The sequence below is a fragment of the Gordonia sp. (in: high G+C Gram-positive bacteria) genome, from assembly GCF_012515855.1.
Lineage (GTDB): Bacteria > Actinomycetota > Actinomycetes > Mycobacteriales > Mycobacteriaceae > Gordonia.
The window spans coordinates 1-41,861 of sequence record NZ_JAAYXO010000126.1; the positions used below are offsets into that span (position 1 = coordinate 1).

At 68.0% G+C, this 41,861-nt stretch carries 41 protein-coding genes and 2 tRNA genes; 17 read left to right on the top strand and 26 right to left on the bottom strand.

What is annotated here, in order from left to right; translation table 11 throughout:
• Positions 1-43: 43 nt before the first annotated feature.
• Positions 44-580: a GNAT family N-acetyltransferase gene (locus GX543_RS09455; RefSeq protein ID WP_290851553.1), complete on the top strand. Its 537-nt coding sequence runs from the start codon at positions 44-46 to the stop codon at positions 578-580.
• 71 nt (positions 581-651) lie between these two features.
• Here the strand turns inward: GX543_RS09455 and GX543_RS09460 are convergent, their stop codons facing one another.
• From GX543_RS09460 to GX543_RS09480, 5 genes are all read right to left on the bottom strand, one after another.
• A complete protein-coding gene (locus GX543_RS09460; RefSeq protein ID WP_290851554.1) occupies positions 652-1,077 on the bottom strand; it encodes an NUDIX domain-containing protein in 426 nt (141 codons plus the stop codon).
• Positions 1,078-1,092: 15 nt separating this feature from the next.
• Positions 1,093-1,845, bottom strand: coding sequence for an HNH endonuclease family protein (locus GX543_RS09465; protein WP_290851555.1), 753 nt, complete (start codon positions 1,843-1,845; stop codon positions 1,093-1,095).
• A 90-nt stretch (positions 1,846-1,935) separates the two neighbouring features.
• Complete coding sequence (locus tag GX543_RS09470) at positions 1,936-2,364, bottom strand: CBS domain-containing protein (protein ID WP_290851556.1); 429 nt, start codon at positions 2,362-2,364, stop codon at positions 1,936-1,938.
• Between the two features lie 80 nt (positions 2,365-2,444).
• Positions 2,445-4,739, bottom strand: coding sequence for an ATP-dependent DNA helicase RecG (locus GX543_RS09475; RefSeq protein WP_290851613.1), 2,295 nt, complete (start codon positions 4,737-4,739; stop codon positions 2,445-2,447).
• Positions 4,739-6,409, bottom strand: a complete 1,671-nt coding sequence (locus GX543_RS09480; RefSeq protein WP_290851557.1) for a DAK2 domain-containing protein — start codon at positions 6,407-6,409, stop codon at positions 4,739-4,741. The genes GX543_RS09475 and GX543_RS09480 overlap by 1 nt, the downstream gene beginning before the upstream one ends.
• A 240-nt stretch (positions 6,410-6,649) precedes the next feature.
• Between GX543_RS09480 and rpmB the strand changes: the two genes are divergently transcribed.
• Together rpmB and GX543_RS09490 are read left to right on the top strand one after the other, a co-directional pair.
• Positions 6,650-6,841, top strand: coding sequence for a 50S ribosomal protein L28 (gene rpmB, locus GX543_RS09485; RefSeq protein WP_009677560.1), 192 nt, complete (start codon positions 6,650-6,652; stop codon positions 6,839-6,841).
• Between the two features lie 219 nt (positions 6,842-7,060).
• Positions 7,061-7,849, top strand: coding sequence for an enoyl-CoA hydratase-related protein (locus GX543_RS09490; protein ID WP_290851559.1), 789 nt, complete (start codon positions 7,061-7,063; stop codon positions 7,847-7,849).
• 13 nt (positions 7,850-7,862) lie between these two features.
• Here the strand turns inward: GX543_RS09490 and GX543_RS09495 are convergent, their stop codons facing one another.
• The 3 genes from GX543_RS09495 to thiL are packed head-to-tail and all read right to left on the bottom strand — an operon-like array spanning position 7,863 to position 10,054.
• On the bottom strand, positions 7,863-8,540 hold the full coding sequence (locus GX543_RS09495; RefSeq protein WP_290851561.1) for a uracil-DNA glycosylase: 678 nt from the start codon (positions 8,538-8,540) through the stop codon (positions 7,863-7,865).
• Between the two features lie 3 nt (positions 8,541-8,543).
• Entirely contained in the window at positions 8,544-9,065 is a 522-nt protein-coding gene (locus GX543_RS09500) for a gamma carbonic anhydrase family protein (RefSeq protein ID WP_290851563.1), read from the bottom strand.
• Between the two features lie 17 nt (positions 9,066-9,082).
• Positions 9,083-10,054 (bottom strand): thiamine-phosphate kinase, encoded by a 972-nt coding sequence (gene thiL / locus GX543_RS09505; RefSeq protein WP_290851565.1) that lies wholly within the window; start codon positions 10,052-10,054, stop codon positions 9,083-9,085.
• An 81-nt stretch (positions 10,055-10,135) separates the two neighbouring features.
• On the opposite strand from thiL, the gene GX543_RS09510 reads away from it, so the two are divergent.
• Complete coding sequence (locus GX543_RS09510) at positions 10,136-10,723, top strand: DUF3515 domain-containing protein (protein ID WP_290851567.1); 588 nt, start codon at positions 10,136-10,138, stop codon at positions 10,721-10,723.
• A 9-nt stretch (positions 10,724-10,732) separates the two neighbouring features.
• Here GX543_RS09510 and GX543_RS09515 read toward each other — a convergent pair whose 3' ends face one another.
• Positions 10,733-11,746: an NAD(P)H-dependent glycerol-3-phosphate dehydrogenase gene (locus tag GX543_RS09515; protein ID WP_290851568.1), complete on the bottom strand. Its 1,014-nt coding sequence runs from the start codon at positions 11,744-11,746 to the stop codon at positions 10,733-10,735.
• A 96-nt stretch (positions 11,747-11,842) separates the two neighbouring features.
• Here GX543_RS09515 and cofC point away from each other — a divergent pair, with 96 nt between their 5' ends.
• Genes cofC through GX543_RS09530 form a run of 3 tightly spaced genes read left to right on the top strand, consistent with a single transcriptional unit; the run spans position 11,843 to position 15,695 of the window.
• A complete protein-coding gene (gene cofC / locus GX543_RS09520; RefSeq protein ID WP_290851570.1) occupies positions 11,843-12,568 on the top strand; it encodes a 2-phospho-L-lactate guanylyltransferase in 726 nt (241 codons plus the stop codon).
• Positions 12,569-12,582: 14 nt separating this feature from the next.
• Entirely contained in the window at positions 12,583-14,790 is a 2,208-nt protein-coding gene (locus tag GX543_RS09525) for an RNA degradosome polyphosphate kinase (RefSeq protein WP_290851571.1), read from the top strand.
• Complete coding sequence (locus GX543_RS09530; protein ID WP_290851572.1) at positions 14,790-15,695, top strand: NUDIX hydrolase; 906 nt, start codon at positions 14,790-14,792, stop codon at positions 15,693-15,695. Before GX543_RS09525 ends, GX543_RS09530 begins: the two co-directional genes overlap by 1 nt.
• A gap of 87 nt (positions 15,696-15,782) precedes the next feature.
• On the opposite strand, the gene GX543_RS09535 is transcribed toward GX543_RS09530, so the two are convergent.
• The 3 genes from GX543_RS09535 to leuC form a co-directional block, all read right to left on the bottom strand.
• Entirely contained in the window at positions 15,783-16,484 is a 702-nt protein-coding gene (locus tag GX543_RS09535) for an HU family DNA-binding protein (protein WP_290851573.1), read from the bottom strand.
• Positions 16,485-16,669: 185 nt separating this feature from the next.
• Positions 16,670-17,260: a 3-isopropylmalate dehydratase small subunit gene (leuD, locus tag GX543_RS09540; protein ID WP_290851574.1), complete on the bottom strand. Its 591-nt coding sequence runs from the start codon at positions 17,258-17,260 to the stop codon at positions 16,670-16,672.
• A 27-nt stretch (positions 17,261-17,287) separates the two neighbouring features.
• Positions 17,288-18,724, bottom strand: a complete 1,437-nt coding sequence (leuC, locus tag GX543_RS09545; protein WP_290851576.1) for a 3-isopropylmalate dehydratase large subunit — start codon at positions 18,722-18,724, stop codon at positions 17,288-17,290.
• Between the two features lie 110 nt (positions 18,725-18,834).
• On the opposite strand from leuC, the gene GX543_RS09550 reads away from it, so the two are divergent.
• On the top strand, positions 18,835-19,554 hold the full coding sequence (locus GX543_RS09550) for an IclR family transcriptional regulator (RefSeq protein ID WP_290851578.1): 720 nt from the start codon (positions 18,835-18,837) through the stop codon (positions 19,552-19,554).
• Between the two features lie 42 nt (positions 19,555-19,596).
• Positions 19,597-20,097 (top strand): PPOX class F420-dependent oxidoreductase, encoded by a 501-nt coding sequence (locus tag GX543_RS09555; protein ID WP_290851580.1) that lies wholly within the window; start codon positions 19,597-19,599, stop codon positions 20,095-20,097.
• A gap of 255 nt (positions 20,098-20,352) precedes the next feature.
• On the opposite strand, the gene GX543_RS09560 is transcribed toward GX543_RS09555, so the two are convergent.
• The 3 genes from GX543_RS09560 to gltX form a co-directional block, all read right to left on the bottom strand.
• Positions 20,353-20,425: transfer RNA gene (locus GX543_RS09560), tRNA-Glu, on the bottom strand.
• A 55-nt stretch (positions 20,426-20,480) separates the two neighbouring features.
• Positions 20,481-20,552 (bottom strand) — tRNA-Gln (locus tag GX543_RS09565).
• A 470-nt stretch (positions 20,553-21,022) separates the two neighbouring features.
• Entirely contained in the window at positions 21,023-22,504 is a 1,482-nt protein-coding gene (gene gltX, locus GX543_RS09570) for a glutamate--tRNA ligase (protein ID WP_290851582.1), read from the bottom strand.
• 91 nt (positions 22,505-22,595) lie between these two features.
• Here gltX and GX543_RS09575 point away from each other — a divergent pair, with 91 nt between their 5' ends.
• Both GX543_RS09575 and GX543_RS09580 read left to right on the top strand, forming a co-directional pair.
• Positions 22,596-22,955: a GntR family transcriptional regulator gene (locus tag GX543_RS09575; protein ID WP_290851584.1), complete on the top strand. Its 360-nt coding sequence runs from the start codon at positions 22,596-22,598 to the stop codon at positions 22,953-22,955.
• Positions 22,942-23,949, top strand: coding sequence for a DUF1648 domain-containing protein (locus GX543_RS09580; RefSeq protein ID WP_290851586.1), 1,008 nt, complete (start codon positions 22,942-22,944; stop codon positions 23,947-23,949). The genes GX543_RS09575 and GX543_RS09580 overlap by 14 nt, the downstream gene beginning before the upstream one ends.
• On the opposite strand, the gene GX543_RS09585 is transcribed toward GX543_RS09580, so the two are convergent.
• Together GX543_RS09585 and GX543_RS09590 are read right to left on the bottom strand one after the other, a co-directional pair.
• Positions 23,950-24,783 carry an alpha/beta hydrolase gene (locus tag GX543_RS09585; RefSeq protein WP_290851588.1) on the bottom strand — a complete coding sequence of 278 codons (834 nt, stop codon included), beginning with the start codon at positions 24,781-24,783 and terminating at the stop codon, positions 23,950-23,952.
• Entirely contained in the window at positions 24,780-25,550 is a 771-nt protein-coding gene (locus tag GX543_RS09590) for a fumarylacetoacetate hydrolase family protein (RefSeq protein WP_290851590.1), read from the bottom strand. The genes GX543_RS09585 and GX543_RS09590 overlap by 4 nt, the downstream gene beginning before the upstream one ends.
• Positions 25,551-25,657: 107 nt before the next feature.
• Between GX543_RS09590 and GX543_RS09595 the strand changes: the two genes are divergently transcribed.
• Entirely contained in the window at positions 25,658-26,872 is a 1,215-nt protein-coding gene (locus GX543_RS09595) for an MFS transporter (protein WP_290851592.1), read from the top strand.
• Positions 26,873-26,893: 21 nt separating this feature from the next.
• Here the strand turns inward: GX543_RS09595 and GX543_RS09600 are convergent, their stop codons facing one another.
• The 3 genes from GX543_RS09600 to serA form a co-directional block, all read right to left on the bottom strand.
• Entirely contained in the window at positions 26,894-27,841 is a 948-nt protein-coding gene (locus GX543_RS09600; RefSeq protein WP_290851595.1) for a DUF1648 domain-containing protein, read from the bottom strand.
• 116 nt (positions 27,842-27,957) lie between these two features.
• Positions 27,958-28,968: a 3-isopropylmalate dehydrogenase gene (locus tag GX543_RS09605; protein WP_290851618.1), complete on the bottom strand. Its 1,011-nt coding sequence runs from the start codon at positions 28,966-28,968 to the stop codon at positions 27,958-27,960.
• Positions 28,969-28,979: 11 nt separating this feature from the next.
• A complete protein-coding gene (serA, locus tag GX543_RS09610; protein ID WP_290851597.1) occupies positions 28,980-30,575 on the bottom strand; it encodes a phosphoglycerate dehydrogenase in 1,596 nt (531 codons plus the stop codon).
• Positions 30,576-30,839: 264 nt separating this feature from the next.
• On the opposite strand from serA, the gene GX543_RS09615 reads away from it, so the two are divergent.
• A complete protein-coding gene (locus tag GX543_RS09615; protein ID WP_290851620.1) occupies positions 30,840-31,511 on the top strand; it encodes a trypsin-like serine protease in 672 nt (223 codons plus the stop codon).
• Positions 31,512-31,611: 100 nt separating this feature from the next.
• On the opposite strand, the gene GX543_RS09620 is transcribed toward GX543_RS09615, so the two are convergent.
• Positions 31,612-32,061, bottom strand: a complete 450-nt coding sequence (locus GX543_RS09620) for an SRPBCC family protein (RefSeq protein WP_290851599.1) — start codon at positions 32,059-32,061, stop codon at positions 31,612-31,614.
• Positions 32,062-32,269: 208 nt separating this feature from the next.
• On the opposite strand from GX543_RS09620, the gene GX543_RS09625 reads away from it, so the two are divergent.
• Positions 32,270-32,614 (top strand): hypothetical protein, encoded by a 345-nt coding sequence (locus tag GX543_RS09625; RefSeq protein WP_290851601.1) that lies wholly within the window; start codon positions 32,270-32,272, stop codon positions 32,612-32,614.
• 3 nt (positions 32,615-32,617) lie between these two features.
• Here the strand turns inward: GX543_RS09625 and GX543_RS09630 are convergent, their stop codons facing one another.
• The 5 genes from GX543_RS09630 to GX543_RS09650 all read right to left on the bottom strand — a co-directional run bounded on the left by GX543_RS09630 (position 32,618) and on the right by GX543_RS09650 (position 37,719).
• Positions 32,618-33,058: an SRPBCC family protein gene (locus GX543_RS09630; RefSeq protein WP_290851603.1), complete on the bottom strand. Its 441-nt coding sequence runs from the start codon at positions 33,056-33,058 to the stop codon at positions 32,618-32,620.
• Positions 33,059-33,186: 128 nt separating this feature from the next.
• The gene (locus GX543_RS09635) at positions 33,187-33,957 is read right to left on the bottom strand and encodes a hypothetical protein (protein ID WP_290851605.1); all 771 of its coding nucleotides are present in this window, start codon (positions 33,955-33,957) and stop codon (positions 33,187-33,189) included.
• Between the two features lie 253 nt (positions 33,958-34,210).
• Positions 34,211-35,212: a ketol-acid reductoisomerase gene (gene ilvC, locus GX543_RS09640; protein ID WP_290851623.1), complete on the bottom strand. Its 1,002-nt coding sequence runs from the start codon at positions 35,210-35,212 to the stop codon at positions 34,211-34,213.
• A gap of 102 nt (positions 35,213-35,314) precedes the next feature.
• Positions 35,315-35,815 (bottom strand): acetolactate synthase small subunit, encoded by a 501-nt coding sequence (gene ilvN, locus GX543_RS09645; protein ID WP_290851607.1) that lies wholly within the window; start codon positions 35,813-35,815, stop codon positions 35,315-35,317.
• Positions 35,812-37,719, bottom strand: a complete 1,908-nt coding sequence (locus tag GX543_RS09650; RefSeq protein WP_290851609.1) for an acetolactate synthase large subunit — start codon at positions 37,717-37,719, stop codon at positions 35,812-35,814. Before GX543_RS09650 ends, ilvN begins: the two co-directional genes overlap by 4 nt.
• 300 nt (positions 37,720-38,019) lie before the next feature.
• Here GX543_RS09650 and GX543_RS09655 point away from each other — a divergent pair, with 300 nt between their 5' ends.
• The 3 genes from GX543_RS09655 to ilvD all read left to right on the top strand — a co-directional run bounded on the left by GX543_RS09655 (position 38,020) and on the right by ilvD (position 41,752).
• Complete coding sequence (locus tag GX543_RS09655) at positions 38,020-38,427, top strand: PH domain-containing protein (RefSeq protein WP_290851610.1); 408 nt, start codon at positions 38,020-38,022, stop codon at positions 38,425-38,427.
• A gap of 13 nt (positions 38,428-38,440) precedes the next feature.
• A complete protein-coding gene (gene mgtE, locus GX543_RS09660) occupies positions 38,441-39,778 on the top strand; it encodes a magnesium transporter (RefSeq protein ID WP_290851625.1) in 1,338 nt (445 codons plus the stop codon).
• Positions 39,779-39,907: 129 nt separating this feature from the next.
• The gene (gene ilvD / locus GX543_RS09665) at positions 39,908-41,752 is read left to right on the top strand and encodes a dihydroxy-acid dehydratase (protein WP_290851612.1); all 1,845 of its coding nucleotides are present in this window, start codon (positions 39,908-39,910) and stop codon (positions 41,750-41,752) included.
• Positions 41,753-41,861: the final 109 nt, after the last annotated feature.

The window sequence follows — 41,861 nt, forward strand, 5'->3', positions numbered from 1 at the left end:
GAGATGCGCACCATGCTGAAGGGTCTGTGAGGCTGAAGGGTCTGTGAGGCTGAAGGACGCAATCCGCCCGACGATCCGGCTCGCGATCGCCGACGACCTGCCCGTGCTGCAGGCCATCGAGATCGCTGCCGGAGCCGCATTCGCCGACCTCGGCATGGACCTGGTCGCGGGCGACGAGCCCGCGACCATCGCCACGCTCCTCGGCTACGTGGCCGACGGTCGGGCCTGGGTGGCGATCGATGCCGAAAGCCGCCCCTGCGGGTATCTGCTCGCTGAGATCGTCGACGACTGCGCTCACATCGAGCAGGTGTCGGTCCATCCGGACTTTCGTGGTCGACGCATCGGCCGAGATCTCATCGACCACTGCGAGAACTGGGCGCGAGCTGCGGGCCTCCCTGCGATGACCCTCACCACGTATCGCGATGTCGCGTGGAACGGGCCGTACTACGAGCTGCTCGGCTTCGCGTACCTCGCGGATGCGACGCCGGGCCTGCGGGAGATCCGGCGGCGCGAGGCAGCAGCCGGGCTCGACGCCTGGCCCCGTGCCTGCATGCGCCGCGCCATCTCGTCGGCCAGATGAGAATTGCGTAGGGAATGGTGGCTCGCAGCCACCATTCCCGACGCGGATCGAGGCTCTATGCAGATCGCCCCTCAGGAGGAGCGGCCGACTCCGTCAGCGTCCTCGGCCAGGGCCGGGAACACCGCGTCCGTGAGGAGCGGTGCGATGTCGGTGCGCGAACGATCGGCCGGGTGGACCCACGCGAGCTCGGCGATCTCCGCCGACGCCACGGGCACGCCGACCAGCGGATGCTCGAAGACCTCGGCGATCACCGTGAAGCCCGCCTCGTTCGCAGCGTCGGCGACGAACCGACCGAGTGGCGTCAGCACCTCGGGGTCGAGCTCGACGCCCAGCTCTTCGCGCGTCTCCCGAATCGCGGCCTCGGCGAAGGTCTCGCCGGGATCGAGCTTGCCACCGGGAAACATGAACAGGCTCGAGCCGACCTTGCGCACGGTGACGACGCGACCGCGGTCGTCGCGCATCACGACGGCACTCACCACCACGTGACGATCGGTCATCGTCCACCTCCCCGCTCAGCATCCGCCCAACGCCTCGTCGAGGGTATCGCGCGACGGGGAGTCGATCGGCAGATCGTAGGCCACGAGGACCACGACGAACTGCACCGCGTACTGGCAGTGGAAGCCGCGCAGCGGCGGCATCCACCGCGCGGGTTCGTAGTCGGATTTGGCCTGGTTGCTGGCGGCGTCGACGGCGACCAGGTTGCGCGGATCGTTCGCAAACGACCACCGCCTGCTCTGGGGCCACGCGGCGGCGCCGAGGTCCCAGGCCAGTGAGAGCGGAACGATGTGATCGATCTGGACCGCGGCCGACGATCGTCCACGCCGGAACCCGATGCTGCGGCCGGTGTACGGACTGACGAACGTCCCCGCTGCGACTGCCTGGGCGCAGCTGCTCGTGACCACCCGCGCGGTGACCGTCAGATCGCGCGCCAGCACATCATTGCGGGTGTCACAGGCGTTGCCGCCACCGCTGACCCGAGCGTCATCGGTCCACGCCGGACCGAACGCGTCACGGCGATAGTCGCGGTCGTGCGGCGGCCGCCGATCCAGCACCGACACCGTCGCGAGGTCCGCGCGCGCCTGCGCAACGGCCCAGACGTCGACCGACGACGGCTTCCGCTGCGGCGCCCCGATGCCCGACGCGACGACGACGGCGGTCGCCGCGAACACCACCAGCACCGCCCACTGCTTGCCCGTCAGTCGCACGCGTCCGGGTTTGCGGTGCGACCTGATCCATCGCCACCGATGCCTCACCGCACGCCACATACAGATTGGACGCGCCGCAGCCCGTTCCGGTTCCACGACACGCGGCGCCGACCGCGATCACTGGTGGTCGGGTCAGAGCCGGATCTGAAATCAGTGCTGGATGTACTGCACCAGGTGCTCTCGCTCGGCTTCGAGCTGGTCGATCGCGTTCTTCACCACGTCGCCGATGCTGACGATGCCGACGAGCTCACCATCGACCATCACCGGAAGATGGCGGACACGATGCTCGGTCATGATCTCGCGAAGACCTTCGATCGGATCGTCGGGCGTGCAAGTGTGCACCACCGCGGTCATGATTCCCGAGACCGGGCCGTCGAGGATCGACGCGCCGCCGGTGTGCAGGCAGCGGACCACGTCGCGTTCGGAGGCGATCCCGGCGATCGCACCGCCGTCACCGACCACCAACACCGCGCCGATGTTCCATTCGTCCAAGGTGGCGAGCAGCCCGCGCACCGTGGACGTCGCGGGCACGGTGATGACCCCGCTGCCCTTCTTATTCAAGATCTGCGAGATCCGCATGGCCGTCCTCCGCCCGTCTGGAGCCGAACTCGACACCTCCAGGGTCCGCCAAAACGCGCGAAAAGGCTAGTGCCCAGGGGTCACGATTTGTCGAGGTACTCCACGCGGGACGGCAGCAGAATCGACTGGACCAGGTCGGCGAGGGGCTGATGCGCCAGCAGGTCGGGGTCGTCGAGCACGATCTGCTCGGCGAGGTCGCGCGCATCGGCGATCACCTCCACGTCGTCGATCAGCGACAGGAAGTTGAGCGAACTCTTGCCGCCGGACTGCAGCGATCCGAGGATGTCGCCCTCACGGCGCTGCGCGAGGTCGACACGAGCGAGTTCGAAGCCGTCGTTGCTGGCCTCGACGGCGCGCAGCCGTTCCATCGACTGCCCCATGTCGCTCGCGGTGGTCATCAGGAGGCAGAGTCCGGCGAACTGACCGCGGCCGACGCGTCCGCGCAGCTGGTGCAGCTGACTGACGCCGAACCGTTCGGCGTTGACGATCGCCATCATGGTGGCGTTCGGGACGTCGACACCCACTTCGATGACGGTGGTGGCGACCAGCACGTCGATGTCACCGCGCGTGAACGCGTCCATCACGTCGTTCTTCTCGTCGGCGGGCAGCCTGCCGTGCAGGATGCCGATCCGCCGACCGGCGAGCGGGCCGGCCGCCAACTGCTCGGCGAGGTCGAGGACCGAGACGGTGTCGTCGTCGGCCTCCGACTCGCTGTCCTTCTTGCTCTTGGCTCGTTTGGCGTTGCTCTGCTCGTCGCCGATCTTGGTGCACACCACGTAGACCTGACGACCCGCGTCGATCTCCTCGTTGGCGCGCGCCCACGCGCGGTCGATCCACTTCTGGTTCTTCATCGGGACCACGGTGGTCTTGATCGGCTGGCGACCGCGCGGAAGTTCGGCCATCACCGAGGTCTCGAGGTCGCCGAAGGTGATCATCGCGACGGTCCGCGGGATCGGGGTCGCGGTCATCACCAGGAAGTGCGGGCGGGTGTCGCCACGACCCTTGCCGCGCAAGATGTCGCGTTGCTCCACGCCGAAGCGGTGCTGCTCGTCGACGACCACCATCCCGAGGTCGAAGAACTCGACGTGCTCCTCGAGCAGGGCGTGGGTGCCGATGACGATGCCCGCATCGCCGGTGACGGCGTCGAGCAGCACCTTTCGTTTGGCCGCGGTGCCGAGCGAACCGGTCAGCAGCCCGACGCTGGTGGCGCCGTCGGCCGCTCCGAGTTCACCGGCGCGCGCGAGGTCGCCGAGCATCGTCATGACGGTGCGATAGTGCTGCGCCGCCAGCACCTCGGTGGGAGCGAGGATGGCGCACTGATGCCCGTTGTCGACCACGCGGAGCATCGCGAGCAGCGAGACCAGCGTCTTACCGGAGCCGACCTCACCCTGCAGCAACCTGCTCATGGGGTGCTCGTCGACGAGGTCCTCGCCGATCTCGAGGAGGACGTCCCGCTGCGCTCCGGTGAGCTCGAACGGGAGACTTGCGAGCAGTTGGTCTTCCAGCCCGCCGGGCACGTGCTTGCACGACTGCGCCGACTCGGCGACGGCGCTGAACCGCCGCCGCGCCAACTCGGCCTGCACCGCGAGCGCCTCGTCGAACTTCAGCCGACCGCGCGCCGACTCGATCTCGTCGAGGCTGTCGGGCAGGTGGACGTGTTGGATCGCCTCGGCGCTGGTGATGAGACCGCGCTCGGTGCGCTGGCCTTCGGTGAGCGCGTCTTCGGCGGGCGCCGTCTCGCCGAGGACCTGACGCACCGCGCGCCAGATCTCCCAGGTCTGCACCTCTTTGGTCGCCGGATACATCGGGATGATGTCGCGCGAGAAGTTGATGACATCGTCGGCCGAGGCGGTGGACCCGCGCTGACCCTTACCGTCCTTGCCGTCGCCGGCGTCATGGTCGTCGGCGCCCTCGGCGTACATCTCACCGATCATGGCGGCGTTCCCGACGACGTCGATGCCGTCGTCCTCGGGCATCACCATCCAGTCGGGGTGCGACAGCTGGATCTGGTCCCGGAACAGCTTCACCGTGCCCGCCATCGCGACGCGCGTACCCGGTTTGAGGACCTTCTGAATCCAGCGGGCGTTGAAGAAGCTGGCCTCGTAGTTGGCACGACCGTCGTTGACGACCACCTTGAGGAACTGCCCGTACCGGCGCTTCATCGAGATCATCTGCGCCTTCTGAATGCGCCCGATCACCGTGATCCACTCGCCCGGCTCCGGTCGCTCCGACTCGGTGAGGTGGCCGCGGCGAAGATAGCGGCGCGGGGCATAGCGGAGCAGTTCCCCGACGGTCGTGAGCTCCAGGCCCCCCAGCTTCTTGACGAGGTCGGGGTCGACGGACGATTCGCTGAGCAGCGACGCGGTCGTCAGCATCACTCGATTCCCACCTGAAGCAGGTCCTTCGACTGCCCGGCCTCGTACAGCGCCAACTCGATGCCCGCATAGTGCGCGCGCACGTGCGCGGCGATCGCGGCCCGCGCGTCGTCGTCGAGGTCGCGACCGGCAAGCACCGTCACCATCTCCCCGCCGGTGGCGAGCATCAGGTCCAGCAGCGCCGTGGCCGCCTGCCGCTGCTCCGGAGCGATCACCAGGACGTCGGATCCGATGAGTCCGAGGGTGTCGCCGATCTCGCAGGTGCCCGCGAGCGTCATCATCTTGGTGTTGGATCGCACCAGCGAGCCCCACCGCGTGCCCGCCGCGGCCTCGGCCATCGCGAACGCGTCGACATCCGACTCCTGGTCGGGTTCGTGGACGGCCAGGGCCGACAGGCACTGCGCCATCGACAGCGTCGGCAGAAAGACGACGGACCGTTGCGACGACCGCGCCTGCGCACCGACCTGCACCAGGTCCTGGGACGACATCATCCCGTTGCCCATCACGATCACGTGGGCGCTGTCGGCCGCGCGGATGGCCTCGGTCAGCGTCGCCGGGTGGACACCGTGATCGGCACGGACCACCGTGGCCCCGGCCTCGGTGAAGAGCTCAGCGGCGCCGTCGCCGGTCACCAGTGCCACCACCGCACGCTTATAGCGCGGCGGCGGGTCGTTGGCGCCCGGCGCCGAACGGATGGCGTCGAGCGCGAAACAGCTGATGCGAATGTCCGAGAGCACCCCCACCGCGATGCCGGCCTCCACGGCGGAGCCGGGCTCATTGGTGTGGACGTGGACCGAGAACCGCTCGGACTCCGCGGAGTTGTCGCCGACGATGACGATGGAGTCGCCGAGTTCGCCCAGTCGGTCCCGCAGCACGCCGATCTTCGAGCCGTCGGTCGCGTCGAGCAGGTACATCACTTCGAAATCGGTGTCGCCGGGATCCACGCACTCGCCGTCGTCGTGCCCGGTGAGCCCGCCGCCGACGGTGAGGATGCCGCGGTAGGCGCGGCGCTTGTTGGCGACTCCGGTCACCACCAGGACCAACGCATCGGCCATCACGAGGAACCCGCGCGCGCCGGCGTCGACGACGCCCGCACTCGCTAGCTCGGGCATCTGCTCCGGGGTCAACTCCAGGGCCTCGGAGCAGTCGTCGGCGACTGCCCGGGACAGATCAGCGGGTGAGCCGTCGACATGGGCCGACGCGCTGTCGGCGGCGACCTTCAGGATCGTGAGGATGGTGCCGTCGCGCGGCTCACTGACGGCGCGACGCGCGGCGAGGGCACCCAGCCGGAGTCCGTTCTTGACCAGTCGGTTGAAACTGGGATCGTTCTCGGCGACGGCGAGATCGGCGGCATCGGCCAGGCCGATCAGCACCTGCGACAGGATGATCCCCGAGTTCCCGCGGGCGCTCGAGACGGCGGCCTCGGCGAGCGTGCGCGTGACGGTGGGCAGATCACTCTGGTCGGTGAGGGCGTCGAGCGCCGCGACCGCACCGGCCATCGTGCTCGCCATGTTGCTGCCGGTGTCGGAGTCGGGAATCGGGAACACGTTGAGGGCGTTGATCTCGGCGCGCATGGTCTCCAGGCCCTCCGCGCACGCCTGCGCCCAGTCCCTGATGAGCTGCGGATTGATCGCGGTGCTGCTGTCTCCCGTATGCAACGGCACGACCACCCACCTTCCTGTCCCCGCCGGCACGCCGACCCTGATCGCCTACTGTGTGCCTGAGGTTACCGTCCCCCGCCGACACCCAGCGGCCCACAGGTCGCGGATCCGCACACTGCGAGGCGTCCGATTTGGCCCCTCGCCGTCGGCCGGTTACTCTAGTCAGGTTGCTGATTGCTGCGGCGCGCACTGCTGCGCTCACAGTCGGTGGATACAATGACCACGATTTTCTACCAAGGGAGTTCGAACATGGCTGCCGTATGTGACGTTTGCGGTAAGGGCCCTGGCTTCGGCAAGTCGGTCTCGCACTCGCACCGGCGCACCAACCGGCGCTGGAACCCGAACATCCAGTCCGTGCGCGTTGAGGTTGCCCCCGGCAACAAGAAGCGCCAGAACGTGTGCACCTCGTGCTTGAAGGCAGGCAAGACCGTCAAGGCCTGAGCCGTCTGAAGTCTTCGCGAATCGCCGTCCGACACCGTCGGGCGGCGATTCTCGTTGTGCGGGGCATGGAAAGTACGGGCCGGGAAAGTACGGGCCGGGAAAGTACGGGAGGGAAATGCGCCGGTCCGGATTGCGATCACGGCGACGGAAACTCGGTTCCGGACGCCCGGCCCACCCGCACCGAGGCTCGGCGACCGAACGTTCCGTAAAGTACCCGACATGGCTTCCGATCTGATTCGCGTGGACGACAACGGCGTCCTCACCCTCACCCTCTCCACCAGCAGCGCTGGCACCTCCCTCGACCACGGACTGGTCCTCGAGGCGCGCGAGGCACTGCGCTCCGTAGCCCGCGGCACGCTCGACGCCGACGCTGTCCTGCTGCGCGGCGACGGCAAGAACTTCTGCGCGGGCGGGAATGTCGGCGCGTTCGCCGGCGCCGACGACCGCGGCGACTACCTGCGCGGCCTGGCCGACGATCTCCACTCGACCATCGAGTTCCTCTTCGAGACTCAGCTCCCCGTCGTCGCCGCGGTGCAGGGGTGGGCGGCAGGCGCAGGCATGAGCATGGTGCTGCACGCCGACGTCGCGATCGGCGGTGCCTCGACCAAACTGCGCCCCGCGTACCCCGGCATCGGCCTGTCGCCCGACGGCGGCATGTCGTGGCAGCTGCCGCGCATCGTCGGTGCCGCCCGCGCCCGCTACATCATCATGACCGACCAGATCCTCGACGCCGAGCGTGCACTGGAGCTGGGCATCCTCTCAGAGATCGTCGACGACGACGCCGTGCAGCAGACCGCGTACGAGGTCGCCGCGAAGCTCGCCGCCGGACCGCGTGGATCGCATCGCGCCATCCGGCATCTGGTGCACGCGTCGGCGACCGCCTCGCTCAGCGATCACCTGACGGCCGAGGCGGCGTCGATCTCCGCGCTCGGCGCCAGTGCCGAGGGCGTCGAGGGCGTCGATGCGTTCCTGGCCAAGCGCGCCCCCGACTACCGCGGCGTGCGGTAGCGACCGACGTCGCCTACGGCAGTCGCCAGTCCACCGGGTCGCCGCCGAGGTCGAGGAGTTCGGCGTTGGCCCGCGAGAACGGTCGGGAGCCGAAGAAGCCGCGCGAGGCCGACAGCGGCGACGGGTGGACCGACTCGATGGTCGGCACGTCCGGCAGCCATTCGGCCAGTCGCCGCGCGTCATTGCCCCACAGAATCGCGACCAACGGTTCATCGCGCGCGGCGAGCGCCTTGATGGCGCATTCGGTGACCGCCTCCCACCCCTTGTTGCGGTGCGAGGCCGGCTCGCCCGGCATCACGGTGAGCACCCGATTGAGCAGCAGGACGCCCTGCTCGGCCCACGGCGTGAGGTCGCCGTTGGCCGGGCGGGGATAGCCCAGATCGTCGCAGTACTCCTTGTAGATGTTCTGCAACGACCGCGGGATCGGTTGGACGTCGGGCGCCACCGAGAAGCTCAAGCCGACGGCGTGGCCCGGCGTGGGATACGGGTCCTGCCCGACGATCAGCACGCGCACGTCGTCGAACGGGTGGGTGAACGCCCGCAGGATGGCCGCCCCGGTCGGCAGGTGCGCGCGGCCCGCGGCGCTCTCGGCGCGCAGGAACTCGCCCATCTGCGCGACCACCGGCGCCACGGGCTCCAGTGCCTGCGCCCAGCCCGGATCGATAAGTTCGGACAGCGGTTCGGCAGCCATGCGCTAGTCCAGCCTCCGCAGGTTCTGTCGGTAGTACTGCGCGTTCTGGTAGTACAGCTCCACGTTCTGGTCCACGTGTCCTTCGTGCACCTGGTAGCCCTCGCGGATCTTGGCCGGGACGCCCAGCGCCATCGACCGCTCGGGCAGTTCGAATCCGTAGGGCACCACGGCACCGGCCCCGATCACCGAGCCCGCGCCGATCACCGATCGGTTCAACACGATGGATCCGGACGCGATCAGGCAGTTGTCACCGATGGTCGAGCCCTCGATGTGGGCGTTATGGCCCACCACGCAGCCGGCGCCGAGGACCGTGGCGTCGACGAAAGTGCAGTGGATGACGGTTCCGTCCTGGATGTTGCTGCGCTCCCCGATCGTGATGGTCCCGTAGTCGCCACGCAACACGCAGCCGGGCCAGATCGAGACCCCGTCAGCGAGGGTGACCGCCCCGATCACCGTCGCGTCGGGGTGAACGAACACGTCTTTTCCGAGAACCGGCTCACGATCGCCGAGTGCGTAGACAGCCATGCGTCGATCTAATCAGGTCAGGTGTCGGTGAACGACTGCCACCCGCGGATCTCACCGACCGGGTCCCCGTCGACCCAACCGCCGGGCGCACCCTCGGACACCGCGCCGATCACCGTCCACCCGGCGGGCACGGTGTCGGGGGCGAACGACGCAAGGAGTTGGTGCTCCTCACCCCCACCGAGCACCCAGCGCAGCGGGTCGACCCCGAGCGCCGCGCCGAGTTCGATGAGCCCCGCAGCCCGAGGCACGCGCGACGAGTCGACGTCCAGGCGCACCAGCGACGCCGCCGACAGGGTGATCAACTCCTCCACCAGTCCGTCGGAGACGTCGGTCATCGCGTGCGCGCCCGCGACCGCGGCAATGCGTCCCTGCGAGAGATCGGGCTGCGGCAGCCGGTAGTCGCCGACCAACGACGAGAAGCGGTCGAGAAGCGCGCGGTCCGCGCCGTGTTCCACCACGGCCAGCGCCGCGAGCCCGCCCGCCGGTCCACCCAGCGGCCCGCTGATAGCCAGGACGTCGCCGACCCGCGCCCCCGACAGCGCCACCGCCGCGGTGCCGTCGAGCACGCCGAGCGAGGTGACTGTGAGGATCACCTCGGCCGACGACACCAGGTCGCCGCCGAGCACGCGGGCGCCGTAGGCGTGCGACTGCGCGACGATGCCTGCGTTCAACTCCAGGACGCGCTCAACGGGCGTGCTCGGCGGACACCCGATCGAGACGACGATCCCGGTCGGCACACCGCCCATCGCGGCGATGTCCGCGGCGCTCTGCACCACCGCGCGCGCACCGATCTGGCGGGGGCTCGACCAGTCGAAACGAAAGTGGCGGCCGGCCACCGCGGTGTCCGTGCTGACCACGACGGGACCGCTCGGAACGAACACTGCGGCGTCGTCGCCGGACCCGATGACGACGTCGCCGGGACCCGACTTCGCAGCCTCGGTGAACATCGCGATCAGGGCTCGCTCGCCGACCTCACCCACCGTCTTCACGGCGACGATGCTACCGCTCTCGTCCGACACCGACGCACCTGCGATTTCCCCGACGGGCGGCGGGTCGGCCAGACTGGCAGCATGAGCGATGTGTCCGAGGAGAAATCACGCGACGACAAGCCGGTGGAGGACCAGCCGGTGGAGACCGGTCAGTCCGATGAGCCGCGACTGAGCCCCGCCCTCATCGCCACCCTGATCGCGGTCCCCGTCATGGTGATCGCGGGCTTCATCGCCTTCGCCGCCCTGAAGTACTCCGGCGACGAACCCGCACCGTCGCCCGTCGAGAGCTACGCGACCGGCGGTCCCGGCGCCGAACTGTGCGCCGACTTCATCGAGAAGCTGCCCGCCCAGCTCGGGGACTTCAACGACAAGACGATCGACGACACCACGGTCCGCTGGCGCAAGGCCGACTCCGATCCGATCGTGTTGCGCTGCGGCGTGCAGCGCCCGGCCGACTTCGCTCCGACCAGTTCGCTGCAGGTGATCAACCCGATCCAGTGGTTCCTGACCGACACCGTCGACGGGGTCGGGCAGGCCTACGTGAGCGTCGACCACCGGCCGTACATCGCCATGTGGCTTCCGGCGGGTGCGGGCAACGCTCCGATCACCGATGTCTCGGCGCTGATTGCCGAGCATCTGAAGGCCTCGCCGCTCGATTTCGGCAACTGAGCCGAACCGCTACACGTTGCTGCCGTAGACCTCGGGCTTGGTGCTGCGACCCAGCAGTGAGCTCACCATGTCCTGCACCGACATGCCCTCGTGGCACACCTTGTGGACAGCCTCGGTGAGCGGCATGTCGACGCCGTTGGCCTTGGCGAGCGCCAGGACCGAGGAACACGACTTGACGCCCTCTGCCACCTGTCCGTTGGTCGCCGCCTGAGCCTCGGCGAGAGTGGCGCCCTCGCCCAGTCGAGCACCGAAGGTCCGGTTCCGCGAGAGCGGCGACGAGCAGGTGGCGACCAGGTCGCCGATGCCTGCCAAGCCGGCGAGCGTGGTGATGTCCGCGCCGAGCGACGCGCCCAGTCGGATGGTCTCGGCCAGTCCGCGGGTGATGATCGTGGCGAGGGTGTTCTCGCCGAAGCCCATCCCCGCCGCCATGCCACAGGCCAGAGCGATCACATTCTTGGCGGCGCCGCCGATCTCGCATCCGACCACGTCGACGTTGGTGTACGGCCGGAAGTAGCCGGTGGCGAACGCCGCCTGCACGCGCTTGGCCTGCTCCTCGTCGACGCAGGCGATGACCGTGGCTGCGGGCTGCCCCTGCGCGATCTCCTTGGCCAGATTGGGGCCGGACAGCACCGCGATCTGGCGGGCCGGGAACTCCGTGACCTCGGCGATCACTTCACTCATGCGTTTGCCGGTGCTGGTCTCGACGCCCTTCGCCAACGACAGCAGGATCGCGTCGGCGGGCAGGTGCTCGCGCCACTGCTCGAGGTTGCCGCGCAACGACTGCGAGGGCACCGCGCAGACCACGAGGTCGACGTCGGCGAGTGCCTCCTCGACCGATGCCACGGCACGCAGGCTCGCCGGAAGCGGGTAGCCCTTGAGGTAGTCGCCGTTCTCGTGATCGGTGTTGATCTGCTCCGCCAGTTCGGGCCGACGGGCCCAGATCTTGACGTCGTTGCCGGCGTCCGCGAGGACCTTCGCCACGGCAGTCCCCCACGACCCCGCACCCATCACTACAGCTCGCAACTCGCACTCCTAGCCCGGTGGACAAACTACGGTTCAGCCTATCGCCCCGGTCGGGCGCTTCGTCGCGAATGGGGTCGGTGCTGCACCATGGTGACTATGCCCGACCCGCACTCGATCGCCGTCGTCCTCGCCGTGAAGCGACTCGACGCTGCGAAGTCGCGACTGGCGACCGCCGTGGCGTCGGACGATCACCGGCGCGCACTGGTGACCGCGATGCTCGCCGACACCCTGCTTGCGGTGCGCAACGCGGGCGTCGCCGACATCGTCGTGGTGAGCCCTGACCCGGGCGTCGAGGCCCTCGCGCGGGAGTTCGGCGCCCGAGCGGTCGCCGAACCGGCACCCGGGACGCTCTCACCGCTCAACGCCGCCCTGGCGCACGGCCTCACCTCCGCAGCGGACTCCGCCACGCTGGTCGCCGCCCTCCAGGCCGACCTCGCCGCGCTCGACGCGGCGACCCTCGCCGAAGCGTTCGACGAGGCGTCCGCGGTGATCGCCGCCGGTGCCGCCGCAGCCTTCGTCGCCGACCGCGGCGGCGACGGCACGGCCCTGCTCGTGCTGCCCTCGGGGTCGCCGTTCGAGCCGCGGTTCGGCGCCGACTCGGCATCGGCGCACCGCAGCGCGGGGGCTGCGGAACTCGACCCCGCGCGACGTCGGTGGGCGCGACTGCGCACCGACGTCGACACCCCGGCCGATCTCGCCGTCGCTGCTGTGCTCGGGCCCGGACCGCACACGCGCGAGGCACTGGCATCGCGCGCCTCGCTCTCCGATGCGACACGAATCGCGCGAATCTCCAATGCCGCCGGGACAGCACCCCGCCGATAGGCCACAATTGACGCGTGAGTGCCACGGACGAAATCGAGACCGAACCCCAGACCGATCTGCCTGCCGCATTGCCGGCGGAGACGGTCACTCCGGACGAGACCGCCGACCTCCCCGTCGACCGCTACTTCAACCGTGAACTGAGCTGGCTCGACTTCAACTCGCGCGTTCTGGCTCTGGCCGAGGACGTCTCGCTGCCGTTGCTGGAACGCGCCAAGTTCCTGGCGATCTTCGCCTCGAATCTCGACGAGTTCTTCATGGTCCGGGTGGCCGGACTCAAGCGTCGCGACGAGACCGGCCTGTCTGTCCGGTCCGCCGACGGCCGATCGCCGCGCGCACAGTTGCAGATGATCGCCGCGCGCAGCCAGAAGGTCGCCGACCGCCACGCTCGCGTCTTGCGCGACTCCGTGCTGCCCGCCCTCACCGCGGAGAACATCAGAATCGTTCGGTGGGAAGATCTCGACGCGGTCCAGCACGCGCGATTGCGAGAGCACTTCCACAACGAGCTGTTTCCGATCCTGACGCCCCTCGCGGTGGATCCGGCGCACCCGTTCCCCTACATCTCCGGCCTGAGCCTCAACCTGGCCGTGACGGTTCGCGACCGGGCAGGCAGCGAAGCGAGCGGCGGCACGGGTGCCTTCGGGGGCGAGCACTTCGCACGTGTGAAGGTTCCGGACAACGTTCCGCGGTTCGTGCGCGTCGATCATCTGGTCCCCGGTGAGCCGGACGATCCGCCCGCCGAACTCTTCCTCCCCGTCGAGAACCTGATCGCGGCCAATCTCTCCGAGCTGTTCCCCGGCATGGACATCGTGGAGCACCACGTCTTCCGTGTGACCCGAAACGCCGACTTCGAGGTCGACGAGGACCGCGACGAGGATCTGCTGCAGGCCCTCGAGCGGGAACTCGCGCGCCGCCGCTTCGGATCTCCGGTCCGCCTCGAAGTGGGCGATGACATGACCGAGCACATGCTCGAACTGCTGCTCCGTGAGCTCGACGTCGACCCCGCCGACGTCGTCGCGATCCCCGGGCTGCTCGATCTGACCTGCCTCTGGCAGATCTACGGCGTCGACCGCCCGCAGCTCAAGGAGCGGCCGTTCGTGCCTGCCACCCACCCGGCGTTCGGCGAGCGCGAGACGCCGAAGAGCGTGTTCTCGACCCTCCGCGACGGCGACGTGCTGGTTCAGCACCCGTACGACTCGTTCTCCACCAGCGTCCAGCGCTTCATCGAGCAGGCCGCCGCCGATCCGCAGGTCCTCGCGATCAAGCAGACGCTGTACCGCACATCGGGTGACTCCCCGATCGTCCGCGCACTGATCGACGCGGCCGCCGCGGGCAAGCAGGTGGTGGCGCTGGTGGAGTTGAAGGCTCGCTTCGACGAGCAGGCCAACATCAAATGGGCTCGCGAACTGGAGCAGGCCGGCGTTCACGTCGTGTACGGCCTGATCGGGCTCAAGACGCATTGCAAAACGTGCCTGGTGATCCGCCGCGAGGGATCGACGCTGCGCCGGTACTGCCACATCGGCACCGGCAACTACAACCCCAAGACCGCGCGTCTCTACGAGGACGTGGGCCTGTTCACCGCTGCGCCGGAGATCGGCGCGGACCTGACCGACCTGTTCAACACGCTGACCGGCTACTCGCGCAAGCAGGAGTATCGCAATCTGCTGGTTGCCCCGCACGGCATCCGCACCGGCATCATCGACCGCATCCACAACGAGATCGCCGCGCACCGCGCAGGCGACGAGCGGGCACGCGTTCGGCTCAAGGCCAACGCCCTGGTCGACGAGCAGGTGATCGATGCGCTGTACCGCGCGTCGCAGGCGGGCGTTCCGGTCGAGGTGGTGGTCCGCGGGATCTGCGCGCTGCGGCCCGGCGTCGAGGGGCTCAGCGAGAACATCGTCGTCCGGTCGATCCTCGGTCAGTTTCTGGAGCACTCGCGGATTCTGCAGTTCGGTGCGCAGAACGAGTACTGGATCGGCAGCGCCGACATGATGCACCGCAACCTCGATCGTCGGATCGAGGTGATGGCGCAGGTACGCGATCGCAGGCTCACCGCCGACCTCGAGGACATCTTCGTCTCGGCGCTGGACCCGCGCACTCGCTGCTGGGAGCTGCGCGCCGACGGCAGCTGGCAGGCCCAGCCCGCCGCGGGCGAGCAGGTCCGCGATCATCAGCGTCAGATGATGCTCCGGCACCGACATCACGCCGATCCGACCAAGTCCTGATGGGCCGACCGATGCGGACAGTGTGGGCCGGCGGCGGCGTCCTGTGGAAGCCCAGCGCCTCGGCCGGGGTGAAGGTCGCCCTGGTCCACCGCCCCCGGTACGACGACTGGTCGCTACCCAAGGGCAAGGCCAAACCCGGAGAGATCCTGCCGGTGACCGCCGCTCGCGAACTCGTCGAAGAGACGGGCTACGACGTCCGGATCGGTCACCATCTGCAGACGGTCGGCTATCGCCTCGGTTCGGGTGCGCCGAAGCGGGTCGGCTACTGGGCCATGGAGGCGGTCGGCGGCGGATTCCACGCCAGCCACGAGTGCGACGACCTGACCTGGCTGTCGGTGCCGGACGCGATCGCCAAGGTGAGCTATCCGGCCGATGAGGCCGTGCTGCACGCGTTCGTCGCCCGGCCGATCCGCGAGTTGCACACATTGATCGTCGTACGCCATGCGTGGGCAGGCAGCCCCGAGGAGTGGGACGGCGACGACACGTTGCGGCCGCTGGACGACGCGGGCCTGGAGCAGGCGGCAGCGTTGCGCGAGTTGCTACCGCTGTACGGTGCCCACCGCCTGCACGCGGCGGACCGGACACGCTGCGTCCAGACGCTGACACCGCTGGCGGAAGCGCTGCGCACCGAGATCAAGTTGGAGACGGCGCTCTCGGAGGAGGCGTACGACGCCGATCCCGATGCCGCGTATCAACGGCTGCGCAAGATCGGCGCCAAGTCCGGATCGATTCACGCCGTGTGTAGTCAGGGCGGCGTGATCCCCGGTGTCCTGCGTCGGTGGGCGGCCGCCGACGGCGTCGAACTCCCCGCGTCGGACAATCTCAAGGGCAGCGTGTGGATCCTCACCCTGCGCGACGGCGATCTGGTGGCCGCCGATCACATCCCCAGTCCGCTCGGCGGCTGACGGCAACGCTGAGACAACTTCGGCCCCTGCTCGCACGCGCGAGCGGGGGCCGAATCGTTGAGTACCCTTTGGCGGTCGGTGAAGTGGCTAGTCGGCGGCCTTCTTTCCGGTGGTCTTGGCTGCTGTCTTCTTGGCTGCCGTCGACTTCGCTGCCGTCTTCTTGGCTGCCGTCGACTTCGCTGCCGTCTTCTTGGCTGCGGTCGACTTAGCTGCGGTCTTCTTGGCTGCCGTCGCCTTCTTGGCCGGTGCCGCCGCCTTCGCAGGCGTCTTCTTGGCTGCGGCCTTGGCTGCGGTGGCCTTGGTAGCGGTGGCCTTGGTCGCGGTGGCCTTCGTCGCTGTCGCCTTCTTGGCGGGCGCCGCTTTCTTGGCCGGGGCCGCCTTCTTGGCCGCAGTCTTCTTGGCAGGCGCGGCCTTCTTCGCGGCGCTCGCCTTCTTCGCCGGAGCGGCCTTCGCGTCGGACGCGGACTCTGCTGCGGCGCGCTTCACCGCCGGCTGCCCGGCCTTCAGCTTCTGCTTGCCGGAGACGATCGCCTTGAACTGTGCCCCCGGACGGAACGCCGGGATCGACGTGGCCTTCACCTTCACCGTCTCGCCGGTGCGCGGGTTTCGAGCCACGCGGGCTGCGCGTCGCCGCTTCTCGAAGACGCCGAAACCGGTGATCGTGACGCTCTCGCCCTTGTTCACCGCCCGCACGATGGAGTCGATCGTCTGCTCGACGAACTTGGTGGCGGTCTTTCTATCCGCATCGAGTCTCTTCGTCAGTTCCTCGATGAGTTCTGCTTTGTTCATCCGTACCTCCGCAGGATTTCCACTGGCCGGGTCGTGCCAGCTAATCCACACGGTAAACGGGTTACGGCACAAAATTGCGCAACCAGCACAAATTCTTCTGAGAAGTTCGGGCGCAGAACAGAAGCCTCACGGCAAGAGTCGAAATCGTCTCTCGCCGTGAGGCTCCCGATGGTTTCTCGCCTATGTCACGGCAAGGTGGTCGGTTTGAACGACGGACGCTGCTTCTCGTACTCGGTGATCGCGTCGGTCTGGCGCAGGGTGAGGCCGATATCGTCGAGCCCCTCCATCAGACGCCAGCGCGTGTAGTCGTCGATCTGCATCGGAACCACGAGGTCACCGGCGGTGACGGTCTTCGCGTCCAGATCCACGGTGATCTCCAAGCCCGGCTCGGCCTCGAGACGCTTCCACAGCAGTTCGACGTCGGACTGCTCCACCTGCGCGGCCACCAGACCTGCCTTGCCGGAGTTGCCGCGGAAGATGTCGGCGAAGCGCGAGGAGATCACTACGCGGAAGCCGAAGTCCATGAGCGCCCAGACCGCGTGCTCGCGCGAGGAACCGGTACCGAAGTCGGGTCCGGCCACCAGGACCGACCCGTTGCTCCACGGTTCGTTGTTGAGGATGAAGTCCGGATCGCCGCGCCATCCGGCGAACAGTCCGTCCTCGAAGCCCGTGCGGGTGACGCGCTTGAGGTAGACGGCGGGAATGATCTGATCGGTGTCGACGTTGCTGCGCTGCAGCGGAACTCCGACACCCGTGTGGGTGATGAACGGTTCCATGTCAGGTCCTTTTCGTCAGGCTGATGGCTAGTCGAGGTCGGCGGGTGCGGCGAGCGTGCCACGCACGGCGGTCGCAGCGGCCACGGCAGGCGACACCAGGTGCGTACGCCCGCCCTTGCCCTGGCGACCCTCGAAGTTGCGGTTCGACGTCGACGCACAGCGCTCGCCCGGAGCCAACTGGTCGGGGTTCATGCCGAGGCACATCGAGCAACCCGCCATGCGCCACTCCGCGCCCGCCGCGGTGAAGATCTCGCCGAGGCCCTCCTCGTCGGCCTGCGCCCGCACCTTCATCGAGCCCGGGACCACCAGCATCCGCATGCCCTCGGCCACCTTGCGGCCCTTCAGGATCTCGCCGACCGCGCGCAGGTCCTCGATGCGGCCGTTGGTGCACGACCCGACGAACACGGTGTCGACCTTCACCTCGCGCAGCGGGGTGCCCGGCGTCAGATCCATGTACTCCAGCGCGCGTGCGGCGGCCTGCGACTCGGTCTCGTCGGCGATGTCCGCGGGGTCCGGGACGTTCGCGCCCAGCGGCAGCCCCTGGCCCGGGTTGGTGCCCCAGGTGACGAACGGCGTCAGCGTCGACGCGTCGATGTGGACCTCGCGGTCGAAGACGGCGTCGGCGTCGGTGGGCAGCGAGTTCCAGTACTCGACGGCAGCGTCCCAGTCGTCGCCCTGCGGCGCGTGCGGACGGCCCTTCAGGAACTCGTAGGTCACCTCGTCGGGCGCGATCATCCCGGCGCGCGCACCGGCTTCGATCGACATGTTGCAGATCGTCATGCGAGCTTCCATCGAGAGCTTCTCGATGGCCGAGCCGCGGTACTCCAGGACATGACCCTGTCCGCCGCCGGTGCCGATCTTGGCGATCACGGCCAGGATCAGGTCCTTGCTCGTGACGCCGGGCGGGAGTTCGCCGTCGACGGTGATCGCCATGGTCTTGAACGGGCGCAGCGACAACGTCTGCGTGGCCATCACGTGCTCCACCTCGGAGGTGCCGATGCCCATCGCCAGGGCGCCGAACGCACCGTGGGTGGAGGTGTGGCTGTCGCCGCAGACCACGGTCATGCCCGGCTGGGTGAGGCCCAGCTGCGGGCCGACGACGTGCACGATGCCCTGCTCGGCGTCGCCCATCGGGTACAGCCGGACGCCGAACTCCTCACAGTTGCGACGCAGCGTCTCCACCTGCAGCGCGGACACCTGATCGGCGATCGGGCTGAAGATGTCGACAGTCGGGACGTTGTGGTCCTCGGTCGCGATGGTGAGGTCCGGGCGGCGGAGCCGGCGTCCGGCCATCCGGAGGCCGTCGAAGGCCTGCGGGCTGGTCACCTCGTGCACCAGATGCAGGTCGATGTAGATCAGGTCGGGGTTGTAGTTGCCACTCGCGTCAGCCTCGCCTGGGACGACGACGTGACTGTCCCAGACCTTCTCGGCCAGCGTGCGCGGTTTTCCGGCGCTCTGCGTCATGAGCTCACTCGCATCTACTAGTAGTTGCCGCGCATCCGGGCTGGGGACTCGCGACCGGGCCTGCGCCCGTGGACTTTCAATCTCAGTATATGGACGGTTAATATCGTCCTATGGGAAAGGATAGCGGAATCGGCGTGCTGGACAAATCCGTGATGATTCTCCACGTGGTCGCCGAGCAACCGTGCAATCTCGGCGAACTCTGCGAGCTCACCGGCTTGCCACGCGCCACCGCGCACCGACTGGCCGTCGGGCTAGAGGTCCACCAGATGGTCGCCCGCGACGAATCCGGTCGATGGATCCCCGGACCCACCCTCGGCCGACTGGCCGCCAGTGCCCGCGACATCGTCCGCGACGCCGCACTCATGGTGCTCCCCCGCCTCCAGGAGACCACCGGGGAGTCCGTTCAACTGTATCGCCGCGAGGGTGCCGAACGGGTCTGCATCGCCGCCGCAGAGCCCCCCACCGGCCTGCGCGACACCGTCCCCGAAGGCACCCGGCTCCCGATGTCCGCGGGGTCGGCCGCCAAGGTCCTGGCCGCCTGGTCGGATCCCGACACCGTGCGCACCCTGTTGGCCGACGCCGCCTACACCGACCGCTCGCTCGCCGAGATCCGCCGCCGAGGCTGGGCCCAGAGCGTCGCCGAACGGTCGGCGGGCGTCGCAAGCATTTCCGCCCCGGTGCGCGACGGCAGCGGCGCGGTGGTCGCCGCCGTGTCGGTGTCCGGGCCGGTGGACCGCATGGGTCGCCGCCCCGGCGAGCGATGGGCCACCGACGTCCTGGGTGCCGCCGAGGCCATCAGCGCGCGCCTCACCTCGTCTGCTCAGATGTGACCTTCCCGGCGATTCGGCGCGCGAGCCGCTAACGTCGCGAGGATGGGAATCAACCAACGCGCCTCCATCGTGATGTCCGACGATGAGATCGAGTCGTTCATCGCCCGGCACCGCATCGCGAACCTCGCGAACCAGGGCAAGACCGGAATCCATCTGACTGCCATGTGGTACGCCGTGATCGACGGTGAGATCTGGTTCGAGACCAAGGCGAAGTCGCAGAAGGTGGTCAACCTGCGCCGCGACCCGCACGCCACCATCCTTATCGAAGCCGGCGACACCTACGACCAGCTCCGCGGTGTCAGCATCGAAGGGTCCGTCGAGATCCACGACGACCCCGACACCTGCCTCAAAGTCGGCATCAGTGTCTGGGAACGCTACAACGGCCCGTACAGCGACGACCTCAAGCCTGCCGTCGAAGCCATGATGCACAAGCGGGTAGCCGTCCGCCTGGTCCCGTCGCGGACCCGCTCCTGGGACCATCGCAAGCTCGGCCTGCCCGCCATGCCGGTCGGCGGGACGACTGCGGAGTCGCTGAACGACTGAGCCGCGCGAAATTGATGGATCTGAGCCCTGGGAGGGCTCAGATCCATCAATATCTTCGGCGGCGTGCGATTCGCACCAGTTCCCCGCCAGTCGCACCCGTTGCGGTTTCCGCACTTGGTCGCGACCGAGTGCGGAAAACAGAAGTGGTGCAGAACTCACACGGCAGCCACCCCGACGCGGCTCCTAGAATCGCTGTGCTGAATATGCAAATGGAGGAAGGCCCCCGGCTCAGCGAGCCGGGGGCCTTCCTCTTTGTAGCCCCGACGGGATTCGAACCCGCGCTACCGCCTTGAGAGGGCGGCGTCCTAGGCCGCTAGACGACGGGGCCCTAGAACAACATTCAATTGTGTTGAGGCACAGAGAGTATCACTCTTTGTACATCGCTGGGGTACCAGGACTCGAACCTAGAATGGCGGTACCAGAAACCGCTGTGTTGCCAATTACACCATACCCCAAGGGTTTGATCCGAACCGCTTCAGGACGCTTTGCCTGCCGCTTTCCGGGCCGGGGAAAACAATACCAACAACCCCCACCCTAAACACAAATCGACTGGTCAGAGGCCGGTTTGCGGCGGCATGCAGCGGGGGGCCTGTCCGCGCGGGTCTCGATACACCCGATGCTCGCAAGCTCGCAGCGGGCACTCGACCACCGTGGACAGGAGCCGGCGTGCGGGGCCGCGGCCGACAGCCGTCGACAGGAGCCTGCGTGCGGGGCGGCGCGGGGCTCGACCGCCGACCTCTCCGCAGCGACGAGGCGCTAGCCGAGGAGCGAGGACTGCGGAGGCGGTCGAGCCCCGCGCCGCCCCGCACGCAAGCGCAAGCGCAAGCACACGCACGCGCACGCACGCCACGCGCAGAAGACAACACTGCCGGGACCGCAACGAGCGGCCCCGGCAGCAACGGCAAACGTGCCGACCAGACAGAGGTCAGAGAGAAGCAGACAACTCCCGCGCCTGCCGCAGTCGGCTGAGCGACTTCTCGCGGCCGAGCAACTCCATCGACTCGTACAGCGGCGGGCTGACGGCAGCACCCGTGACGCCGACGCGGACCGGCCCGAACGCCTTGCGCGGCTTCAGCTCCAGACCGTCGACGAGAGCCGCCTTGAGCGCCTCCTCGAGCGTCGGGGTATCCCAGGTCTCGAGCGCCTCGCACACGGCGATGGCGGCGTCCAAAACGGCCGTGGCGTCGCCGCCGAGGTTCTTGGACACCGACTTCTCGTCGTAGGCGAACTCGTCGTCGGAGACGAACAGGAACTTGATGAGTCCCCAGGCGTCGCTGAGCACCTGAATGCGGGTCTGCACGAGGTCGGCGATGACGGCCCACCGAGCGTCGTCGACGTCATCGGTCAGTTGGCCGGCGTCGGCGAGGAACTTCTTGAGCCGCGCGGCGAAGTCGGCGGGCTCCAGCAGGCGGATCTGCTCGGCGTTGATCGAGTCGGCCTTCCGCTGATCGAACCGCGCCGGGTTGGAGTTGACGTTGCGGACGTCGAAGGCCTCGATCATCTCCTCCAGCGAGAAGATGTCGTGGTCGGCCGAGATGCCCCACCCGAGGAGCGCGAGGTAGTTGATCAGGCCCTCGGGGATGAAACCACGGTCACGATGATGGAAGAGGCTCGACTCGGGGTCGCGCTTGGAGAGCTTCTTGTTGCCGTCGCCCATCACGAACGGCAGGTGACCGAACTCCGGGACCAGATCGGCGACACCGATGCGCATGAGGGCGCGGTACAGCGCGATCTGTCGCGGCGTCGACGGCAGGAGGTCTTCGCCGCGCAGGACGTGGGTGATCTTCATCATCGCGTCGTCGACGGGATTCACCAGGGTGTACAGCGGGTCTCCGTTGCCGCGGGTCAGCGCGAAGTCGGGCACCGTCCCGGCCTTGATGGTCGTGGTCCCGCGGACGAGGTCGTCCCAGGCGATGTCCTCCGCGGGCATGCGCAGGCGGATCACCGGTTTGCGGCCCTCCGCCTCGAAGGCCGCGCGCTGCTCGTCGGTGAGGTCGCGGTCGAAGTTGTCGTAGCCCAGCTTCGGGTCGCGGCCGGCAGCCTTGTGTCGGGCCTCGACCTCCTCGTTGGTGGAGTACGCCCGGTAGGCCTCCCCAGCCTCAAGGAGCTTGGCCACCACGTCGAGGTGGATCTGCTTGCGCTCGGACTGGCGGTACGGGCCGTAGGGGCCGCCGACCTCGGGGCCCTCGTCCCAGTCGAGTCCGAGCCACCGGAGCGCATCGAGAATCGCGTCGTACGACTCCTGGCTGTCGCGCGCGGCGTCGGTGTCTTCGACGCGGAAGACGAAGGTGCCGCCGACGTGACGGGCCTGGGCGAAGTTGAAGAGCGCCGTGCGGGCAAGACCGACGTGCGGGGTTCCGGTAGGTGACGGACAGAAGCGAACACGAACGTTTTCAGCACTGGTCATGCAGGTCAGCCTATGTCATCCAGGCCTGAAAGCGCCGCCCGGGGCCGACCACTCTTGACGACCTTGTTCTAGTTAAACTAGAACTAATGCCATGCTGTTCCGCATCGATCCCTCGGCCGACGCGACGATCTTCATGCAGATCGCCGACAACGTCCGGACCGAGGCCGCCGCAGGGCGACTGCGCTCCGGCGAACGACTGCCGTCCGCGCGCGAGGTAGCCGAGATGCTGGGAGTGAACGTGCACACGGTGCTGCGCGCCTACCAGGAGTTGCGCGACGAGGGCCTCGTGGAACTGCGCCGGGGACGGGGCGCGGTGATGACCGACGCCGTGGACCTCCTCACCGCCATGCACGACGACATCCGCAGACTCGCCGCCAAGGCGGCGCAAGCAGGACTGCAACCGCAGACCCTGACCGCACTGATTCAGGAGGCACTCCGTGAACACCACTGATCGGGGCACGAGGACCGCATCCACCCGCCGCACCGTGACGTTCGTCGCCGTCGGCATCGCGGTGCCCGTCCTTGCGACCATCGCATCGATCGCCGTCCAACTGGCGCACCGGTCCGGACTCCCCGAGCGCATCGCGACGCACTGGAACGGTCTCGGCCAACCGGATCAGTGGATGGCGCCGTGGGTTGCAACGGCCCTCACCGCGATCGTCGGCCTCGGCGTACCGGCCCTGCTGACGATCCCGGCCATCGCGCTGAGACGGTCGGGCATGCCTGGTGTGCCACTCCGATTGGCCGCCGCAGTCTCGGCGGCGACTGCCACCGGCACCGCCTACGTGGCTGCCGCAACACTGGTGTCACAGGCCGACGGCGGAACCGTCCACCTCGGAAGCCTCCTCGGCGTGGCCGCCGTGATCTTCGTCTGCGTAGGCCTGGCCGGGTGGGCGGTGATGCCGCCCGACGACACTCCGCGGCCCGCGTCCATCAAACCACTGGCCGTCTCTCCCGATGAGCGCCTCGCGTGGCTGAGCACGGAGACCATCAACCGATGGCTGGCGGCCCTGATCGTCGGGTGTGCCGCCGCGCCTCTGGTCGTCCTCATGGTCGCCGGAGTCCGCGGCCCCGCAGCGACGATCGTCGTACCCTCGATCGTCGCCCTGCTCGCGATTCTTCTCGTAGCCGCGACCGCCGTCGGTTTTCACGTTCGGATCGACGAGCGCGGACTGACGGTCCGTTCGATCGTCGGGTTCCCGCGGTTCCATGTGGCGAGCACGGACATCCAGAGCGTCAGTGCCATGCAAGTCAGCGGCATCGGCGAGTTCGGCGGCTACGGCATCCGCGTGCGCAAGGGCGCGCTCGGGGTGATTCTCCGCCCCGGCCCGGCACTCGAGGTGACGCGGAGCAACGGCCGACGTTTCGTGGTGAGCGTCCGCAGTGCCGAGACCGCCGCCGCAGTGCTGGCGACGGTCGCCGATCGCGCCGTGCGATCCGCGTGATCAGCGATGCCGACTGATGAACTCCACGATCAAGTCGTTGACCTCGTCCGGCTGCTCGATGTAGCCGTAGTGCCCGGCCCGTTCGACGACGCGGTGCTCGGCCCCCGGAATGGCCTCCGCGACTTCCTTCGCGAGATAGGCGGGCAGCGTACGGTCGTCGGCGAACCCGACCACCAGGCACGGCCTGCTGATGGCGCGGTAGGCGGCCAACCGGTTCTGTTCGCGATCGTGCAGCGCCAACTGGGCGCGGACGCCTGCCGATCGGATCTGGCCGCTGAAGCCGATGATGTCGAGCCAGTCGCGGGCCGACCGATCGTCGGCCAGCGTGTGCGGCGACAGGTTCAGATGCGCGGTGAGCGCCGCGTGGTACGAGTCGGGCAGCGTGATGTTCTTGTCGAACAGTTCGCGCTCCCCTGCCGACACGGCTTCGAGCATCGGAGTGGGACGACCGTACGTCGCGAGCATGACCGCGGCGACGACGAGGTCGGGCCTCGACAGCGTCAGCTCCTGCGCGATGCGCGCACCGAGCGAGGTGCCGACCACCAGCGCGGGGCCGCCGAGGTGCTCGATCAGCGCGGCGGTGTCGGCGACCATGTCGGCGAGCGTGAACCCGCTGACACACTCGCTCGACGGCGCGATGCCGCGGTTGTCGAACGTCACGACGCGGTACCCAGCCTTGATCAGCGCGGGCTGCTGGTGCGCGTGCCAGACGCGGCCGGGGCTCCCGGTGCCCATCACCATCACGACCAGCGGGCCCGAACCCGCATCGGTGTACGAGAGGGTGATCCCGTTGGCCTGGACCGTCTGCGGTCGAGCGATGGTCGGTCGAGTCATTTGTCGATCACCGGATTGCTCAGGGTGCCGATGCCGTCGACGGTCACCGAGACGCGCTGGCCGCCGAGCATGGGGCCCACTCCCTCGGGCGTGCCGGTGAGGATCACGTCGCCGGGCAGCAGAGTCATCACGCGCGAGACCCACTCGACGATCTCGCCGATGCTGTGCAGCATCAACGAGGTACGGCTGGTCTGCTTGGTCTCACCGTCGAGCTCGGTCTTGATCGCGACGTCGGACGGGTCGAAGTCGGTGATGATCCACGGACCGAGCGGGCAGAAGGTGTCGTAGCCCTTGCCTCGCGTCCACTGGCCGTCGTGCGCCTGCTGATCGCGGGCGGTGACATCGTTGGCGACGGTGTAGCCCAGGAGGACGTCCTTGGCCTTGGCCGCGGGTACGTCCTTGCAGGGCCGGCCGATGACGATGGCGAGCTCACCCTCGTAATCGACACGCTCGGACGACGGCGGCCGGACGATCGGCGCCTCGGGTCCAACGATCGAGGTATTCGGCTTCATGAAGATGACCGGATCGGCAGGCGCCTCCCCGCCCATCTCGGCGGCGTGCGCCGCATAGTTCTTTCCGATGGCGATGATCTTGGTCGCGAGGATCGGCGCCAACAGGCGAGTCTCCGAGAGCTTCCAGGTGCGTCCGGTGAACGTCGGGGTGCCGAACGGATGCTCTGCGATCTCGCGGGCGGTCTCCTGCCCTTCGTCTCCCTCGATGGCGACGAATGCGACGCCGTCAGGACTGGCTACACGACCCAATTTCATGTCCTCCAGGCTAACGCACCCTGCTGACTGTTCTATACTATGGAATCGAAATATCACTATGTGAGAAGTCAGTCTGCATGGCGGATCACCACGCGTGAGGAGTTCCGATGGCCGACCGTGTCGACAAGATCTCGAACGCCAGGCGCTGGACGATGCTCGTGTGCTCGCTGATCGCCGCGATGACGACCACCTGTGCCACCGCGGGCGTGGCCTACGTGATCCCCGAACTTCATCGCGCGCAAGGGATGTCCCTCTCGTCTGCGGCGGTGCTCGCCGCGGTGCCCACCATCGGCCTGACACTGACGATCATCGCCTGGGGCGCGGCGCTCGACCGGTTCGGCGAGCGGCGCGTGCTGATCCTCTCGTTGCTGATCACCCTCGCCGGAACGGTGGCGACCCTCGTCGCCGCTGCCAACGGCGCAGGATTCGCCGTGCTCGCGGCAGGGCTGCTGGTCGGCGGTCTCGGCGCCGGTGCCGCCAACGGCGCCAGCGGACGAATCGTGGTCGGCTGGTTCCCCGCGAATCAGCGCGGCACCGCGATGGGCATCCGCCAGATGGCGCAGCCGTTGGGGGTCGCCGTGTGCGCGATGACCATGCCTGTGCTGGCCGACCGTTCGGGCCTCACCGCCGCCTTCGCCGTCCCGGTGGCCGTGACGGCGATCGGTCTGATCGCCGTCGTCGCCGGAGTGATCGACCCGCCGATCCCGCGCGGACCGGCAACGGCGAGGGTCGGGAACCCGTACCGAGGCACCTCGTTCCTGCAGCGGGTGCACGGCGTGAGCGTGCTGCTGGTGATTCCCCAATCGATGCTCTGGACGTTCGTCCCCGCGTGGCTGATCGTGAGCCACGGGTGGTCGCCGGTGAGCGCCGGCGTCCTGGTGACCGTGACCCAGGTGATCGGTGCGGTCGGTCGGATCGTCGCCGGACGCGTCTCGGATGTCGTCGGCTCCCGAATGAGGCCGATCCGCGCGATCGCCGCCGCTGCGGCTGCGGGCACGGCGCTGCTCGCACTGACCGATTGGCTGGGGTCGCCGCTGGCCGCAGCCGTGATGGTGCTGGCGACGGTGAGTTCGGTCGCCGACAACGGGCTGGCGTTCACCGCGATCGCCGAGTTCGCCGGATCGTCATGGAGCGGCCGGGCCCTCGGGGTTCAGAACACCGCCCAATACGTGGCCACGGCGGCGTGCACCCCGCTGCTGGGCGGGCTCATCGATGCCGCAGGCTACCCCGCGGCCTTCGCAATCACCGCCCTGGCACCGCTGGCCGCGATTCCACTGGTACCCCGCGATCAGTCACGCGAGGCTCAGGAGACCCCCGTCTGAGGTCGTTAATCGGACAACCGGTCAGCGACGCGCCACCAGCGCGTTGAGCACACCGGCAGCCTCGGTGGCACCCTCGATCACGACCACCTCGCGGCGCTCGTCTCCGACCACCAGGAGCGCCTCGCCCGACCGCAGAACGAAGCCGCGCGCACCCCGGAGGTCGCGGCGGCCGGTCACCCGGAAGCCCCAGCCGCCGAAGTCGCGGAGCGCATTCACCTCGACCACTTCGGCACGACGGATGTCGCTGAGCGGCATGTCGATCACCGGCCACCCGAGGCTGCCGCGCGCGTGGTAACCCTCCGCGGAGACCTCGACGCGCACCGATCCGGACACCCCGAGTGCCACCAGAGCCACCAAGACCGCCATGCCGAGCAGGTACCAACTGGCCATCATGACCCCGACGCCGCAGAGCACGGCGACCGAGATCGCGACGGTCACCAGCAGCGACGGCCCCGCCGACGCCTTGCCGCTCCACTCGGCGCGACCTTCGGTGTCCATCGGGACCTCCCCGACCGGGCGGCTGAAGTCGGTCGGCCACGGCGGGGTGACCGTGTATACCGCGCCGGCCACGGGGACCGCGAAGAGCACCCCGAGCAGCAGCGGCCAGCCGAGTGACGGTGAGGCCTCGGCCGCGTCGGCGAGGCCGCGTTGGCCGATGGTGAAGCCGAGCATGATCCCGACGATGAAGGCGACGGTGCCCGCGCCCATCGCGGACATCACGCGCGAGGTGAACGTCTCGCGGGCGAAGTACGCGGCCGCCCCACTGACTGCGGCCCCGATGACCGCGGAGACCGCAATGACGGCCATGGTCCCGCCGATCGAGGTGAAGCCGTCGGGACCGTCGGGACCGAAGTGCGTCGCGATCGGGTCGGGCAGGCTACCGCTCCAGAGCGCCAGCAGCACGCAGCCGAGGACGCCGACGAGCAGCGCGAGAACCGGACCGATGGCCCGGCGTGCATTGTCACCCATGTCGACCACCGTAACGGCACCGGCCAGGAGCGCTCCAATCGCCGCGAACGACGAACCCCGGGCGGCCTGTGCAGGCTGCCCGGGGTTCGTCGATACTCGATGACCCGAGGGTCGGACTAGACGAGCGCCAGAATCTGGTCGCCGACCTCGGTGGTCGAACCACGCTTGTCGCCGCGCTGCGCGACGGACGTTGCGACGGCCTTCTCCACCCGAGCGGCGCCCTCCTCGTCACCGAGGTGACGCAGCAGGAGGCTGACCGAAAGGATCGCGGCGGTCGGATCGGCGATGTTCTGGCCGGCGATGTCCGGCGCACTGCCGTGGACCGGTTCGAACATCGACGGATTGTTCCGGGTGGCGTCGATGTTGCCCGACGCGGCCAGGCCGATACCGCCGGACACTGCGGCCGCGAGGTCGGTGATGATGTCGCCGAACAGGTTGTCGGTGACGATAACGTCGAAGCGACCGGGATCGGTGACCATGTAGATGGTCGCGGCGTCCACGTGGATGTAGTCGGTGACCACGTCCGGGAACTCCTGGCCGATCTCCTCCACCGCGCGGGTCCACATGCCGCCGGCAAAGCTCAGCACATTGTTCTTGTGGACCAGCGTCAGCTTCTTGCCGCGAGACTGCGCGCGTGCGAAGGCGTCGCGGATCACGCGCTCGATGCCGAAGCGGGTGTTGACGCTGACCTCGGTGGCCACCTCGTGCGGGGTGCCGACGCGGATGGCGCCGCCGTTGCCGGTGTACGGGCCCTCGGTGCCCTCGCGAACGACGATGAAGTCGATCTTGGGCTGGCCTGCCAACGGCGACTCGACTCCGTCGAACAGCACCGACGGGCGCAGGTTGACGTGGTGGTCGAGAATGAAACGCAGCTTCAGCAGGAAGCCGCGCTCCAGTGTTCCGGACGGCACCGACGGATCGCCGATGGCACCGAGGAGGATCGCGTCGTGCTCGCGCAGCGACGCGACGTCCTCGTCGGTCAGCAGTTCGCCGGTGGCGTGGTAGCGACGGGCGCCGAAGTCGTACTCGGTGGTCTCGACGTCGGGGTGCAGCTTGCGCAGGACGCGGAGCGCCTGCTCCACGACCTCGGGGCCGATGCCGTCGCCCGGGATCACTGCGAGCTTCATGGGAGTGGAGGTCACGACAGGTCCACCTGCTTAATGTGGGTGGCCGAGACGGCATCGCTGACCGCGTCGACGAGCTCGTCGGCCAGTTCGCGGTCCAGGCGCAGGATCATCGTCGCGCCGTCGCCGTCGACGTCCTGGGCCAGAGCTGCGGCGACGATGTCGACGCCCGCGTTGCCGAGGACGGTACCGATCTTGCCCAGCGAGCCGGGCTGGTCGGTGTAGCTGACCAACAGGTTGCGCCCCTCGGCGCGGAGGTCGAAGTTGCGACCGTTGATGTTCACGATCTTCTGGACCTGCTTGGGTCCGGTCAGGGTGCCTGCGACGTTGACGATGCTTCCGTCGGCGAAGAACGCGCGCACATCCACCTGGCTGCGGTGGTTGGGGCTCTCGGTCTCGGTGACGACCTCGTGGGTGACGCCGCGCTCGCCTGCGACGGCGGGCGCGTTGACGAAGGTGATCGGCTCGTCGACCACGGCCGAGAACAGACCACGCAGGGCCGACAGGCCGAGCACGTCGACCGGGCTCGCGGACAGTTCGCCGCTGACCTCGATGGTGAGGTTGGTGGGCATGCCGTCGGCGACCACACCGGCCATCACGCCGAGCTTGCGTGCCAGTTCGAGCCACGGTGCGACCTCGTCGTCGACGGGTCCACCGGTGATGTTGACGGCGTCGGGGACGAAGTGCCCGGCCAGTGCCAGCTTCACGCTCGCTGCCACGTCGGTGCCCGCGCGGTCCTGGGCCTCTGCGGTCGAGGCGCCGAGGTGCGGGGTCACGACGACCTCGGGCAGCTCGAACAGCGGCGAGTCGGTGCAGGGCTCGGTGTCGAAGACGTCGAGGCCCGCACCGCGGACCTTGCCTGCCTTGATGGCGTCGGCGAGCGCCTGCTCGTCGATCAGACCGCCGCGGGCGGCGTTGACGATGATGACGCCGTCCTTGACCTTGGCCAGCTGCTCGGCGCCGATGAGACCCGCGGTCTCCTTGGTCTTGGGCAGGTGGATGGTGATGAAGTCCGAGCGCTCGAGGAGCTCGTCGAGGCTCACCAGCTCGATGCCGAGCTGAGCGGCGCGCGCGGCGGAGGCGTAGGGGTCGTACGCGATGATCTTGGCTTCGAAAGCGGCCAGACGCTGTGCGACGAGCTGGCCGATCCGGCCGAGGCCGATGACGCCCGCGGTCTTGTCGAAGAGCTCGACGCCCGAGAACGACGAGCGCTTCCAGGTGTGCTCCTTGAGCGTCGCGTCGGCGGCGGGCACCTGGCGTGCGGCCGACATCAGCAGGGCGATGGCGTGCTCGGCGGCCGAGTGGATGTTGGAGGTCGGCGCATTGACGACCATGACGCCGCGCTCGGTGGCCGCGGGCACGTCGACGTTGTCGAGGCCGACGCCCGCGCGGGCGATGATCTTCAGGTTCGAGCCCGCATCGAGGACCTCTGCGTCAACGGTGGTCGCCGAGCGGACGAGGATCGCGTCGGCGTCGACGACGGCTTCCAGGAGCTTCGGACGATCGGGGCCGTCGACCCACCGTACTTCGACCTCGGAGCCGAGGGCTTCGACGGTCGACGGGGCGAGCTTGTCAGCAATGAGGACGACTGGACGGCCGCTTTCGGTCACAACTTCTCCACGTTCTAACGACGAAAGGTGCCAGGGCCGACACCTAGGACTTGCAAGAACATGGTAGTGCGCTGCGCACCGGCAAGCACACCCGACCTCGGCCGAATGTGGTTTCGGACACTCCACACGGTAGATTGCTCACGATGTCTCATTTTCGTCACAACATCTGTCGCACCTGACGTGATGTTGAGGGTCGCTCATGAGTCCACCTAAGGTAGGCACGTCGTTGCACAATGGCGCGGCCCTGAAATGAACGAAGCGGAGATGCACATGAAGAAGTTGACGGTGCTGCTCGCGGTAGTCGCCGCCGGGCTGTTGTCCCTGATGGGAGTCGGCGCAGCCGACGCAGCACCCAAGGTTCCGCTGGGTGGCGGATCCGGAATCCTCGTCCTCAAGGGCGGGAACAGTGCAGCTGCGTGCACCGTGACGTCCGTCGGTCGTCCGACCACCGGCCCGAACCGCGGTCAGCTGATCGCGATCACCGCTGGTCATTGCGGCAAGCCCGGCCAGCGCGTGGTCTCCGAGCGCTTCCAGAGCCGCGGCGACATCGGTCGCATCGCGTACAGCGCATCGGATATCGATCTCGCGGTCATCGAGCTGAACGACAACGTCGCCCCCCTGCGTACGGTCCGCGGCGTCACGATCCGCAAGGTGAACACCACGCCGGTGCAGTTCCCCACCGTCCTCTGCAAGCAGGGGCGCACCACCGGTAACACCTGCGGTGTCACCTGGTTCTCGGACGGCACCTCGCACTTCAGCCAGATGTGCGTCGTCGAAGGCGACTCGGGCAGCCCGGTCGTGGTCGGCGATCAGTTGGTCGGCATGGTGAACGCGTACTACTTCCTCTCGTGCCTCGGTCCGGAGACCGGCACCAACGCCAAGACGATCATGAACCGTCTCAACCGGATCGGCTACAACAACTTCAAGCCGGTCTAGTTCGACCGGAAACCGAAGCCATAGCGCACAGAGGTCGGGCCCCGAGATTAGTCTCGGGGCCCGACCTCATCGTCGTGAACTCTTGTCGTGAACCGCTCGGCTAGCTCGCGGGTGCGCCCTCGACGGCCGCACGCAGCGCGCTCTCGGTGTGCTTGACCGCCTGTCCGACCACCGGTTCGATCAGCGAGCCGAGTGCGCGACCGGCCAGACCGCCGGGGAGACGGTAGTCGAAGTTGACGTCGACCACCGTCAGCCCGCCCTCCCCGTCGGTGAACCGCCAACCGGTCTCGACGTCGAAGCCGGCGATCGATCTCAGGACCACGATCTCGTTCTCCACCCACTCGGTCACCCGCAGCGTGGATTTGAGGCTCTTGGGCCCGATCTTCATGCAGGCGTCGTAGGTAGCACCCAGCCCGGACACGTGGTCCGTGACCGGCCTGAAGTGCGTGACTCCGAACATCCAGTCCGGGACGCTGCGGTAGTCCTCCACATAGGCGAAGACGGCGTGGCGCAACGCCTCGGTGGTCACGGTCTGGCGAACTCCCGGCATGAGGACTCCTGGGGGCGATGGGTCGGCGATACGGAATCAGATACACCTCTGTTCCCGATGTTGTCCCAACCACAATGCCATGGACCGATGGCAAGGTCGGCGAGGCCCCGCCTCTCGGCCCTGTCGTCGTTCAGCGAACCGACAGCAACCATCGCGCCGACTACCGTCAGCCTGGTCAACGTCAGCTTGATAGGAGAATGGCAGCAGCATGTCCCACCCGCAGTCGCCCTACGGCAACCAGCCCGCGAACGTCGGCCCCTACGGCGCACCGCCTCCCTTCGCGCAGCAGCCGCCGCAGGGACACAGTCCCGTGTACACAGCCGTCTTCCGCAAGCAGACCGGCATGGTGTTCCTCGCGCAGACCACACGCGTCCAGACCACCGGAACGTATCCGGAGGTCCGATCAGCGTTCTGGCAGGCGCAGACGCACTGCCTCCTGCTCGGCTGGTGGGGTGTGCTCTCACTGCTGCTCTACAACTGGGTGTCGCTTGGGCAGAACATGAGCACGGTGTCGCGCATCAAGAAAGAGGCGCGCGCCAACGGCGAACTCTAGCCGTCAGGCCTCGAGCGCGGCCCGGATCTTGTTCTCGGTGTGCTTGACCCCCTGCTCGGCGAACGGACCGATGAGGCCGCCCAGCACCTTGCCGGTGAGTCCGCCGGGCAGCGTGTAACCGAAGCGCACCGTCAGCAACGTGGTCCCGGGCTGGTCGCCGTCGGCGAAGCGCCACTCGCTGTCCGCACCGAAGCCCTTGACCGATTCGAGCTTGATGACCTCGCCCTCCGCCCACTCGGTGCAGCGGACCGTCGATGTCAGTTCCTTGGGCCCCACCTTGATGGCCGTCTCGAACTCGGAGCCGAGACCGTGATCGACGTCGGTGGTCGGCGTGAACCGGCCGACGCCGAACATGTAGTCGGGCACGTTGCGGTAGTCGTCGACGTAGGCGAAGACTTTCTCGCGCGCGCTGTTGATGACTGCTTCGTGCTGCACTTCGCCCATCGACTGATCCCCATGTCTTCACGTCGGCGGGCCTGCCCCGCCGGAACTCTGAGCAGAATCGTAACCGAGGGCGCGATCTCACTGAGCACGCAAGTCCGCTCGTGTCGGCCGGGTCCGAGAGTGCCCGGTCACCTGCGGGTCGACGTACTCGACCGCGAGGACAACGACAGCAGCCGACCGTACTCCACGGACCACTGATCGATCCGGATCACCGCGGTGACGATCGTGCCGTCGGTGCCCGCCTCGATGATCCGGACGCCGGGCCCCAGGCTCGTGGGAACCGGTATCGGTCGACGGCCGGAGAACCGGCGGCGCACGAATCGGCCCCATCCCATGGCGTCGGGGGTGAGGACCACGCGGCCCTCCTCGACACCGACCGTCGACTCGAACCATCCGCGGCGCACACGCGTCCGCGGGCGCACACGCACCCGTCCGACGCCGCACGGCTCCAGGCGGAAGTCCACGTCCTGCTGCGACAGGAGTGCATTCACCTGCTCCCAGTCGGTGGTCACCTCCACGTGGATCGGTGCCGCGACGAGCACCGGGTTGATCCCGACACGGGTGTGCACGTTATCTGCGCGGACCACCAGGTGCGCAGCCTGAACGCCACCGAACTCGACGTCCTCCGCGGTGAACGACACATCATCGGCCTGCCCGAGAATGGCCCCCAGCGGATCGAACCGCGCGCGAACGTCGGTGACGGTCAGTGCGATGTCACGTCCAGCCACTGTCGCCCGCACCCGTCGGCCGACCAACCGGGAGCGCAGCGCGGCGAAGAGCGGTTCGATGGTGGATCGGGCGCCGAGCCGCATCGCGGCGTCGTAGCCGCCCGGAACCAGCGAACCCAGGCCCTGCAACCATCCCGCGGGCCCACTCATCCAGTTCTGCTCAGACGCCATGACGCTCCGGCGTTCAGAGAACGTGGCCCACCGCCTCGCACGTTCCCATCTCGCCGCACCTCCATCCCGTCACAACTCGTTCCAACGCCGCGCGTGCGGCAGAGAATCATGACCTGAAGTCTACTGCCGTCCGAATGCCGGGCGGGCCGAGCCGTCGCCCGCGGCCGCCCCAGCATCAGGTCGCCGAACGCAGACGACCCCGCGCCCTGTCGGGTGCGGGGTCGTCTGACGGTGGCGGTGCTCCGCCAGAGACTTACGCGGTCTCGGTGATCGGGCGGTCGACCCAGCTCATCAGGTCGCGCAGCTTCTGGCCGGTGACCTCGATCGGGTGCTCGGCGTTCTCCTTGCGGAGGCCCTCGAGCTCCTTGTTACCGCCCTCGACGTTGGCGACCAGACGCTTGACGAAGGTTCCGTCCTGGATGTCGGCCAGGATCGCCTTCATGCGCTCCTTGGTGTCGGCGTCGATGACGCGCGGGCCGGACAGGTAGCCGCCGAACTCAGCGGTGTCGGACACCGAGTAGTTCATGCGAGCGATGCCGCCCTCGTACATGAGGTCGACGATCAGCTTGAGCTCGTGCAGGCACTCGAAGTACGCCATCTCCGGTGCGTAGCCGGCCTCGACCAGGACCTCGAAGCCGACCTTGACCAGTTCCTCGGTGCCACCGCAGAGCACGGCCTGCTCGCCGAAGAGGTCGGTCTCGGTCTCTTCCTTGAAGTCGGTCTTGATGACGCCCGCGCGGGTGCCGCCGATGCCCTTGGCGTAGCTGAGCGCCAGCGCCTGGCCCTCGCCCTTGGGATCCTGGTGCACGGCGATCAGAGCCGGGACGCCCTTGCCGTCGACGAACTGGCGACGGACCAGGTGGCCCGGGCCCTTCGGAGCCACCATGGCGACGGTGACGTTGGCCGGCGGCTTGATGAGGCCGAAGTGGATGTTCAGGCCGTGCCCGAAGAACAGCGCGTCGCCGTCCTTGAGGTTCGGCTCGATGTCGTTGGTGAAGATGCTGGCCTGGCTGGTGTCCGGCGCCAGCAGCATGATGACGTCGGCCCAGGCTGCCGCCTCGGCGGTGCCCATCACCTTCAGGCCCTGCTCCTCGGCCTTGGCGCGCGACGCCGAGCCCTCACGCAGGCCGATGGCGACGTCGACGCCCGAGTCACGCAGCGACAGCGAGTGCGCATGGCCCTGGCTGCCGTAGCCGATCACAGCAACCTTGCGGCCCTGGATGATCGACAGGTCAGCGTCATCGTCGTAGAACATCTCGACTGCCACGGTAAATCCCTTCAATACGGTCTAGCTTTGGTGTTGGTTGTTGAGTCTATTGAATCGTGCTCGGGCGACCGAGGCCACGACAGGGTGCTGTCAGCGGTTGGCCGACATACTCTTGGGTCCGCGGCCGAGGGTGACGCCACCGGACTGAGCGATCTCGCGGATGCCGTACGGATCCAGCATGCGCAGCAGCGCCTCGAGCTTGTCCGAGGTGCCGGTCGCTTCGACCGTGACCGACTCCGGGGAGACGTCAACGACCTTGGCGCGGAACAGGTTCACCACATCGATCACTTCCGCGCGGTTGGTGGAATCGGCGCGGATCTTGATCAGCATCAGCTCGCGGGAGACCGAGTTCGCCGGCTCCTGCTCCACGATCTTGATGACATTGATCAGCTTGTTGAGCTGCTTGGTGACCTGCTCGAGCGGGAAGTCGTCGACGGAGACCATGATGGTCATCCGCGAGATGCCCTTGAGCTCGGTCGGTCCGACTGCCAGCGACTCGATGTTGAAGCCGCGTCGCGAGAACAGGCCGGAGACGCGGGCCAGAACGCCCGGACGGTCTTCGACCAGCACGCTCAGAGTATGGGTGCTCACTGCTGATTCCCTTCGGTCGCGGTCTGCTCGCGGTCCATGGTCGCGTGGATCTCCACGGGATCGGCTGCCGACTCGTCGTCGTCGAACAGCGGCCGGATGTCGCGGGCCGCCATGATCTGGTCGTTGCCGGTGCCTGCGGCGACCATCGGCCACACCTGGGCGTCCTTGCCGACGATGAAGTCGATCAGGACGGGGCGGTCGTTGATCTCGCGGGCCTTCGCGATGGTCGGGGCGACGTCCTCTTCGCGCTCCACGCGGAACGCGACGCAGCCGAGCGCCTCGCCGAGCTTCACGAAGTCCGGGATCATCCGCGAGTGCGTCGAGAGGTCGGTGTTCGAGTACCGCTCTTCGTAGAACAGCGTCTGCCACTGACGGACCATGCCCAGGTTGCCGTTGTTGATCAACGCGATCTTGATCGGGAAGCCCTCGATGGCGCAGGTGGCGAGCTCCTGGTTGGTCATCTGGAAGCACCCGTCACCGTCGACGGCCCAGACTTCCTTCTCCGGCGCGGCGGCCTTGGCGCCCATCGCGGCGGGGATCGAGTAGCCCATGGTGCCGAGGCCACCCGAGTTGAGCCAGGTGCGCGGGTTCTCGTACTTGATGAACTGCGCGGCCCACATCTGGTGCTGTCCGACGCCCGCAGCGTAAATCGCATCGGGACCGGCAGCCTTGCCCAGCTCGGAGATGACGAACTCAGGCGACAGCGAGCCGTCGGACTGCTTGTCGTAGCTCAGCGGGTAGGTGTTCCGCAGGTCGGTGAGGTACTCCCACCACTCGTCCATCTGCGGCTTCGAGCCGCCGGCGGCGAGGTCGGTGCGAATGGCCTCGAGAAGGTCGATGATGACGGCCTTGGCGTCGCCGACGATCGGGACGTCGACGTCGCGGTTCTTGCCGATCTCGGCGGGGTCGACGTCGGCGTGGATCACCTTGGCGTCGGGCGCGAACGAATCGAGCTGACCGGTGACGCGGTCGTCGAAGCGCGCGCCGAGGGTGATCAGCAGGTCGCTGCGCTGCAGAGCCGCGACGGCGCCGACGGCACCGTGCATGCCGGGCATGCCCATGTGCAGCTCGTGGCTGTCCGGGAAGGCGCCGCGGGCCATCAGCGTGGTGACCACCGGGATGCCGGTCAGCTCGGCGAGCTCACGCAGTTCCTCGGAGGCCTCGGCCTTGATGATGCCGCCGCCGACGTACAGGACCGGCTTCTTGGCCTGCGCGATCATGCGCGCGGCCTCGCGGATCTGCTTGCCGTGCGGCTTGGTGGTGGGACGGTACCCGGGCAGCTCGAACTGCGGCGGCCACGAGAACGTGGTCTGCGCCTGCAGGATGTCCTTCGGAATGTCGACGAGCACCGCGCCGGGGCGACCGGACTCGGCGATGTAGAAGGCCTCGGCGATGATGCGCGGAATGTCCGCAGCACTGCTGACGAGGAAGTTGTGCTTGGTGATCGGCATGGTGATACCGGAGATGTCGGCTTCCTGGAAGCCGTCGGTACCGATCAGCGCGCGGCCGACCTGACCGGTGATCGCGACCACCGGCACCGAGTCCATCTGGGCATCGGCCAGCGGGGTCACCAGGTTGGTGGCGCCCGGGCCCGACGTGGCCATCATCACGCCGGCACGGCCCGCGACCTGTGCGTACCCGGTAGCGGCGTGGCCGGCGCCCTGCTCGTGACGAACCAGGACGTGACGGACCTTCTGCGAATCGAGCAGCGGGTCGTAGACCGGAAGCACAGCTCCGCCCGGAATGCCGAACACGACGTCGACGCCGAGCTCCTCGAGCGAACGGACCACAGACTGGGCCCCGGTGACTCGCTCGGGTGCCACCACTGCGCTCGGGGAGCGCATCCCCTCGGTGGATGGCGACTGCGGTCGGGTCCCTGACCCGCGTGCTGGTTGAGTACTCACTGCACGATCCTCATCATCTTGTGTGCTGGCCTTTCCGCGCTTTCCGCACCGCCCCCGATCGGAACCGGGTCCTGGCAAGAAAAAACCCTCGCCAGCGAGGCTGTGCGAGGGCGCGTCGTAGATGTTTCTGAAGGTCTACAAAGTGACCGATCAGGCGTCGACGCGCCGACCGATTACTACGAGAAGCTTCTGATTCATCACCTGGACAAAGTAGGCCAGTCTGACGTGCCACGTCAAATCACAGGCGGCCGACATCGCACGGAGCGCACGTCGCTCTCCCTGCATGCCACAATTGAGCATATGACTGACACGACCAAGGTCTTCGGGATCTCGCGCCTCGCGTACTTCGTCGTCCCCCTCCTCATGGTGATCTGGCTGATGTTGATGGGGATCTCCGCCGCGTGGTTCGCGTGGACGATCATCATTCCGGCCATCGTCGCCTGGTGGATCTGGCGGATGCGGACCACCGTCGATGCGCAGGGCATCACCTCGGTCACCGCGTTCAAGACCGTTCGCGTGCCGTGGCACGACGTCGCGGGCCTCCGCTTCCCCAAGTGGAGCACCGTGCGGGTGGTTCTGAACGACGACTCGACGGTCCGACTCCCCGCCGTCGGCTTCAACGACCTCCCCATTCTCGCCGAGGCCAGCGGCGGTCGTGTTCCCGATCCGTTCGCCGCAGAACGCAAGGCGCGTCTCGCCGCAGGCTGAGTGATTGGTCACCATGCCGACCTTCACCGCGACCGACCTTCACGACGCCATAGATTCCGGTCGCCTGACAGCTCTTGGGGCTGAACTGTCCCGGCTCGCACCGCAGGACGTCGCGGCCCTGCTGGACGCCAGCAGCGAAGGCCACCGGACCATCGCCTTCCGTCTCCTCCCGAAGGACGACGCGGTTCAGGTCTTCGACGACCTCACTCCCGGTGCCCAGGCAGCTCTGATCAACTCGCTCGGCACCGCCGAAGTGGCCGACGCGTTCGACGAGATGGACCCCGACGACCGTGCGGAACTGCTCGACGAACTGCCCGCCAACGTCGCCAAGGCGCTGATCCGCAGCCTCTCCCCCAGCGAGCGAGAGGCCACCGCCGTGGTGCTCGGCTTCCGCCGCGGTTCCGTCGGCCGACGCATGAGCCCGGAGTTCGTGCACGTCTTCCCCGAGGAGACCTGCGCCACGGCCATCGAACGGATCAAGGCCCGCGGACGCGACGCCGAGACCATCTACACCATTCCGGTGGTCGATCATCAGCGGCGCCTGGTCGGCGTCGCGAGTCTGCGCGACCTCCTGCTGTCGGACCCGGAGGCGCTGGTCGAGGAGTACACCAGCTCGCCGATCTTCGCCTACGTCACCGAGGACGCGGAGTCGGCCGCGCATCGCCTGATCGACCGCGCCGTGCTCGCCATGCCCGTGGTCGACAACGAGGATCGCCTGCTCGGCATGCTCACGATGGACGACGCCGCCGAGGTCGTCGAAGCCGCGCGCGATGAGGACGAGGCGCGCGCCGGCGCCCGCGAAGTCCTCAAGACGCCATACCTGCAGGCGTCGATCCTGGCCGTCACCCGAGCTCGTGTGGTCTGGTTGTTCGTGCTGGCCGTCTCGGCCATCCTCACCGTCAACGTGCTCGAGATCTTCGAGGGCACCCTGGAACAGCGAGTGGCGCTCGCCCTGTTCATTCCGCTGCTGACCGGTATCGGCGGCAACACCGGCTCGCAGGCGGCCACGACCGTGACGCGAGCGCTCGCCACCGCGGAGGTCGTCCCGCGCGACGCCGCCCGGGTCGCGGGCAAGGAGATCCGCGTCGGCCTCACCATGGGCGTGGCGCTCGGCGTCGTCGGGTTCGCCGTCGCCTCCGCGGTCTACGGCCTCGACATCGGCATCGTGATCGGCACGACGATCGTGTCGATCTGCACCATGGCGGCCACCGTCGGCGGACTGATGCCGCTGCTGGCCAAGACCATTCGCGTCGACCCCGCGGTGTTCTCCACGCCGTTCATCTCCACCTTCTGCGATGCGACCGGTCTGATCGTCTACTTCCTGATCGCGAAGACAGTGCTGGGAATCTGACCGGACCCGCATCGTCCGCCCCGACAGGGACGCTCGCTCAGTCGCCTCCGCCGACGCGCGTAAAGTGGTAGAAGCCCGGTCATCAGCCCGACCGGGATTCAGATCAGCGATTTTGTAGCGAGGAATTCCATGCCAGCCCTGCGGTCTCGCACCACCACCGTCGGCCGTGAAGCGGCCGGAGCCCGCGCCCTGTGGCGCGCCACCGGAATGACCGACGACGACTTCGGTAAGCCGATCATCGCGATCGCGAACTCTTACACGCAGTTCGTCCCGGGTCACGTGCACCTCAAGGACGTCGGCGAGATCGTCGCCGACGCCATCCGCGGCGCAGGCGGCGTAGCCAAGGAGTTCCACACGATCGCCGTCGACGACGGCATCGCGATGGGTCACGGCGGCATGCTCTACTCGCTGCCGAGCCGCGAGATCATCGCCGACTCGGTCGAGTACATGGTGAACGCGCACACCGCCGACGCCCTGGTCTGCATCTCGAATTGCGACAAGATCACCCCCGGCATGCTCAATGCCGCGATGCGCCTCAACATCCCGACCGTCTTCGTCTCGGGCGGCCCGATGGAGGCGGGCAACTCCGTCGTGATCAACGGCGTCGTGCGTCCCGGCACCGACCTGATCGACGCGATCTCCGCCTCGGCCGACAGCAACGTCAACGACCAGGAACTGCTCGAGGTGGAGCGGTCGGCGTGCCCGACGTGCGGCTCGTGCTCGGGTATGTTCACCGCGAACTCGATGAACTGCCTCACCGAGGCTCTCGGCCTCTCGCTGCCCGGCAACGGCTCCACGCTGGCCACCCAGACCGCGCGCCGCGATCTGTTCACCAAGGCCGGCGAACTGATCGTCGAGATCGCCAAGAAGTACTACGAGAACGACGACGAGTCGGTCCTGCCCCGCAATGTCGCGACCCGCGAGGCGTTCGAGAACGCGATGGCGCTCGACGTCGCGATGGGCGGCTCCACCAACACCGTTCTGCACATCCTGGCTGCGGCTCAGGAAGGCGAGATCGAGTTCGACTTGCACGACATCGACCGCATCTCGCGGAACGTCCCGTGCCTGGCGAAGGTCGCACCGAATTCGCCGAAGTACTACATGGAGCACGTGCACCGCGCCGGCGGCATCCCGGCGATCCTCGGTGAGCTCAACCGCGCGGGGCTGCTGAACCGCAACGTCCACCCGGTCCACGCTCAGTCGCTCGACGGCTACCTGGCCGATTGGGACATCCGCAGCGGGACCGCGACCGACGCGGCCATCGAACTGTTCCACGCGGCGCCCGGCGGCGTCCGCACCACGGAGCCGTTCTCGACGTCGAATCGGTGGGAGTCGCTCGACACCGACGCCGCCGACGGCTGCATCCGAGACAAGGAGCACGCGTACACCGTCGAAGGCGGGCTGTGCGTGCTGCGCGGCAACCTCGCACCCAACGGCGCCATCCTGAAGACCGCGGGCGTCGACGAGTCGCTGTGGCACTTCCAGGGCCCGGCCCGCGTGGTGGAGAGCCAGGAAGACGCCGTCCACGCCATCCTGTCGAAGGAACTGCAGAAGGGCGAGGTGCTGGTGATCCGTTACGAGGGCCCCGCGGGTGGTCCGGGCATGCAGGAGATGCTGCACCCGACCGCCTTCATGAAGGGCACCGGCATGGGCAAGCACTGCGGCCTGGTGACCGACGGCCGTTTCTCGGGCGGGTCGTCGGGCCTGGTGATCGGCCATGCCTCCCCCGAGGCCGCCGCCGGTGGCGACATCGGCCTGGTGGAGAACGGCGATCAGGTGCTCATCGACGTCAAGTCCCGCACGCTGAAGGTGCTCGTCGACGACGAGACGATGGCCGAGCGCCGCGCCAAGATGGAGGCCTCGGAGAACCCCTGGCGGCCGCGCGACCGCGAGCGCACCGTCACCACCGCGCTGCGCGCGTACGCCAAGCTCGCCACCTCGGCCGACAAGGGCGCCGTCCGCGTCGTCGACTGACGCCGCATCGGCGAGTGAACACGCCGAGTCGTCGAGACACAGCACACCGTGGCTAAGGAATAGTGGTCGATCAGCGCCCTCACAGGGCGCAGATCGATCACTTTCACGC

Excerpts from the sequence above, each read along its gene's own strand:
- GX543_RS09460 (WP_290851554.1), bottom strand. The coding sequence starts at position 1,077 with ATGACCGATCGTCACGTGGTGGTGAGTGCCGTCGTGATGCGCGACGAC.
- GX543_RS09465 (WP_290851555.1), bottom strand. The coding sequence starts at position 1,845 with ATGTGGCGTGCGGTGAGGCATCGGTGGCGATGGATCAGGTCGCACCGC.
- GX543_RS09470 (WP_290851556.1), bottom strand. The coding sequence starts at position 2,364 with ATGCGGATCTCGCAGATCTTGAATAAGAAGGGCAGCGGGGTCATCACC.
- GX543_RS09475 (WP_290851613.1), bottom strand. The coding sequence starts at position 4,739 with ATGCTGACGACCGCGTCGCTGCTCAGCGAATCGTCCGTCGACCCCGAC.
- rpmB (WP_009677560.1), top strand. The coding sequence starts at position 6,650 with ATGGCTGCCGTATGTGACGTTTGCGGTAAGGGCCCTGGCTTCGGCAAG.
- GX543_RS09490 (WP_290851559.1), top strand. The coding sequence starts at position 7,061 with ATGGCTTCCGATCTGATTCGCGTGGACGACAACGGCGTCCTCACCCTC.
- GX543_RS09495 (WP_290851561.1), bottom strand. The coding sequence starts at position 8,540 with ATGGCTGCCGAACCGCTGTCCGAACTTATCGATCCGGGCTGGGCGCAG.
- GX543_RS09500 (WP_290851563.1), bottom strand. The coding sequence starts at position 9,065 with ATGGCTGTCTACGCACTCGGCGATCGTGAGCCGGTTCTCGGAAAAGAC.
- GX543_RS09510 (WP_290851567.1), top strand. The coding sequence starts at position 10,136 with ATGAGCGATGTGTCCGAGGAGAAATCACGCGACGACAAGCCGGTGGAG.
- cofC (WP_290851570.1), top strand. The coding sequence starts at position 11,843 with ATGCCCGACCCGCACTCGATCGCCGTCGTCCTCGCCGTGAAGCGACTC.
- GX543_RS09530 (WP_290851572.1), top strand. The coding sequence starts at position 14,790 with ATGGGCCGACCGATGCGGACAGTGTGGGCCGGCGGCGGCGTCCTGTGG.
- GX543_RS09535 (WP_290851573.1), bottom strand. The coding sequence starts at position 16,484 with ATGAACAAAGCAGAACTCATCGAGGAACTGACGAAGAGACTCGATGCG.
- leuD (WP_290851574.1), bottom strand. The coding sequence starts at position 17,260 with ATGGAACCGTTCATCACCCACACGGGTGTCGGAGTTCCGCTGCAGCGC.
- leuC (WP_290851576.1), bottom strand. The coding sequence starts at position 18,724 with ATGACGCAGAGCGCCGGAAAACCGCGCACGCTGGCCGAGAAGGTCTGG.
- GX543_RS09550 (WP_290851578.1), top strand. The coding sequence starts at position 18,835 with ATGGGAAAGGATAGCGGAATCGGCGTGCTGGACAAATCCGTGATGATT.
- GX543_RS09555 (WP_290851580.1), top strand. The coding sequence starts at position 19,597 with ATGGGAATCAACCAACGCGCCTCCATCGTGATGTCCGACGATGAGATC.
- gltX (WP_290851582.1), bottom strand. The coding sequence starts at position 22,504 with ATGACCAGTGCTGAAAACGTTCGTGTTCGCTTCTGTCCGTCACCTACC.
- GX543_RS09575 (WP_290851584.1), top strand. The coding sequence starts at position 22,596 with ATGCTGTTCCGCATCGATCCCTCGGCCGACGCGACGATCTTCATGCAG.
- GX543_RS09585 (WP_290851588.1), bottom strand. The coding sequence starts at position 24,783 with ATGACTCGACCGACCATCGCTCGACCGCAGACGGTCCAGGCCAACGGG.
- GX543_RS09590 (WP_290851590.1), bottom strand. The coding sequence starts at position 25,550 with ATGAAATTGGGTCGTGTAGCCAGTCCTGACGGCGTCGCATTCGTCGCC.
- GX543_RS09595 (WP_290851592.1), top strand. The coding sequence starts at position 25,658 with ATGGCCGACCGTGTCGACAAGATCTCGAACGCCAGGCGCTGGACGATG.
- GX543_RS09600 (WP_290851595.1), bottom strand. The coding sequence starts at position 27,841 with ATGGGTGACAATGCACGCCGGGCCATCGGTCCGGTTCTCGCGCTGCTC.
- GX543_RS09605 (WP_290851618.1), bottom strand. The coding sequence starts at position 28,968 with ATGAAGCTCGCAGTGATCCCGGGCGACGGCATCGGCCCCGAGGTCGTG.
- GX543_RS09615 (WP_290851620.1), top strand. The coding sequence starts at position 30,840 with ATGCACATGAAGAAGTTGACGGTGCTGCTCGCGGTAGTCGCCGCCGGG.
- GX543_RS09620 (WP_290851599.1), bottom strand. The coding sequence starts at position 32,061 with ATGCCGGGAGTTCGCCAGACCGTGACCACCGAGGCGTTGCGCCACGCC.
- GX543_RS09625 (WP_290851601.1), top strand. The coding sequence starts at position 32,270 with ATGTCCCACCCGCAGTCGCCCTACGGCAACCAGCCCGCGAACGTCGGC.
- GX543_RS09630 (WP_290851603.1), bottom strand. The coding sequence starts at position 33,058 with ATGGGCGAAGTGCAGCACGAAGCAGTCATCAACAGCGCGCGCGAGAAA.
- GX543_RS09635 (WP_290851605.1), bottom strand. The coding sequence starts at position 33,957 with ATGGCGTCTGAGCAGAACTGGATGAGTGGGCCCGCGGGATGGTTGCAG.
- ilvC (WP_290851623.1), bottom strand. The coding sequence starts at position 35,212 with ATGTTCTACGACGATGACGCTGACCTGTCGATCATCCAGGGCCGCAAG.
- GX543_RS09655 (WP_290851610.1), top strand. The coding sequence starts at position 38,020 with ATGACTGACACGACCAAGGTCTTCGGGATCTCGCGCCTCGCGTACTTC.
- mgtE (WP_290851625.1), top strand. The coding sequence starts at position 38,441 with ATGCCGACCTTCACCGCGACCGACCTTCACGACGCCATAGATTCCGGT.
- ilvD (WP_290851612.1), top strand. The coding sequence starts at position 39,908 with ATGCCAGCCCTGCGGTCTCGCACCACCACCGTCGGCCGTGAAGCGGCC.